Consider the following 57671-nt stretch of genomic DNA (forward strand, 5'->3'; position numbering starts at 1 on the left):
TTACTCGACTGTGCTTACTCACTCGTTGTTCAGTTTTCAAAGATCAATTTCTTTCGCTCGCTGCCGTGTTACCGAAGCAGCGAAAAGTAATATACCATACTAATTTTTATATTGCAACTTCTTTTTTTCTATTAACTTTAATCGGTCTGTCTTGCGACAGGATTGCTAATATACCATGCATTATAATTGAAATGCAATGTTTTATTTTTCCAATATCAATATTTATTCACTTTGCCTACACTTTGAAATTTATCGTACAATTTTGCAAATTTCAATAATGGCAGAAAATCATCTCGCATATGGTCGTTGTTTGCGATAAACCACTTGACCACTTTTTCGAGCAAATAAGTAAAAACTCAGAGAGCAACGGGACAGAAATTTATGATTTTTTCCAGAAAAACGCAGGATGAAGTCCCGAAATTGCCTATACGCAAACTTGGAGAATTTTTAGAAGCATTCATTCTTACACAAATGACGTCGTTCTCCCATCCATCAAATCTGTGGGTCACGCTACTCTTCAAATTGTAAGCAGCCGTATCCAAAATAACAGTTTCTTTAAAGACCAAATACCCCAATTAAAAACCAGCATAAATCTGAAAGTCATCATTTTAGATACACTTGGTAATCCTTCAATGATGAAATTAAATCGGAGCTGCATGCACTTGTTAGTAACCGATTCGAGGAAATGTTCAAGATTATTCAAAATCTGCAAAACGATGAATTTTTTTGAAGAATAAACGAATTCCTTTGATTATAAAAAGGAAAGGGCTGCTACTTAGCAGCCCCTATGGAAATTAACTGCTGATGTTACGCCTTATCATTCATCAGCAAAGACCTGGTCTCTTCAACTTTATCAACCAGCACCCCATCAATACCTATTTTCTTCCATACCAATAAATTTTCTGGGGATGTATAGCCAACAGTGCCTTTATCGCCAGCCATAACCCAAACTTGTTTTCCTGCTTCGTGAATTTGGCGTACCGCTTCCTCGTCCACCCATCTCTCCCAAAGACGAATAACATCTGCATCATTTTCTATAAATTCCGAGGCAAGTTCCTTAGCTGGTATAAATGCAAGGACTTGGACATTCGGATTAAAACGTTTCACATCGCGGACATCCCCGCTGGTCATGACCCCCATCATCACCTTATCTTCATACCCATATTTACGAATGTCTTCTAGAATCTGTGTAAGACGCTCGCCACCCTCTTTAATATGGAACAAGATCGGCGCCACACCGCTGGAAAGCACTTCCTCAAGCGTGTGGGGATGTAAGTGGTGATTATCAACATAACAAAGGGAAGAAAATTGCTCTGTCGTTAGTTCATTTATTTTAGCCGAATTACCGAACAATTTTAAAGCATCTGCGTCATGGCTGATAACTGGGACACTGTCTTTTGTAAAACGAATGTCCATTTCTACGTAATCCGCTCCGAGCTCCAAAGAAAGCTTCGACGAAGCAAGACTCAATTCAGGATAACGATCCGTTCCGCATCGATGTGCAATCAACAACATCTAAACTATCACCTGCACCTTTTATTATGAGTTTTTATATTTAGGATCCAGTACGTCCCGAAGCCAATCCCCTATCAGAGATACCAAAACGACAATCACCACAATGACCACGCTTGGCGCGATGCTTAACCACCAGGAGTTGATCAAGTAATTGCGACCGGCGCTGACCAGCAAGCCGAGTGAAACATCCGGAGGCTGAATGCCGATGCCTAAGAACGACAGCGAACTTTCCAATAGAATAAACGAGCTGAACCGCATCGTTGCATGAACAATTAAAGGTGACGAAATATTAGTAAATACATGCTCGAATAAAATACGCATTTTGGAAGCGCCGAGAGCACGGCTGCATTCCATAAAATTCGCTTCTTTAAGCTGAATGGTCTGACCGCGTACCAGCCGGGTAAAGGTCGGATAACCGGTTAATCCAATGATGAGCACCAGGATCCACTTGCCTGAGCCAAAAACGGCGGCGCATACAATTGCAATAATAATGGAAGGTACGGAAAGCTTGACGTCCGTCAAAAAGGACACGATCGTGTCAAATGGCCCTTTGTATAATCCGGCCAAAACCCCTAATACCGTCCCGACAAAGGTAGCTATCAGCAAACTGGCTAAAGCGACAAGCAGTGAATTTTTCGTTCCGTAAAACAGTCGAATCATAAAGTCCCTTCCCAAATGATCGGTTCCCAAAAAATTCTGCGGCTTACCACCGTCTAAAAAAGAGGGAGGAATCAATCGTGCACCTAAATCTGTAGCTCCCAAATCGATAGGAAATAGCAGCGGACTTAGTGATGTGAACAAGGTAATCAACAGGAACATAATGATCAACACTAGGATGAAGGGCGGAATACGTAAGTTTAAAATTCTCATTCTCGTCTCCTCCCCTCTTAGAAATTATCCCGAATGCGCGGATCCAGGAAACCATAACTCAAATCAACCAACAAATTGACCAGAATAACCGTCGTTGAAACGAGCATCACACCGTATTGAATAACAGGAAAATCTCGATATTGTGCAGCCTGTACAATTAACATGCCGATACCTGGAAAGGCAAACACGGTCTCTACAACTACCGCGCCCCCTATCAACGTGCCCAAATGTAAGCCAATAATAGTCACCACTGGAATCAAAGCATTACGTAATGCGTGCTTATAAATAACCATTCGCTCTCTGACACCTTTGGCTCGGGCGCTATCCAAATAATCCTGACGCAGAACATCCAACATGGAGCCTCGGGTTAAACGCGCAATGCCAGCCACAGAATCAACAGTCAAAGCGAGCAGTGGCATGATATAGTGCAGAGGTGAACTCAAGCCGCCGCTTGGCAGCAGCCTCAACTTGAGGCTGAATAGAAAAATAAGCAATATGGCAAATACAAAGTTAGGAATTGTATAGCCCGCTATGGATATTCCCATCGTTATCCGATCCAGTATGGAATTTCGGTTAACCGCAGCAAATACACCAATTGGGACGCCAATCAATATGGCTAATCCAAAGGAAATAGTTCCAAGCGCTATAGTAGGTCCAGCACGTTCGGCGAATAATTCGCCCACTGGACGCAAATAGTGATAGCTCTTGCCCATATCGCCAGTAAATAACGAGCTCAGATATTGAACATATTGGGAGAATAACGGCTTGTCTAAACCGAGTGAGATGCGCAGTTGTTCTCTTACCGTTGCCGTAGCATCGTCTGGCAGCAGCCACTGAGTCGGATCGCCTGACAATCGGGTAATCATAAAAACCAGAGTCAGAATAAACCAGACTGTGATGAGTGCCTTGATTATCCGAGTCGTGATAAAACGGGTCATTGCATTCCCTCCTTACCGGCAAACAAATGACAAGCAACGAAATGGCCTGGTTCAACTTCTTTAAGCGAGGGCATTTCCATGCTGCATTCCAGCTTGACATGAGGACAGCGACTTTGAAACGGGCAGCCTGCAGGCGGGTTGATCGGACTGGGCAGTTCTCCCTCTAAGAGCGTCTTGCTGCGGATAGACTCCGGATTCGGTATGGGAATCGCATTCATCAAGGCAATAGAATAAGGATGCAGCGTATTGCTAAAGAACTCTTGTTTGGAAGCAAGCTCCACAACCTTGCCCAAATACATAACCATAATGCGATCGCTAATATGCTTGACCACACTCATGTCATGGGAAACGAACAGATAGGTTAGGCGGAACTCCTTTTGCATTTGCTTAAACAAATTTAGGATCTGTGCCTGTACCGACATATCCAGAGCGGAAACCGGCTCGTCGCAAATAATGAATTCCGGACCTAACACCAATGCTCGGGCAATACCGATACGCTGCCTCTGTCCACCACTGAACTCATGCGGAAACTTGCTCAGCGCATCCTCCGGGATGCTGACCTTTTCCAGCAGCGGCAAAACCATTTCCCGCTTTTGCTTGGCATTATAATTCGTATGGATCCGAAGCGGTTCCTCGATGATTCGCCGAATTGTCATACGGGGATCCAGGGATGAGTACGGATCTTGAAATATCATCTGGGCTTCCTTCCGGAAGCTTTGGGGTCCCTTGGTTCCCACCTGTTTTCCTTTAAACAAAATTTGCCCGTCCGTTGCGTCCATCAGACCGATTAACAAGCGGGACAGCGTCGATTTTCCACAGCCTGATTCACCGATCAGTCCCAGCGTCTCTCCTTTATAGATGGTAAAGCTGACATCATCAACCGCTTTGACCGTACCGACGGTCTTATGACGGAGCATCCCTTTGTTAACCGGAAAATGTTTTTTTAAATTTTTAACTTCTACTAATGCTTCTTTATCATTCATGATGAGTTCTCCCCGCTTTATCCTCGAGCAGCCAGCACTTTGCTTTATGTCCATTTCCCAAATCAAACAATGGAGGTTCAACTTCTTCGCACTTGCCGTACGAATGAGGGCAACGACCTGCGAAACGGCAATGTGTGACAGGTGCGGATAGTCGAGGAACGGAGCCCGGAATCGAATACAACTCTTCCCTGTCCTCCTCGATGCTCGGAATGGAAGCAAGCAATCCTTGGGTGTACGGATGGGAAGGAGCAGCAAATATTTCCGCTGTCGCTCCTTCTTCCACTACCACACCGCCGTACATGACCATCATTCTGTCGCACATCTCGGCAACAACACCCATGTTGTGCGTAATTAGAATCATTCCCATCTGAAATTGCTGTTTAATACGGGTCATGAGATCCAGAATCTGCGCTTGAATGGTGACATCCAACGCCGTTGTCGGCTCATCGGCGATCACAACCTCAGGGTTGCAGGCCAAAGCAATTGCAATCAGGATCCTTTGCTGCATACCGCCAGACATCTGGTGAGGGTAATCATTCAACCGCGTTTCCGGCGCCGGTATGCCCACCAGACGTAAAAGCTCGATGACTCTCGCTTTTACTTCCTTTTTGGATATGTTTTCATGAAGCCTCAGCACCTCTGCAATTTGATCACCAACCGTATAGACCGGATTCAAGGCTGCCTGAGGATTTTGAAAAATCATTGAGATTTTTTTTCCTTTTATCCGGTTTAACTCTTTCGCTTTCAGTTGTAACAAATTGCTGCCATGAAACAGAATTTCGCCGTCCTCAATCTTCGTATACGACTTGTCCAACAGATTGAGAATGGAACGGGCGATGGTGCTCTTGCCACAGCCGGATTCGCCGACAATCCCCAGCACCTCGCCTTTGTACAGACGGAAGCTTACGCCATCCACCGCCGGGACCTTCTTGTTGTTGGAGTAATAGTAAGTTTTCAGGTTATTCACGGTTAATACGTCTTCCATTATTGTTCCACCCCCACAATCACCGGATTATTAGTTCAGCACTTTGAAATTTTCCGCTCTAAAGTCCATGGCTTGTGAAGAATATGGCGTCCACTCCAGACCTTTACGGATTCCCCAGCCTTCGTATGGATAATAAATCACAGTGCCTGGTACTTCATCGTCGAAGATTTGCATCTGCTTTTTCGCCAGTTCCTTCCGTTTGGCTGGGTCCAGGATAGAAGCCAGTTCTTTGGCATTTTTAAGGAAATCAGGCGTCATGTCCTTCCAGTAGATCTTCTCAGCATCCGTTCCCGGACCCCATAGCAGCGACAATCCGCCAGACGGATCTGGAAAACGCATTGTATTCGACCAGTTTGCAACCGATTTTCGCTCAACTTTATCGCTAAACTTGACTTTGGCGTTGATACCGATTTTTTTCCACATGTCCACGATGGCTTCAGCCGCTTCGTTGCCGAACGTGTAGTAATTGGATTTCAATTCGTATTCAATCAATTCACCTTTATAGGAAGACTCTGCAAGTAATTTCTTGGCTTTTTCCACGTTATATTCAGGTGTAGGATAATCGCTCAAGTAATAATCGCCGAATTCCGAGTATTGATGGCCTTTTGGAATCACGGCTTTGCCTTGCCACAGTTTATCGACGAGCATTTGACGGTCAATGGATAAATTTAGCGCTTGGCGCACCTTTTTATCGGCTAGCGGGCCGCTCGTTGTATTAAACGTCAACACGTGCATATTGCTGATATTAAGTCCTTTTACGCTGAGATTATTGTTACTCTCAATAACGGATACTTGATCAAGAGGCACTTGCGTAATGAGATCTACCTCTCCGGTAATAAGTGCTGTAATACGAGTCGACGTTTCGTTATATACAATGTACTCAATTCTTTTCGCTGCCGGTTTCGCACCCCAATAATCGTCAAACCGCTCTAAAACCACTTTTTCCGGCGAGTAGGAAACAACTTTATAAGGACCTGTACCGACCGGTTTTGCAGCAAAGGCTTCATCGCCGACTTTCGTGAGGTAATCGGCCGGGACGATCCATGAGCCCCAGCTTGAAGCGATACGTTGCTCCAACAGTGGATCGACTACATTCGTAATGATTCGGAACTTGTAGTCATCGATTACCTGCACTTCCTTTACGACGGAGAGCATATTCGTCGCATCCGCCATTCCCGGCAAATTCTGGTGCAAACGGTTGAAGCTGAAGACAACATCTTTGGATTTCAGCTCATCTCCGTTGTGAAATTTAACACCTTTCCTAAGCGTTACATCTAACGTGTAATCGTCAACTCGTTTCCACTCCGTCGCAAGCATCGGCTTCAAAGACCATTTATCTTTCGGATCGGAAAGCAGAATCGTTTCGAAGATGTCATACAGAATACGAATGCTTGTGTTACCGCTGGTACGCTGCGGATCCAGTAGTTGAGGAAGCTCAGTTACACCGATTTTCAGAACATCGAGTTCCTTCGAACCTGTTGCTTCAGAACCTGAACCTGACGCTTCATTCGTAGACGGTGTGTTGCTGCATGCCGAGAGCACGATTACCAGAAGCATACTAACAATGAGTAAGATTGCAGTTTTCTTCATTTCAAAATTCCCTTCTTTCTGTTTTTGTTTTTCCACTTACAACTTCCGTTATTTTTTATAACCTTCTATATAAGTGGTTCCATTAACATCGATAAGCCGTACTCCTAAGCGATTTTGTTGACTTCCTATTTCCTTGGTTACTGCTTTAAGTCGGCTTAATGGCATGTCTACCCGCTCAGGTACAATCCCTTCTGCTAACACTCTGCCATCGAAGCCCGACTCTGCACTTAACCCAATTAAATGACAAACTGTTGGTGCTATATCAACGATGCCGCAAGTTATATCACTGACATAGCCCTTCTTAAAGCTGCTGCCCACCCCCAGACAAAAAGCATGCATGTCATAAGGAGAAACTGTACCATGTGAAGATTGAAGCTTGCTAGAAGAAGTCAGTGCTCCAGTTATTCCCGGCACACCATATTCATTTGGTTCATTGTCCCATTTCGGTTGGACCACTAGAAGCGGCGCTCTCTCATGTGTGATTGATCCCAATAAAATTTCGAGGGGATGCACATTGGGCAAATCCGAATACATCGCCTCCCTTGCAAAAACGAGTCCGCACCAATCCTGAGATTGCAGCCAGCCGATTAAAGCCTTAACCTCTGTTGGGGTCTCTTCCACTTCTTCAACCGCATAGATATAATAACCGGCCGCCATAAACCTAGTTTGAAGCTTTAGTTCTTGGGCAGCTCTTTGCATATGCCCTTGAAGCGAGCCTTGAGCTTGTATCGTGGAATGTCCGTGATCGCTGATCCACATGATATCGATCACTTCATTTAGACCTTCCCGTTCAATAGCTTGCAGAACCTCCGCTACACATTCATCTACCACTTGTAACGCTTCACGATGTTCGGGAGATCCAATTCCATAATCATGCTGGCTTGCATCCGGCTCTGACAGCCATAAGACCATGACTTGATTTTGCTCATTTTTCAAGTGATTATTTATCAATGAACGAGTTGCCCATAAAGCCCGTTCCTTTTTAACACGTGTTTGTTCTTCAGGAACATCGCCCAATTGGCGATGCACCTCTTCCAATTCGACTGTCCCGTATACGGAGGAAGGATTAATGACCAGTTCGGGATGATTCAGGTTCCAAAGAAGTGAAGCACCCGGTGAGCTGGAAGCGGCAACCGCCAGACGCTTTCCGTGTCGATGCAATCGATCTCCCAATGTAGGATGCAGAATGAAAGGCTCCAACATAGCCTGACGATAGGCCAATAGGTGCCTGTCGTTTCCGGTTTGGAGTAAACCATCCTCGCCAAATCCCTGTACACACATCAAATTACTGACAACTCCATGGCGTCCCGGATAAACGCCGGTTGTCAAAGTTGTCATACTAACTCTTGTTTCCGAAGGGTAAGCCGCATGAAAGGAGGTGAATAAGGTACCGCGTTCCATCAGCTTCGCGCATGTCGGCATCAGTGCCGGGTCCACGCTATCCGGCCGTAATCCATCCGTGCCAATAATCAGTACCCTACGATTAGAAAAATCAGGCTTGCTTGATAGTGTCATAGCGTTCTACTCCTCTCGTAATTGCATTAATTCTTTGCAGTCGTACCAAGGATTCCCCGAATGGCTCTACTTTCAAAACGAAATGAAACCGATCCAAGCTCATGCATAAATCAAAGTCCTCAGGAGGAGCGGAGGCATCACGCACATCCAAGAACTTCCCTGTTTTACTTTCGTTAAGCATGTAATGCAGAATGGCATTAAAGTCCACTGATTTTCCTTCCAAAACGTTCTTTATATATTCAGCTAGGAGAGTATCTTCATCTGCCTCTTCCGTTGCCTCCCAACCCATGCAGACCAACGACACGATCGCCGGATTTTTCATACGGATGTAATCGATAATAGCCTGTGCATTTACAAAGCTACCCGTAATAATTTCATCCGCTTCTACGGCATTCACGATTCCTTGTGTACCTGCGCTTGTCGTATGTACAATTGTTTTGCCCGAAAAGTCTACAAATTCAATAGAAGAAGGAGAATTCCCGTAATCGAATCCGGGTTGAATGATTCCTCCTCTTTCTCCCATCAAGATAAATTCCGGGTTTTCCTTCTTCAGCCTGTACGCAGTCCCTATATCTCCAACAGGGATCAAATCCTTAACTCCATTTTCCACAGCATAGCAGGCAACTGAAAAAGCGCGGAAAACATCAATAATGACGGTTAGGCCCTTGGCTTTGCGAGCCCCTTCGATTAACTGGTGAATATTAATTTCCATAAAGATAGATTCCTTCCTGTGGCGTAAAACCATCGTCAATTTCGTTATGTATACATCCTAACTTCCGAATGTCATCATGAAATTAACTGCAAATTAATATAAATTTAACGAAGTCATGACATTTTCGCAGTATTGTATAGATATCATCTATACTTGAGGAGCTGGATTTATGTTTAATTTGCAGCAATTAAAAATTTTAGTCCTACTTGCAGAATATAAAAGATTGACGCTCGTCGCGAAAAAGCTGAAAATCAAGCAGCCTTCCGTTACATTTCATATGAAGAAGTTAGAGCAATCAACAGGTGTCCGTCTTTTTATTCACAAGCATAAGATGGTCCTATTCACGGAAGAAGGCAAAGCCCTTCTGCATTACGCCACCCGAATCATTTCGTTGTCCGAGGAGGCGGAGCAAGTATTAACCGACTATCTGCAATTTAAAAAAGGGAAAATTATCATTGGATCGAGCAATACTCCAGCAACCTACTTTCTTCCAAAGCTGCTTGGGGAAATGCGCCAGGCTTACCCGCATGTCAACATTGCCATCCAAGTGCATAATTCTCCTCAAATTATAGACTTGGTTAAAAAGTTGGAAATCGATTTTGGACTGGTAGCCGAGCATAAAGTGAGCGATCCTGAACTTGTCGCGATCCCGATGGTTAACGATGAGCTAGGCTTGGTCATGTATCCCGATCATCCGCTGGCACTTGCAGACACGATCGAATCAGAGCTTTTGCAAAATGAGTTATGGATTTTGCGGGAACAAGACTCCGCTTCACGTAGAATGATGGAACTTTGGGCCGATCGGAACAATATTAGCTGTAAGGACGGGCTGGAGCTTGGAACAACGGAAGCCATCAAACGAGCGATACAGTGTCGATTGGGGATTTCCATCTTGTCCCGATTAGCTGTGGAGGATGAGGTGCGAAGTGGACAATTGATTTTTAAAACTTTAAACTCTGAGACGTTGAGTCGCAGCCTATTTTTCATCTATAGCCGGAATCGGTTTGTCACGCCGATTCTTCAGGAATGGATTCATTTCTTCAAAACTATCCGGTTTTAAAATTGAGGTAACCTCCCATTAGCACCTAGATCTAGTCACCTGACTTTGTTTATATTGCGGGTCAATTTTCATCGGTGATGAAACGAAAAAAAGAGCTGCATCTATGCAGCTCTTGCGCTATACATTAATATTTCATGCCTTTATTTGTCATGAAAACCTGTAGAAGGATTTGTTATGAAGAAACCTTCATCAGACACATAAAAATACTGAATCCAAACTCCATCTAAAAGCGCTTCGCGTTTATCTAATAAGATTTCAATGTCTTTGTCTGTTTTTACGATTTCATCATGTTCAGTTGGTGTATCAAGCATTATATCATAATGCCCATGATCTCCATGATTCTGTGTTATAAAAACACGAATCATCTTCCCGTCAGCCGCTTCTTTACTATTCAGCATATTTTTTAATACGTTTGCAGCATTTCGATTGATTTTACATTTCATGTTTTGTGTCCTCTATTCAAATTTTGTATACTGTAATAATATTTTTTACAGTATATTTTGTCAAGATATTGATTTCATCTTTTGAATAGGAACTTCGTAACCCATTATACTGAGGCGCTCTTTTTTGACAAATCCGTTCATGCGCTACGGGCTAGCCTTCCACTAAAAACAACACAAAAAGAGCCCATGCGCCGATTCATCCAGCGATAAGCTCATTTCCATAGCTACCAGTTCATTAACAAACGAAGACAATCGTCCTCCTTCAACGCCATCCCCAACTGAACCTCCATCAACTCAAGCTGGGTGATAGCCTTGATGCCATGCCCAACGTTGATAGGAATTTGTCTTACATCACCCGCCTGAAGCCTGTACCGTTTATGATCCAATAAGATTTCTGCTTCGCCGCTTAAAATCGTTACTATCTCTTTCCGTGTCTGGTGCAGATGATAACTGGTTTGCTCCCCTTGGGAGATCTCCACTCTTTTAATCATAACCTCCGTTCCCAGTTCATCCGTCCAAAACTCCAAGACCCGACAGGTTCCCCACCTTTTCTCTATATATCTCGGAAACTGAGGTACACCATTTAACTTATCTTTAATTAAATTGGCTTGATCCTTGGCAGCAATAAGAATACCATCTGAACTTGCCGCAACAATCATATCGGGTACGCCAATCACTTCAATTGGATAGGGGAGTTCATTAATCATATGCGTATTGGAGGAATCGTCCGATATGCGGCCGGGGCCAATGACCTGATTCTCAAAATAACCTGTAATCGCCTTCCAGCTTCCCAGATCATTCCATAAACCCTCATAGCCCATAACGGCTACACGGTTAGAGTGTTCTACGACCTCTTGATCAAAGCTTGCCGTAGCAAGCTGCTCGTAACAGTCTAGCCACTTATCCACCTGAATAGGCAGTGCCTTTTTCGCCACATAGTCCAACATATACTTCAAATTGAACGCAAAAACACCGCAGTTCCACAAAGCATGCTGCTCAATCAACAAGCCGGCCAATTGCTCATTAGGCTTCTCTACGAATTGCTGAACGAGCGCATAATCATCCTTCTCCATTAAACGCTCAGGAACAATATAGCCGAATTGGTTAGAGGGGTGTTGAGGCTTCGTTCCAAGGAGGGCAAGCTCCGCCTGCGACTGTGAAAGAATGTCCGGAAAGCGATGAAGTTTCCCGAAAAACAACGAATCTGCAAAAGTGTCCACTGGGAGGATGCATATCGTTTCGTTCGGATCTACCTGCATCTGCTCATGCAGATAACAGGAAGCCAGCGCGACAGCCGCAAACGTTCCTCTTTTAAATGGCTCACTAATGATAGGAATGTTTTCGCCTACATGCTTTCTCGTAATTTCCACTTGGCTGCTATGTGTGATAATGCTCGTGAATGGCAGCAAACCTACTTCATCCAATTGTCGGCATATGCGTCCAATCATCGATTCTCTCGTTCCATTGTCCGATTTCAAAAGTTTCAGAAACACCTTAGAGCGGATCTCGTTGGATAACGGCCATAACCTTTTACCAGAACCTCCGCACAATAGTACAATCCGCAAGTCAAATGCCCCTTTCCGGGAGACATAACACTTCCCCTTATTCCTTTGAACGAATTACCTTTTCTATAACCTGCTTCATTAACACCCCTGCTCGATTCCAGGATACATCAAGTACATCTCTTCGGCCTTGGCGTCCCTTCTCCTTGCAAAGCCCAGGGTTTTGGTAGGCTTGCCGCATCGTCCGTCTTAGCGCATGCCGGTCGGCTTCCGCCCATTTTTGTCCTTTCTGAGCAAACAGATAGCTGAATGATCGCGAGATCGCATGCCGACTTTTCATACTAGCCGCAGGACTTTGGAGTCGATAGGGGAGAAGGAACGAATTACGAGACGTCAGGAAATCCATTTGCCCTCCCCAACCGGTCGCAATGACAGGGACACCGCTAGCCAGCGACTCTAAAAAAGGCAAGCCGACGCCTTCACCACGAGTAGGAAGGACAAAAGCATCGCCAAGCGTGTAAAGACCTCTCATCTGACCTTCATGAAGTCGGCGTGCAATCACAACAACAGGGGCTGTCGGCTTTTGAAAACCTAATCTCTTTTGGTATTGCAGAATTTGCTTTTTTATCCATCGCTCTGTCTCATAGGCTGCGTATCCACTGGTTTTGATAACGAGAATGACATTATCTTGAGACGAAAACTCTTCCCAGTACGCCCTTAATAAAGCCTCTGGATTCTTGCGATGCTGGAATCCAAATACGGACACGAACGTAAACTTGCCTGCCGCACGCGGTAGTGACAGCTTTTTATTATCAGGATGGAAAACCTTCGTATCTACGCCATGAGGAACAATATAAATCGGCACCTTCACACCGCTATTTCGCAATGCCACCTTGTTATGTTGGGAGGGGACGCAGATCGCATCGAATTTGTTCATATTCGGCAGCCAATTCCTTGGCGTTCTGCTAGTCTCCCATACCGTGTTCAGAATAATAGTATCGTAACTGCTTCGCGCCGCCTTGAAATTTATATGATTGGGAACATGGTTATAGATAAGCACCTTTTTGCCATGAGATGACCTCCCTTTGGGACCAGACAATCCCCAGCTCACCGCAACACCCTGGCGCGTAAGTGCCCGTGCATAGGCTCTACTCGCATAACCGAGACCACTGGCTCTATGGATAGGTCCTTCCCAGGTCACATGATAAGACGTCATCAAGACTTTACCTTCCTGGCTTTTACATAACCCTTGCGTTTATGAAGTGAAATGGATCTGTAATGCTTCGCAAGAGCCCTGACCGTGGATGGAATGCGAGAAGCGCTCAGGCTTAAACTTTTGTTCAATGCAGACTTCAAGATCATGTTGTGCGGAGCGGACGCGTAGAGAAAATTACCGTAAGTTTCAAATTCCGAGAAAGCAAATTGCTTGGATTTATTCATACTGGCCATAATAGCCGAATACCAGCTTCTGTTGTGCTTCACTTCAATCGTGCTTTTCAGCTGTGCCACTTTCGCTCTTTCAAACAGCATATAGTGGGTAACAAACGACCGACGAGACGAGCGTCCTCTGCCCATTAGTTTTCGATAGGTTTTATAATATTCACTCTGACTCCAGTCCCGGCAATAAAACACGGTCTTGGATCCCACTTTAAAAACGTGCGGGCGAATGAGCACTGTATCCGCATCAATTACCAAGTAATACTTGGATGTGCAGAGCGTATCACCGTTAAGCTTCAGCAGTTGTTGATAAAGCCAGCCGGATCGCTCCCATGTTTTGGATTCATAGTGGATATCCTTCTTCGTTATAGGGAGAACCGTGTCTTCATGAACGAACCTGCACCCTTTTCGCTGACAAAGGTCCAGAATTCTCTTCTTTCGCGGAGCAACAATGATGATTTCACCAATAGGATGTTTCACATACTTCCGTACGGCATCAATCACCATAGGGAGTGTGCCCAAATCCTTCTCGATCGCTGGGATTAACACATCAATTTGGGTTGAACTACTCAACGCGACGCTTCCTGACATCAGCATGTACTCATCTCCATTAACCGAATGTATGAATTATCATATGTTCGACTGAAAAAATGGCATGGGTATATGGAAAAAAAGTGACCCTTTTAACATTAACGATTTCTCATTTAAGTCGTTCCCCTCCACGCAAAAAAAGCCACGATAGTCGCGGCACTTAAGAAGTTCTACTATAACGAGATTTTTGAAGCAGCCGCCGCATCGAGAATAATCGTCGCATTCGCATGCAGCTGCAAAAAAGACGCTGGAACGTTGGTTGTTATCGGCCCAGCAAAAGCTTTTGCCACCATGTCGGCTTTATTGTCGCCTGTAGCAACCAGAACGATGTTCCGCGCTTTCATAACGGCCTCCAAACCGATCGTTATCGATTGCTTGGGCACCTCATCTTCAGAACGAAAATGCGGCGAGTGAACAGGTCTGTTCTCTACAAAAAGTTGTGAAACATACGTTTTCGCCGGTATATGATTGCTTGGTTCGATAAAAGCAATATGTCCGTTTAAGCCTAGCCCCATAAGCTGCCAATCCACGTAACCTAGATCAGCCAACACTTGATCAAATCTAAGGCACTCAGCCATCAGGTCCCTTGAACTGCCATCGGGAATTTGCGGCTCGTATCGAAGCGTCTGAAGCTGACCAAACAAATGCTCTTGCATGTAGGTTCGATAACTTTCCGGATGATCAACCGGAATACCGACCAGTTCATCAGGGTTAATGAATTTCGCTTCATGAAAGGAAATCTCACCTGCTTGCTCCCGCCGGATCCACTCTTGATAGATCCCGTATTTTATAGGTGACGAGCCCGTGGTCATGCCAAGCACCGATGTCGGTTTACGCTTGATCTGTTCCGATAGCAGGTCCGCAACTCTGTTTTTAATTTCTTCGGGTGGTAACACTTCAATTTTCAACCGAATTCTCCTCTCTTGCATTAAATGGTAACGGCTTGATTTTCATACTTCCATAATAATGCGGCGCCAACTGCCCCTGCATCTACACCGAGAGATGAGCGAGCCATTTTTACATCTTTTACCATATCTTCGATTCCAAGCTTTCGTATGGTGTTCCACATGGGCTCAAAAAGCACATCACCACTTAGTGACACGCCGCCACCGAAAATGATAATTTCCGGATTGAACAAATGAATGAACGTCACCATCGCGGTCCCCAGTGCTTCCCCCGCCTCTTTCAGCAAAGAGATGGCATAAGGGTCACCACTTGAGGCAGCTTCTGCCACAAGCTTCGCCGTAACCTTGTTCGGATCATGTCCAGCCATCTCAGCCAGCGGTGCGGTTAGCAACTTTCCTGAAATTATGTCTTCAGCGGCTATCCGGGCTATTGAATTGCCGGAGGCATACATTTCTACACAGCCTTTATTCCCGCATTTGCATGTAGGCCCTTTCCTATCAATGCTGATATGGCCGATCTCTGCTGCATTATTCGAAGCACCCAGCAGCAAGTGGCCACCGCTGATGACACCGCCCCCAATTCCCGTGGACACGGTTACATACAAACAGTCCTCAGTTCCTTTGCCTGCACCAACGATCCACTCACCCAACGCTGCTGCACTTGCATCATTGATTAAGCGGACTGGAAAACCGAATTTCCGTTCCAATATCGGCCCTAGGGCAACATTTTTCCAACCTAAATTTGTCGAGAGAACAATTGTTCCCGTATCCATATCAAGTATCCCTGCAGTTGCGATACCTAGGCTTAAAATGCTGCGAGCACGAAGATTGGGTACAGAGGACAACAGCGACTCTATCATATGGATCAGCCTGCTAATGACTCCATGCTCTCCTTCAGCTGCTAAAGTAGGCTGTTGATCTTTGATTATTACGCGCCCTTGTGCATCCACCAAAGCTGCCAACATTTTGGTTCCACCGATATCTATCCCTAAAAAGTACCCGTCAATTGTCATAGCTGCTCCTTCATACATCTGTCTTGGTAGACTCGTACCTATGTTCTTTCATCTGTTGAATCCGAACGGGATCGATCGGGCCAAGCGGATCGCTATTCATTCGTACGCCTTTTCCGAAATGAACTTCTTGAACGCCTGTTTCGGCTACAAATGCAGGCAAAGACGCAATCGTAAGCCCGCTTCCCGCTAAAATCTGAATGGACGTCTTTTGACTCCAAGCGACCAGATGCTTCATCTCCTGAACGGCATCCAAAACATTGGGCTTACCGCCCGAGGTTAGGATACGATCAATTTGCTTGAACTTCTCCAGCTCATCTAACGCTTCCTGAACATCCCGAACTTCATCGAACGCACGATGGAAGGTGACGGAGAGCCCCTCCGCCTCTTCCAACAGTCTCGCCAACACTTCAACGTCCGGACGCCGGTCTGGGGTCAGCGCACCTAGCACCACGCCAGCAGCCCCAATTTTTTTGACCATGCGGATGTCCGTCATCATGGCGGCAACATCCAGACGATCATAGAAGAAAGAATAGCTGTGAGGTCGGATCATCACCTGAACGGGCAGCTTGGTAGCCTGAACCGCCGCTTCGATTAGCCCGTAGCTTGGCGTTAGTCCGCCTTCCAACATGCCGGTGATGAGTTCGATCCGATCGGCACCACTCTGTTCAGCCGCAATGACGTCCCTCACACTTGTAGCGATAACTTCGAGCAGCACATGTTTCACCTAACCTTTCACAGCTCCTTGCGTTAAACCCGCAACGATATATTTTTGCACGATGGCGAACATAATAACGACAGGAATGAGTGATATGATGCCTGCCGCACTCATTTGCCCCCAATTGATATCGAATTTCTGAACAAAACTGCTGAGACCAACAGGAACCGTCTTGGCAGATTCGCTGTTTGTGAACATAACCCCGAAGAACAAATCGTTCCAAGAACCAATAAAAGCAAATACAAATGTCGCTACAATACCTGGCTGCATCATCGGCAGCACAACTCTAGACATCGTCTGGAATTTGTTGCAGCCGTCAATCATGGCCGCTTCTTCCAAAGAAACTGGAATACGCTGAAAGAAACTGGACATCGTAATCAAGCAAAACGGGATATTCATCGCTGTATAAGTAATAATTAATGCAGGCAGCTTATTTAATAAATGAATTTGGCCAAAGGTAATAAACAAAGGCACCAGGATGACCATGACCGGCACCATTTGAGTAGCCAAAAAGGAGACGAGCACGAATTTTTTACCTTTAAACTGATATCTGGCCAAACTGTATCCTCCTAAGATGGAAGCAAGCAGAACCAGAATTGAACTACTCATGCTGACTGTAAAACTGTTCAATAAATAGCGGGGGAAATTTGTATTTTGCAGCGTATCCACATAGTTCACCCACGTCAATGCCTTGGGCCACAAAGTCAATTGTCCGCTATATATTTCTTGCCTTGTTTTTAAAGAAGTCACCAAAATCCAATAAAAAGGAAGCAGCGTACCTAACCCAAAAAGCAACAGTACAACAAATCGAACTAATTCAGGAGCCGTTTTTCGTCCGAAGGAAGTCATTTAAAAATCACCTGCATCGTCATATTTGGTTGCACGAAGGAAAATTAACGTATAGAGAATTAGGATAATCAACATGAGTACGCCAAGAGCGGACGCTTGCCCGAAATCCGTCGTATAGGAAATCTGATTAAATATGTACGATGACAGATTATGCGAGGTGTTAGCTGGCCCCCCATTTGTCATGATATAAATAAGATCCGCTGAGTTGAACACCCAAATAACCCGGAGCAAAACAGTAAGGATGATCGTCGATTTAATAAACGGAATGGTCACGAAAAATAGTTTCGTCCATCTGCCGGCACCATCGATATCTGCGGATTCGTAAATATCCTTCGGCACCGATTGCAAAGCCGCCAGCAGCATGATTCCAAAGAAGGGTACGCCATACCAAACCATCGCGATAATGATAGGAAATATCGAAATGCCAGGAAGCGCCAAAAACGAAATGCCTTTTTCGATGATTCCCAGCTTTATTAACAAATAGTTAATCAAACCGTTTTGCTCACTAAACATCCATTTGAAAATCATCCCGATTAAAAAAGCAGACACCGCCCAAGGTAGAAATACAACCGATTGGTAGATGTTTTTTCCTTTAAACTTCGTATTCAAAGCCTGTGCCAGCATAAATCCGAGAACGAATTGCAGTCCGACAGTCAGCACGACCCACAACAAGGAATTCCACAAAATTCGAACGATATTGTTGTCCATAAATATGGCTTTAAAGTTCTCCAAACCGGAAAAACGAATGTCGTTCGGCTCAAACAAGATATAGTGCATAAAGGCCAATTTCAAGCCTTGGAGCAGCGGATATGCAAAAAAAGCTAACAGGATCAGGATAGCTGGAGCAATAAGCAAGTAAGGTTCCCATCGTTTTAATATCAATTTCAAAGCCGCTTCACCTCCCTATCGGATAAGGAAAAGACAACCGGTACAGAACTCCGCCCCGGTTGTCTGCTTCTAGATGTTATTATTTATTGGTTTTCAAATAATCTTGCTGCTCCTTAGTCAGGAAATCAGCCAAATGCTTAATGGTATCCTCGAGGGATTGTGTTTTACTCAAATATTTCTGAGTTTCTTGGACAGCGAATGTACCTGAGAATTGCCCCAACTTGGTCAGATGGCTTGGCGGTCCGGCAAATACAATGTTAGAATCCGCCATAGCACCCGCATATCCGGCAATTGGACCTTTGCTGAAGAACGGATCTTTCAAATTGTCTTTATAAATTGGAATGCTTGAATTTTTAATGCTATATTGCAAATTGATCTCTGGAGAGCTTAAGAACTGGATAAACTTCCAAGCTGCATCTTTGTGTTCGGAGTTGGCAGCCATCGCGTAGGCAGCTGTGTATCCCCAGAAAATATAACGTTTGCCGTCATCGGATTTCGGCATTGGAACGACGTTCCATGTGCCTTCCTTCATATTCTTTTGAGCTGTAATAATGACTTCAGGGGTTTGATTCAAGATGGCCGTCTGCCCGTTTAAGAAGCCTTGCACCATTTCATTAAAGCCCCAGTTGATCGACTCTTTAGGAGAATTACCGTTTAGATAGATGTCATAAAACTTCTTGAATGCCGCTTGCCCTTCCGGTTTGTAAAGAATCGATTTGCCGTCTTTATCGAACCAACTCTCGCTGTGCGTCGCCGCCATCACGTATTCCATTGCTCGAAGAATACCGTTCGCGCCGCCACGGAATGAAATGCCATAGTGTCCTTTGGAAGCATCCGTTAGCTGTTGGGAAAGCTTGAAGTAATCGTCCCAGGTATCGATTTTCTCCGGCAAGTTACTTTCTTTGAACCAGTCGCTACGAATAAATAGACCTTGGAGCAAAAATCCATCGGGAATTGCATAGACTTTGTCCTGATACTTGTTTCTTGCCTGCTTGAACGCCTCGGTCAGGTTGCCTACTTGATCCCATTTATCGTAATAAGGCTGTAGATTTTCGATATAACCGGCAGCAGACATGGCTACGAGAGATGTATCGTCGATGCTGATGACATCCGGAAGCTGTTTGGCTGCACCTAGAGCCATCCATTTCTTATTCGCATCATCCCAAGGAACGGACGTGTATTCAACTTCAATGTTCGGGTTTTTGGTTTGGAATTGTTTGATAAAATCTTGCATGAGTGCTGTTCGCTCTGGGCTTGGAAGCGGATCTAAATACGTAATTTTTTCTTTTTTGCCTGAACTTTGAGCTGCATTACTACTTGAATTTGCTGCAGGTTCGCTGGAGCAGCCGACAAGTCCGACCGTCAGTACAAGAACCATGCTCATCACCATTGTTGACACTCTTTTTTTCAAAATAACCCCTCCCGATTGTTCCTCGAAATTATATATGTAACTTGTCGGAGTGCTTGTTGATCTTATCCGACAATGCTCATATCACTTATGAGTGAATGTGAAGCGTGAAGACAGCGGTGTTGCGACCGATAATTTTCTTGTTATCATTCTTGATTTCTATGGGTGCAAGCTCATACATGCTCTGAATCGTGTTGAGATTGTCATACTGGATTTGCTCTAAAATCGACGCAACGATTAACGGCCATTCGTCCTCGGAACCGTCCAGCACTTTCAAGGCGAAGGCTAGCTTTTCTTTTTTTAGCCCAAAACAGTAAACGCCTTTGGCCCCACCCTTCGCTACAATATTCGGATCCATGAGCAAGGACGAACAAATGCGATCAGAACCGGCAACCATCTCATAGTGCTCATTCATGAGCCCCACCATCTTCTCGACAGCTGTACGGATTGCTGCATCCTCTATGAGTTCCGGGCAGGCCAATTTAAGAAATGCAGTTGCCAAATTTCTCAAAGGAATGGCAAACACGGGGAACCCACAGCCATCAGTGCCAAGCTGAATCTGATCAATCGGGCACTCCGACAAGTACGAGAGCGTTTCCAATATCTCTAGCTGCGCCGGGTGTTGAGGCTCATAATAGGTCTCCAAGGGATATCCCATCATTTTGCACAGTGCTAGAACTCCCAGATGCTTGCCGGAGCAATTATGATAAATCGAACGCTTAGGCGCTTGATGGCGAAGCAAATCCTCCGTCGCATAGACACTAAGCGGGTAAGTCGGGTGGCAGACAAGCCCGTCTTCCGTCACGCCAATTTTTCTCAACATCGACTCTAGCGCATCTACATGAAAAGGCTCGGCGCGATGAGAGCCCATCATGATGGCCGTTTCCTTACCCGTTAATTCGAAGTGGACATCAGCGCCATGACGCAGCACAGGAATTGCTTGAAATGGCTTGCCAGCAGATCTTAAGAACGTGACTGCGTTCGTATCACCGACAACATACTTCACATCCCCCGAATAAGAAACTCCGCAAATATGCCCCCGATGCACGCATTCCAACGTGTCTCCGCGATATTCTTCCAGCAATATTTGATCCATATGACTTCCTCCTAAGTTACATTTCATGATCTAAACGCTGCTGTAGAGCAAGGGTTGCCGCTCCAATCATAACGGCATTACTTTGCAATTTGGAACTAACCAGCTTATATGTTCCGTTAAAGGGGCCCCATATAAACTGATTGATTTTTTGTTTCACAGTTTCAAGCATTTCTGTATGCTGCTCAATCAAATGCCCACCGAGAATGATCGTGTCCGGGTTATACATGCATACAACATTGCTGACGGTAATCGCGATATACGTGCAGGCACGGTCAATAATTTGCACGGCCCATGTCTCATTATTATGAGCACTGTCAAAAATCTCCTTAATGCTGGTTACAGGCTTAACTTTATTGGCTTCCTGAATGATGGTGAAATCAGCAATATACGTTTGCAGACAGCCGCGTTTCCCGCACTCGCACAGCATACCATTCGGGTCAACGGTTGAATGACCAATCTCACCAGCGATATTCGATTCCCCCCGGTAGACCGTACCATCAATGACAAGCGCAGAACCGACTCCGCTGCCAAAACCAAGCAATACTGCTCTTTTGGATCCTTTAACGAAACCGTAGTACGTTTCACCCAGCGCTTTGACTTTCAGGTCGTTATCGATAACCGTCGGAATATGGAGAAGTGACTCTACCAAATCAGCGAAATGGACATTCTCCCATCCTAATTGGGAAGAAAAAACAATCGTCCCCTTATCCGTATCGATGATTCCCGGAACGCCAATTCCGATTCCGATGATTTTAGAAATAACAATCTCATTGCGTTCAATAAGCTCTTGAATGGACTCGGAAAGCTCACGCGCCACCTTAACCGGATCATCCAAGTGATAAAGCTTCGTTATTGTATGCTCAGCAATCATGTGACCGTCAAAGTCGACGATCCCTATTTTGATTACTCCTTTATCCATTTCAACACCGATTGTGAGCACGGACCCGGCATCAATATCCAGCATCGTCGCTTTTCTTCCCACACCTGAAGAGTATTGCTCCGTCTCCTTGACAAGGCCGATTTGACAAAGATCGTTGACGATTCGGCCGACAGAAGTAGCGCTCATCGAGGTGAGCTTAGCAATCTTCGCTCTGGATATCGGGCGGCTGCTTTTAATGAGGTCAAGCACCATATTCTTATTTTTTTTCTTTATAAACTCCTGATCGTGCTTGCTAATATCCATTTCTTTACCACCTTTTAATTACTCCATTGATGTTATTAATTAAATAAAAAAAATGACGAAAGAACATGTATTTATGTAATATTAGTAGTTTAATCAAAGAATAAGTTAGTAATTAATTCCCCGGTGTTAATAATACGATATTATCAGGAGATCTATAACCTGTCAAGAAAATTTGATTTTTGTGTTATGTAATATAACATGTGACCGTTAATATCATCTAAATATTGGAATGCCTTCAGAATTCAACCCTGAAATATTGTTATTTTACATGACACGGCTAATATCTTTTATTGGAACCATCCAACAAACAAGGAAAAAACCGAGGACTCTCCTGAGAGAACTTCCTCGGTTGTAATGTTCATGTTAGATCCCAGGATAGCCTGGGGGATATGGATAGTAGGGATTAGGCGGGTAGGGATAAGGATACGGATATGGGTACGGATACGGATATGGATAGTAAGAATCAGCCGCACTATATACAAGTGGAGCTACTAGCCACGGAAGTGCATTGTTGAAGCCACCGCCGGGGAAGAAACCGCCATGAAAGCCAGGTCCAAAGTGACCATGACCAAATCCAGGCCCGAAGCCAGGTCCATGGCCAATGCCGCCGATACCTCCGACATGTCCTGGACCACCGATACCTCCTATACCGCCGACATGCCCTGGACCTCCGATTCCACCATGCCCGATGCCTCCGCCATGTAAACCGCCACCAACTGGCGGACGAAATTCAAGTTCTTCCTGATTCGTCATTAAAGGATCACTCACATTCTTGTGTAGTTGAAATGCCTAATACACTGTATGTGTGAATGCCTAGTTGGTGCTTAGTTTGCTGAAATTGGGCGGCGAAAATAAACCGGACACATCCATCAGGATGAGCCCGGTTAGAGGATTGGTTGCCATTCAACCTATTTTTTACGAACACTCATAAGATCGCAAAGCCCAACAAAAAAAACAATAATCGTCGTTATAACAATAAATCGAAAATCCCAGGCATTGGGGAATTCATTCACTTTGGTTCCCGTTACACGCAAAATGATGACAAATAAGAGGAGGAGCAAATCAAAAAACATGCAATACGCCATACGGGCTGAAAGCTTGTGGAGGGGAAGTTTGTCCATCATCCTACCAAATCCGAAAAGATCTGATGATTTGCTCGGTTCATTGGATTTTTTCTGGGGGGAATTGTCCTTTGGAGGTTCAGTGTTCGGCTTTTGTTCGTTTGTCATCCTTTTTTACAGATCGTTGAATGGCCCCGTTGACGTCCAGCACATCCAACCACATGAGCATAGCTGCGCCGAAACAAAATCCGATTATGCATATCCCCCCAAAGTTTGATAATATATTCATTTGCCAAGTCATGAGCGCAGCCATTAAGCTTATAAAAAACAGGAAAACTATCCCCGTTTTTTTCATGAAGTTCCCGTTCATTGTCTGTTACACCTCCCTTGCTCGAAGTTAAAATAGTATATGATAGATTGCTAGATTCCGTGTTCCTATTTAGCATGTAAAAAAAGCCCGAAGCGCCACCCGCGCTTCAGGCTTAATTTATCTGTTCAGCAAGCTTCCCACATAACGCAGCAACTCATTGGCGCACACCGGGCAATACCCGTGCTCATCGATTAACTGCTTCGTCACATCGTTAATTTTCTTCAGCTGCTTCTCATCCGGTGTTTTCGACGATGTCGTGATCTTCACGATATCTTTCAGATCGGCGAACAGCTTCTTCTCAATCGCTTCACGCAGACGCTCGTGGCTGCTGTAATCGAATTTCCGGCCTTTCCGCGAATAGGAGGAGATACGGATCAGAATTTCTTCTCGGAACGCTTTTTTCGCATTTTCGGAAATGCCGATTTGTTCCTCAATGGAGCGCATCAGGCGCTCATCCGGATCCATCTCCTCACCGGTGAGCGGATCCTTGATTTTGCCCCAGTTGCAGTAAGCCTCAATATTATCGAGATAGTTGTCGAAAATGGTTTTGGCTGACTCTTCGAAGGAATAGACGAAGGCTTTTTGCACTTCTTTTTTGGCAATGTCATCGTACTCTTTACGCGCGACGGAAATGAAGTTGAGATACCGTTCACGCTCATCCTTCGTAATCGACGGATGCTGATCCAGGCCATCTTTCAGGGCACGCAAGACATCCAGCGCGTTAATGCACTGAAGATCCTGCCTGATCAGAGCGCTCGAAATCCGGTTGATGACATAACGTGGATCGATACCGCTCATGCCTTCTTCTTGGAATTCATTTTGCATTTCTTTCAGATCGGCTTCTTTGTAGCCTTCGACGACTTCGCCGTCGTACATCCGCATCTTTTTAACCAAATCCATCCCTTGCTTCTTCGTTTCCTTCAAACGGGTCATGATGGAGAAGATGGCAGCTACACGTAACGAGTGAGGGGCTGTGTGAATGTGCGACATATCGCTCTGTCCGATGAGCTTGTAGTAAATTTTCTCTTCATCGGATACCCGAAGGTTATACGGAATCGGCATGACAATCATCCTGGATTGCAACGCTTCATTCTTTTTATTGGCAATAAAGGATTTGTACTCCGTTTCATTCGTATGCGCAACGATCAACTCGTCGGCACTGATGAGGGCGAAGCGACCCGCTTTGAAATTCCCCTCCTGCGTAAGTGAGAGTAAGTTCCAGAGGAACTTCTCATCGCACTTCAGCATTTCCTGGAACTCCATGATCCCGCGATTGGCCTTGTTAAGCTCCCCATCGAACCGGTAAGCACGCGGATCGGACTCAGAGCCGAACTCGGTGATCGTCGAGAAGTCGATGCTTCCCGTCAGATCGGCGATATCCTGCGATTTGGGATCCGAAGGACTGAACGTCCCGATACCGACACGGCCTTCCTCGGATACAAATACACGCTCCACCAAGACGTCTTCAATGCATCCGTTGTAGTCGGTTTTCAACCGCATTTGGCAGGACGGACATAAGCTGCCTTCGATTTTCACATTTAACTCTCGCTCGATTTCGGGACGCAATTCCATCGGAATGAGATGAAGCGGCTCCTCGTGCATCGGGCACCCTTTGATCGCATAGACGGCCCCTAAGTCTGTTTTGGCAAACTGCTCTAACCCACGTTTTAGCATAGTCACAATTGTGGATTTACCACCGCTTACAGGACCCATTAGCAGCAAAATACGTTTACGAACATCCAATCGACGGGCAGCGGAGTGGAAATATTCTTCTACCAGCTTCTCAATCGCTCGATCCAGGCCAAAAATCTCTTGGTTGAAAAATTTGTAAGACTTGTGCCCGGATTGATCATTAATCCCTTGCGAAGCAATCATATCATAGACTCTGGAATGTGCGGTTCTTGCGAGTCCAGGATTTTTGCGAAGCAATTCTATGTACTCCGCGAACGTACCGGTCCAGCTCAATGCATCCTTCTCCGTACGATGCTCCGAAATTCTTTTGAATATGTCCATGGGTACCTCCTTTCACTGCTGCCTTTCTAACTACAGGTCAGCTCGTGATGGTGAATTGTGTACTACAATCCTATGCACCCACAGAAGAGAACTTGCCCGAAATTTTTATGAGAATTGGTTTTCATAAGAAAGAAAATGCGCCTTGCTAATCCGGCTGCTTGCATCTACTCCAGCTTTTGAGGCAAAGCCGGCATGGCCATAATCATCTTGGTGCCTTGTTCAAGCTTGCTTTCGATTCGCAGCCCATACTGCTCACCATAGACCATCTGAATCCTGCGATGAACGTTCAAAACGCCGATGCCGCCCTTTTTCCCCGCTTCATCCACTTCGCCGTCCGCCAGTCGATTCGTATTCAGCTTCTCCCGGAGCTGCGTTAGCTTCGCTTCTGACATCCCGGTCCCATTATCCTCCACACTGATCCAAAAGATGCCATCACGAACACCGCCATCAATCCGGACAACGTGATAATCCTCCAGGCCGTCCGGGAAGGCGTGTTGGAACACATTTTCAACCAGCGGCTGCAGCGTCAGACGCACCATAACATGAAGCAAATATTCAGGTTTAATCGCCACATCAATCTCGAACTCCCGGCCTATGCGATGCCTTAATACGACCAAATAATACATAACGTGCTTCAACTCGTTCGCAACTGTGATTTCCTCAAGGTTCGTCTGAACGGAGTAGCGCAGCATGTAAGCCAATGCTTTCACAATTTCAGAAATCTCCTCAGAATCCTGAATAGTGGCGTAGCAAACGATTGTTTCCAGCGTGTTGTACATAAAATGGGGATTAATCTGCAGCTGAAGCGATTGAAATTCAGCCTTCTGGCGTTCCATCCGAATTTCGGAATTGCTTAATTCCACTTGCACTACACGATCCACGGCTTCCGAAAGCCGCTTGACCATCAAATTATAGCGGACCATCAGCTCGACAATCTCATCGCGGTGAGGCGGCAGCGGAATCGTCGCCCAGTTCCCTTTCTCCGTCTCCCGCATGCCGGATTTGAGCGTTTGCACGGGTTTGGCAATGGATTTGCCGAATCTGTAGGCGAGCAGGATCGCCAAGATCAAAGTGAACAATCCGACGACCAGCGTTGTCGAACGGATGTTGGAGAGCGGCTTGCGCAGCTCGCGAATCGGCATGGACACAACAAGCTGCCAATCGGAAAACTCCGATTTGCGGCTTACATACATGCGCTCATCGCCTTCGTAAGCGTCAGCAAACGAATGCGAACCGGCTTGATTTAGCTTAGCAAAAAAAGCTTTCGGCACACTCGTCCCGACTTTAAACCCATCCGGGTGGTAAATGTAACGCCCTTTGTCATCGATGATAAACAAATACCCATACTTCCCTAAATCAATGCCTTTCCATAAGGCCGACAGATCGGCTGACCGCATCTCAATCGCAAGTAAACCCGACAATTCCGGTGACGTATAGCCGCGAATACGGCGGACGATCGTTAGCATTTGATTCTCTTGCCCTTCAATGATCGTGTGATTCAAGATGCTTAATTGTCCGTCAGCCGTCGTATTGGCAAGGAAATAATCGCGCTGCTTTTGGATATCCTCGGCATTAAAGGATTGTTCATTCACATTATTATAATAATAAACCGCATTCCTCTTATCGCTGATCAGATAAACAGAAGCAAGTTTGGGATTACGTATAAATAGCGGGTCTACGCTAACTTCCCGGATTGTTTTACGATACAAATAATAGTCATATTCTTCCCTTGTGGCAGGCAGATCAATGAACTCCATAATCTGTCTATTCGTTAACAGCGAGACAATCGAGCGCTCATAGTCCTTCAGATATAGATCGGTATGGTGAACGGCGTTCCCGGCAATTTGATCCATTTGATTTTCTACCATTTCCTCCAGTTCTCCGGAAGTAATGATATAGGAGAAGATACCTACACAGCTGAGCGAAAGGACAATAACAATGAGGAAATACGCAAATATTTTCTTCGTAAAACCTCTGATCTTCATTTGATACCTAATCTGGCGCGGTATTCCGTTGGGGAAACACCGACAATTTTCTTAAAGGTTTTCGTAAAATGGGGATAATCGTCATATCCAACATCCGCTGCAACATCAACGATTCGAACATGCGGTGCGGACAGCATTTCTTTCGCCTTCGCCATTCGTTTGTTAATTCGGTACTGTACGAAGGTCTCTTGCGTGATTTTTTTGAAAAGCGAGCTGAAATACGTCGGCGTCAGTCCAACCATAGCCGCGACTTGATCCAAAGAAATATCCTCTGACAACCGGCTGTCGATATACGCCTTGGCTTCTTCCATCGGATCTTTGAAATGACCGCTGCGGACTGCGTGCAGCCCGCTGATCATGTTCAAAAGACCTTGCTCAAAAGCGTCCAGCGCTTCTTTGACGCTATCCGCCTGCAGATGAGCAGGAACGGATGCAGGCGAGTAGTGGCGTGCCTGAAAGCGTTTTACGAGAAGCGCATTGCAATCATCCAGCAGCTCTTTCAGCTGGGCCAGCGAGATATTCGCCGACAGGCAGTATTCCCGCCAGCCTGTGATAAGGTTCTTGATTTCCTCCATTTGCAAAGCCCATATTTGCTGTTCCATCTGATCGATCCACTCGATATAGCGGGAAGGGGATAAATAACCGTGTTTCGGTTTTTTGATCAGCTGATCCAGCATGTCATGGACATCACTTTTGGTAGCCGGTTTCAATAAATAGTGCCTGACACCATAATTCATGCTCTTTTGTGCATATTCAAAGTCATTGTAACCGGATATGACAACGGTTTTGATATGAGGGAACTCCTCATGAATAATTTTGCATAATTCCAGTCCGTCCATTTTGGGCATGCGAACATCCGTCAACACCAGATCAGGCTCTGACGCCCGAATTTGCTCCAAAGCAGCTTCGCCGTTCTCGGCCGTCTGAATTTTGGAGAAAGCGGGGACGTACAGTTCCGCCATTTTTACCATTCCTCTGCGAATAACAGGTTCATCGTCCACGATCAGTACATGCATGTCCAGACCCCCTCATGCTCTCAGCGTTGCTAATCCAATTATGATAACCTACTACTGCTCGTTCATCAATAAACGTGTTTGTGCAAATCGCCAATTGACCGCCTGGTAAGAGGACGATCCATCGTTTTCTCCTATCCATGCACCGATATATTGGCCGTCTTGATCGATCGTTACGCTCAAATTCCACCAACTGCATTTGCCTTGCTCGTAATCGAAGCTTTCACCATCATCGTCATAAAGATTTGCTGTTCCAGGTTCGGTGCCAAAGTGCACCAATTCAATCTCCGTAAGCGTCCCAGGTGCCGGAACATGCGGAAGCGCAGCCATCATAGGAATAATGGAGCCGCTTTTCACGAAAACAGGGATATGCTCAAGGCCTGCCTGCACACGGATCACACAGCCGCCTGTATAGCGCTCTCCCGTCTCCAAGCCATACCAAATACCAGCGGGCAGCAGTACCTCACGCTCGGTTTCCCCCTCGACCAGAGGAGCTACAAGCAGGGCATCCCCGACCATATACTGGTCGTCCCACTCTCTAGCCTTCTTCTTACCGTAAGCGCCATCCGTCGTATTCAAAAGCTGCTCATCTTGGGCGGCTAACTTGGCTTCCGCGTCGGCAATCTCTTCCGGCGTCAGTACGAACGGCATCGCCCGAAACGGCGGAATCCCTTGCTCGCGATACACCGCAAAAGCGGTATATAAATACGGCAGAAGCTTCATCCGCAGTTTGATATAATGCCGCACGGTGCCCTCTACCTCGGGGAAGGACCATGGTTTAGTCCCGTCTCCCCATGCATTCAGCATGGCCATCGGCGAGAAACAGACCGTTTGCATACGCCGAACCCAATCTTCGGCATTTCTCGCCCGGCGAACCTCCGGTGTCCACAGCAAACCGCTGAAGGAAGAACTGCAAATCCCCCGAATAAACTGCTTATGGTCATATAAATCCGAGTACAGAACATAAGGCATTGTCGAGGCAGCGCCGCCTGAAGCTCTGACCAGTCCGTACGTCCGGCGATTCTGGCTTCGGAACAGATCAGCCGTCATTTTTTGGAACATCAAGCCATACATCTGTCTCATCTGCTCGCCGTCCAAGCCGGATGGGAACTTGGCATGGGCCGGGAACATCCAGGAATTGTTCGTCAATTCACTGCCATCGCATTCATCCAGCTTGTACCCGGACACTCCGATATGCACGTGCCGTTCCTCATGCTGTTTCTTATAAAGCTCAGCTGCTTCTGGCAGCGAGTAATCCGGCGCAAGCCCGCCCCACACGGTATGGGTTCCCGAAAGCGGCTGCAAGCCTGCATATAGTTCGCTCTGAGGCGAAACGTACGGGTGCTCCCAAAGGTTCACACGGAAGCCCTTTTGAGCCAGTTCATGGACAAAGCTAGCAGGCTCAGGGAACCGGCTTTTTTCCCATTCATAAGTGACCGGATAACTGTGGCTGTGCCAACCAGGCTCCAGTCCAATGACATCGCAAGGGAAATCGTTAAGGCGGAACTGCTCGGCTTCTTCAAGCACTTGCTGATCACTGTACAGTGTCGGAACACGGTGCCAGAAACCTAGTCCCCATTTCGGAGGCAAAACGCCTCCCCCGCACATTAAATTATATCTGGCTACCACTTCAGAAAGGGTAGGCCCGCCAAATAAATAGACGACTGCGCCTTCGGCAGGAATCTGGATTTCTACCCGTGAAGCCACCGGCGTAGCCTTCCATCCCTTATCCGTATTGCGATCGCGAATCTCTTCCTGCTGCGTATCCTCTTGTTTCAACGTAGAGCCGCAAAACATCGTTACGATGCGTGGCGTATCCACCCAGACCCCATACCCTTGATCGCTCACATAAAAAGGGACGGGAGCATGCGTTTCACCGGTATCCTGTTTAGGATCGCTGTTCACACGCAAAAAGCGGGTTCTTCCCCGTTGGTTCATTCGCAGCAGCTGAAGGCCTGTCCCATACAGTTTCTCGGTTCTATTTAGTGGAAAGGACAAAATAAAGCGCCCTCCCGCTTCCTCCAGCTGAACACTGTCCCAGACAAAAGGTGGCTCTACCTGCGGCATCTGCTGCAATGCCTCATCCTTAGGTGCAACCCCCATCCATGTTAACGGTGAAATCCCCTGAGGCTCTCCAATTGTCAAACGCCAGATACCTGGCGCTGTTTGTTCCCACTTTGTGATCGGCATGCTCACATCTCCATTCGTCTATATTGTTGGAACCGGAATTGCGTACGTCTTCCCGAATTCGCTAGCCAACTTGGCATAATGTACAAGCGCCTGCGTTTTCAAATAATCCCGGCCGCTTGTCTCCGACTCCCGCCCTTCCCGCAGCGAAGCCAGGAATTCAGCCAGCGTATCGGTCAGATCAATACCGCTATAGTCCTCGATCCGTTGAACCTCTCCGTCCCGTATGACGCGAATCTCTTTATCGACGTATTCAATCGCTCCCTCCGTACCTTCCAAGCGCCAATTCCCGCTCCACGGTGTTTCAGTCCCTCTGGCCGAGATGGAGGCGTTATAGGAAGCCGTAATGCCGTTATCCATCTCCAAGAACGCATAAGCATTAATAATGGCGCCGTCCTGATCCCACGCATTGATCGGGTTGTACAGCTTTGCCTGTACGGTTTTTCCTTCTCTTCCGCTAAAATAACGGAACAAATCAAAGTGATGAACACCAATGTCATCCAGAATGCTGACGGTGTATCTTCTTTGTACGTTGTGAAATCTATAAAACTGTACATCCATAGAGGACAAGCTGCCGATAACGCCCTCGTCCAAAAGCTGTTTCATTTTACGTATATGCGGCATCCTCCGGTAATTTTCTGCGATCATAAAAGGCAGCTTTTCTCGCTCTGCCCGAGCCACCACTTCAATGGATTCCTCATAATTAAAGGAGATGGGCTTTTCGCATAAAACCGCCAATTTACGATCAAAAGCCGCATGATTCACCACAGTGTGCACCATCGGTGACGTTACATTGACAAGAAAATCCGCTTGCTCCTTCTGCAAGGCTTCCTCTAAGGAAGTGTAAAAAGGAAAAGGGTCATTCTGCATTTTCTCTTTCATCGCCGCATCCACCTCAACAACGGCTGCCAATAAACCTTGATCTCGCAGGCGCTTATACCAGCTAAATCCTGCCGAACCCAAACCAACCAATATCGCTTTCACGCGTTGGTCACCCCTTCATTGTTTCGTTGCCTTCATTATAGGAATTAATCCGGCACGCTGAAAGGATAAAATTAAGCTCGTATGTCATTTTTTACGATTTTCTGCAAATAAAAAAAATATCCACCAGCAAAACTCTGCCAATGGATACTTTTCCGCCCTTATTTAATATCAATCATAATTGCGCCTTGCTTCTTGTTCCAACGATCGGTCGCTTCTTTAATAATCTCGTTACCGCCTTTGGACTTGTACTCTTCGATGACTTTAGGCCAATCGCTGATCGGTTCCTTGCCGTAAATCATTTTAATCATATGGTCAACAATAATTTTGGGACCTACATCGGGTTGCGGCGCCGCAAGATCCGGGAATTTAGAGAATGTGCTCAAATCCGGATAGAAGCCAATGCCTGGCAGTCCTTCCTTCGTTAACACCTCATCAAATGCCTTCAATGTCGCTTTGCCATCCTCGTTCAGCAGCAATCTTGGTTTGTTGTAAGTGGAATCATGCACCGCCCACATCGTTCCGCTGCGGAAGCCTTCTTCATCCGTCTCTTCCTTGGTCGTCGGGAACTTGTAATTAATCTTGCCGCTGCTGTCCTTGGTGTAAGTGTCTCCCTCAATACCAAAAGTGAAGAAGGTTTCGGCTTCCGGTGTAACCATCCAATCGAAGAATTTAATAATGTTGACTGCCGTTTCTTGCTTCACGTTTTTGTTAATGAAGAAGGTTCGAATAACCGGCGCATAATAGAAGTAGCCGCCTTTCCCTTCCGGCCCTTTCGGCGAGGCAACGATTTCAACCTTGGATCCTGGAATGGCTTGTTGAATTTTCGTCCGGTATCCCGGCAAGCCTGAAGCGTTCTGCGACCAGATGCCGGCTTTGCCCGACTCAATATTTTTAGAGAAATCCGTGGAGGAGATCGTAGCGAATTCCTTTGGAATCAAGCCTTCATCGTACATCGTTTTGTAAGTCGTAAGTGCTTTTTGCACATTCTCTACATCGAAAAATTTCGGAACAACCTGACCATTCACCAATTCAAATTGATCCTTGTAAGGAAGCACGTCGTACGCGCCCAGAATAACGTCCGCATACTTGAAGTTCTCCCTCATCTGATACGGATTCTCGACACCCAGCTTCTTGAAAGTACGCAGCACATTCAGGAATTCATCGACGGTTTTCGGCGCTTGAAGCCCTGCTTTCTCTAATAGATCCGTACGAATGTAAGTCGAACGACGGGATGGATTGCTCAAAAATTCAGGCACACCATAGATTTTGCCTTCATACGAAACGCTATCCCAAGCGGCTTTCGGAATCGCTTTCATCAAGTTCGGAGCGTACTGTTTCAGCAGATCATCCAGCGGCATGAACACACCGTTCTCCACGGAACCGGACATGGACTTACTGCCTGGACCGCCAATGCTGCCAACGACATCTGGGATGTCGTTACTTGCGAACATGACGCCGAATTTGGCATCCTCCATCACCTTAACATCAAGATCCGTATTGGTTAACTGCTCCAGCTTCAATACCCATTTGTCCTTGTTCAGATCCGGCACGCGGGTATGATAGCCCGTACTAACGGTCGTAGGAAAAAGGATCGAAAATTTAGTCGGTGCTTTCTTTGAATCGGCAGACGGCTGCGATGATGCTTGTTCCGCTGTTTTTCCGTCGGATGAACAGGCGGTAAGAGCGGATGCTGCCATGATGACAGCGAGAGTGAGACTAATCGTTTTTTTCATATAACCCCTTCTTTCCAGCTTTTTTGCAAGCGGTTCCACTGCTCAGTGTTATCATAACGACTGCTTAAAATTTTCTGAATGTATAAATTTAAGGAGCTATGTCATTTTATACGATTGCTTAGCGGTCATCCTCATTTCTTTCCAAGAAAAAGAATGCCTTTTTTATTTTGATAACGATCGGTTGCTTCTTTGATAATTTCATTGCCGCCTTTGGTCTTGTATTCTTCAATCACCTTCGGCCAGTCCGAAATCGGCTCTTTGCCGTATATCATTTTGATCATATGATCCATAATGATTTTCGGAGCTGCATCCGAACCCGGCGAAGCAGCGTCGGGGTATTTGCTATTCGCCTCCAAATCCGGAGCAAAGCCAATACCAGATAACCCTTCATGGGCAAGAATGTTATCGAAAGCATCCAAAATATACGGACCGTTCGGATCCGTTTCCATTTTCAGACGGTTCACCGTGCTTTCATGGGCGGAGTGCAAGGTGCCTCTATGGTCCTGCTCTTCCTGTTCTTCTTTGTTGGTCGGCTCTTTATACTTGATTTTACCATCAACCACTGTATACGTATCGCCTTCGATTCCAAACGTGAAGAACTTATAAGCTTCGTCTGACGACATCCAATCAAAATATTTCACGATCTCCTCTGCCGTCTCAGGCTTCACATTTTTGTTAATATAGTGCGCACTTGTGACAGGTAAATACATCAGATAGCCGCTTTTGCCATCCGGACCCTTGGGTGATGAGATCACATCGACTTTCGCGCCCTTCACAGCATTTGGAATATTCGTCCGGAAATCATTTAAACTGACCAAGTTGGAAGACCATATGCCTACCTCGCCGGCTCGAATATTTTTTAACCAATCCGTCGATGACGTCGTCGCGAATTCCTTAGCCATCAAGCCTTCATCGTACATGGTTTTATAGACGGATAAAGCTTTCATCATGTTGTCCGTATCGAAAAATTTCGGCACAACCTGGCCATTGACCAATTCGAACTGTTCTTTATACGGAAGCACATCGTAAGCACCGAGAATCGTGTCGGCATATTTTAATGTTTCACGCCCCCCATATGGGTACTTAACGCCCATCTCTTTAAATTTGCGGAGGACATTCAGGAACTCATCAACCGTTTTCGGTGCCGGCAAACCAGCCTTCTCCAACAAATCGGCACGAATAAAGGTGGCACGCCTGGAGGGATTGTTCAACCAGTTGGGAATACCGTATATTTTGCCATTATAGGATACAGCTTCCCAAGCTTCCTTCGGCACCATTTTCATCAAATTGGGAGCATTCTGTTTCAATAAGTCATCCAGAGGCATGAACATACCCGCTTCTACGGAACCGGACATCGCTTTATCTGTCGCTGTTCCCAAGCTTCCCACGACATCGGGCACGTCATTGCTGGCGAACATGAGGCCCATTTTGCTTACTTCCGTTATTTTCAGCGTGAGGTCGGTATTCGTCAGCTCTTCTAACTTTTTCACCCACTTGTCATTGTTAATATCGACACGAGTGTGGTAACCGGTATTGGATGTTGTCGGATACGAAATGGAAAATTTCGTTGGCAGTTTTTTCGCCTCCGGTGCCGCCGTAGCCGCAGCGGTTTGCTGCGGTTCTGTCGTTCCTGTGGAGCAACCGGCCATAGTTCCAGCAGACAGTGCTGCAGCTAACGCCACAACTGCTACTTTTCTCAATGGAATCCCCTCTTTCTAATCGAAATTAGATGTGTTTCCATAAGGTTAAGACTTGACGGAGCCTACCATCATACCTTGAATAAAGTGTTTTTGCAGGAACGGGTAGACCAGAAGAATGGGTATCGTCGCAACAACAATAACAGCCATTTTGATCCCTTCTGGTGAAAGGAAAAGCATTAATTCAGACGATACATCCGATTGGCCGAACTGATCCGTGAATACAATCTCCCTTAAGCGAACCTGCAGCGGAATCCAATTTCGGTGATCGATGTAAAAGACGGCTTCGGCATAACGATTCCAGTGTCCAACGGCATACATGATTCCCATGGTCGCCATAGCGGGCTTGGAAAGCGGCAGTACAATGTTCCACAAGATCCGGAACTCCCCGCATCCGTCCATTCGGCCTGAATCCAGCAGCTCAACCGGCAGGTTTAGGAAGAAAGATCGCATAACAAATAGATTAAAAGCACTGATCGCCATCGGGAGCATTAAAGCCCATAGCGTATTAAGCAACCCTAACTGCTTCACGAGCAAATAATTTGGAATTAGCGGTGCGCTGAAAATCAATGTAAACAGTATCATAATCAGAATCGATTTACGGAACAAATATTCAGGCCTGGAGAGCGGATACGCCAGCGTCGTTGTCATAAACAAATTGATGAATGTACCGAAAACGGTAATAATGACACTGTTCCGGAATCCTAACCAGATTGTCGGATCTTGCAGAATAAGCTTATAGCTTCCAAGTGTAAAACCAACTGGCCACAGAGAGACCTGCCCAGCGTTAATCGCGACGTTATTGCTTAAGGATTGTGCAATAATATGGATGAGGGGAAGCACCATACTTAGTCCGAGAGCTCCCAGCAAAATAATATTAATAAAGTTAAAAATTTTATGGCCTCTTGTCATAATCATAGCGAATTACCTCCTTTCTTATCTGTGTCATTAATACAAGCCTTCACCCGTTACTTTTTTGCTGAATGTATTACTGAACATAATTAACACTAAGCCGACAACCGACTTGAATAACCCAATAGCCGTTGTGTAGCTGTACTGACGGTCGACAAGTCCTGCACGGTATACGAACGTATCGATAATTTCCCCATTTTCGTTGTTGAGCGGGTTGAGGAAAACAAAGACGCGTTCAAAGCCAAAGTCGAGAAAGTTTCCGATATGAAGCAAGAATAGAATGACAATCGTCGGTAAAATCGTCGGAATCGTAATAGAAAACACTTGCCGAAGCCGGCTGGCACCATCGATTTGGGCAGCCTCGTAGAGATCAGGGTTAATCCCAGCAATAGCAGCCAAATAGATGATCGTCCCCCAACCGCTGTCTTTCCAAATGCCTGAAGAGATAAGAATCGTACGGATATATTCATTTTCCCCTAAAAAGTAGATCGGATCGACGCCGAATAAGCCGAGAAGATGATTAACGATTCCAGTGGACGGGGATAGTACGCCGACAACAACCCCGCCTACAATGACCCACGAGAGAAAGTGTGGCATATAGACCACGGTTTGAACGATTCTTTTGTAAGTCATGATGCGTAATTCATTGATCAATAAAGCCAATAGGATGGGAACCGGAAAGGCGAAGACCAAATCGTAGATCCCAATCAAAATCGTATTTTTCAAAATCTGCAGAAATTCGGTGTATTGGAACATCCGTTGGAAATTTTCCAACCCAACCCACGGACTCCCCTTAATGCCTTTGAATATGTTGTAGTTTTGGAAAGCAATGACTGAACCGAATAAGGGGATATATTTAAAAAGCAAGAAATAAATAATACCCGGTAGTGAAATGACATAAATCGGCCAATGTTTTCGCATAAAAGCCCATTTCTGACTCTGCGATGTGAAATTGTAAATTGTTCGATCGGATGGCTGAATTTTACTGGCCATGTTCTCCTCCCCTTCATGCTTGCAGCATTTAATGTACTTCCTTATCTTACAAGGGTTGGTAGCAGCTAGCGATGGCGAAACTTATAGCGCTTTGTGTTTTTTTATGATTGATTGGAGACTGGATAGCAGCTCGAAAAAAGTCTCTTTATGACTCGACGCCGTACCGTTTCGCCGCACTTCGATACAGCCAATCTTCCGCGATTTGTAACGCCGTGGACTGATCAATCCAGCCCGCTTCGATTTGATTCCAGAGGAACTCGCCCACTAGCCGTTTAATCACGATAATTTTCCCGTAGCTCCATTCCATACAGCGCGCATCGGATACGATCAGCGAGCTTTTGATGGCAGGCAGAGCTTCCAGCCTGTACTGCATGCTGTCACGGTAGGTGCTCGCGCGGAAGTTAAACCACCAGTGCCCACCGACGTGCACATTAGGGAAATTCCATGCGGCCTGCACGATATCCAGGTTATTCAGTTCCGACGCTACGACAAGCTCAAATGGACAAGCGTACGCTTCAAATAAAGCGGACAGCTTTAAGATACGCTCCGGATCATTGACCGGCACCGCTGTTCCACACCAAGAGCGCTCTACGCCGAGAAATAGCTGCACAAGCAGTCCTCTCTGCTCAGCTGCTGCTCCGATTTCGTGTAAAAGCATCATCAGGATCTCATCTTTGGTGCTGTCCTGACCGATGACGATCTTATGATTGGCGCTGGCCTTATAGCTTGGCAGCGTCGTCATGATTCCTTTGACGCCATCCTCTTTGTACGTATCCAACAATTGGCCCAGCTTCGCACGTGTTTCCGCCAATGCCGCAGCACGGTCACTTGACGCTTCAATGTCCTTGACCCATGCCCCCAACTTGCCATCTATCCGTGGAATGAGAATGGCATTGTGCGCCATGCCTTGAAACGCGGCGTGCTCCGGGATATTCACGACGAAACGTCGCGCTTGCATACGGTTGGCTACCTCTTGCGCCCAATCGGCTCTTTGGGCAGACTGCTTGATGGCCCTATCGGCTTCCAGCACGGAAGCCTTATCGCTAAGCGTTATGCCATAAAGATCTTTGAGAATATGCGTGAACGCAATGTTCATCAAGGTATTTCTGGTTGCTTGGTAGGCATCCAAGAACGCAGAAATTCGCAAATCCTCCGGCAGCTCCATCGCATCTGCAGGATAACCTGCTGCCTGCATCTCGCGAAACAGCCAGAAGTAATGAGCTACTTCCCAAAAATCCCCAGCAGCGAGACGATCCCCCACAAGGTGGGTGTGCGTATCCAAAACCGGTTGCTGCAAAATATGCTTCGTGAACGCTTCTTTACTAAGTTGTATCCCCATGCTCATTTCTATTTCCTCCTCCTGCTGCTACGAAATTCGGATCTATGCTAGAATTTGATCAATCAAAGCCGATTCGTCCTCTGTAAAATGAAGCTGGTTCAAAGCCGCCACATTATCATCCAACTGCTGCACTTTACTTGCCCCGATCAAAGCGGAAGTCACGCGCCCCTTGCGAAGAACCCACGCCAAGGCCATTTGGGCCAAGCTTTGTCCCCGCTCCTGCGCCATCACGTTCAACCGGCGCGATTTCGCAATCTTCTCTTCGGTGATGTCTTCAGGCCGCAGAAACACACTGCCTCCGGCGGCACGCGAGTCTGCCGGAATGTTCTCCAAATAACGATCGGTGAGCAGCCCTCTAGCCAGCGGGCTGTAAGCGATCGAACCAATGCCCTCTTGGGCCAGCACATCCTGCAAACCTTGTTCCAGCTTTCTTTCGAACATGGAATAGTGTACTTGGTGGATCACAAACGGAGTTCCCAGGCTTTTCAAAATATTCGCTGCCTTTTCCGTCTGCTCTGCATTATAGTTGGAAACGCCAACATACAGCGCTTTCCCTTGGCGTACCGTTTGATCCAAAGCGCCCATCGTTTCCTCAAGCGGCGTTTCCGCATCGAACCGGTGCGAATAATAGATATCGACATAATCCAAACCTAGTCGTTTCAAGCTCTGATCAAGGCTCGATAGCATGCTTTTTCGGGAGCCCCGCTCTCCATAAGGGCCATCCCACATGCGATAGCCGGCCTTCGTGGCGATGATCAATTCATCGCGGTAGGGGTGCAGATCCTTTTTCATAATCTGCCCAAACGTTTCTTCCGCAGAACCTGCCGGCGGACCGTAATTATTCGCAAGATCAAAATGCGTAATCCCCAAATCAAAAGCGTGGCGGGAGAGCGCCCTGCTGTTCTCGAACGTATCTACGCCGCCAAAGTTATGCCATAAGCCGAGCGAGATCGGCGGCAGCTTAAGCCCGCTTTTTCCCGTCTGATGATAAGCCATTTTGGTATATCGTTGTTCGTCTGCTAAATAGTTCATAAATGAAACCTCCCATTAGGTAAGAGCTGGATAGAATGATTATGAAAGGAAGAGGGTTGCCATGCCGGAAGCTGGAATCGCCAGCTTATGAATACCTGCCGTAAACTGGGCGAACCTTTCCTCGACAATCTCACCCGTGCACGATGTAATGACCACCTTAGCAGCTGCCTCGAACGGTTCTGACACCTCAAGGTACAGTCCATCCTGCCTTCTGCCGTTCACCACCATCCACTTCGACACGGATTTCACAACTGAAATAGGCACAATGCTGTCATGGTAAGCGACAACAATCCCTTTATCACCTTTAACAGAACGTACAAGTGGATATAACAATTCCGGATTCATCGGCTCCATGCTGCCGTCCAGAAGCAGATCCCGATTCTCTTTCCAAAAAGCAAGCCAATAGCCCAGCATCGCCAAATGGTCGGACGGCAATGTATCCAGAAGAACTGAAACTTGAGGGACGGAGAACAAGCAGTTAATCAGCTGGAGTGCGGCGCTTTCCACCGGCTCCTCGGGATGCCACATGATCATATCCGCATGAGCCGCCGTATTGCCGCAAATCAGTCGAATATCAATCGTCCGCACCCGGTTCTGAATGCTGTCATTCGGACAATCCGACGCGCGAAACATATTGCCGTACTTGCGCATCGCCGGCCCAATATACATTTGGCGAAACTCGATCATGATATCGGGCTTCAGCTCTCTCAGCCTGCCGATCGAATCCGTCAAGAGACGGTCAACAGCCGCCGGAATCGATTCATAATCTTTCCCTTCAACCGTTGAAGGAAGCTGCAGCTCCGGCGAATAAAACGTATCGATGAAGTCCAGCTTGAATCCGTCCAAGTCCCATTCTTTCACCGCTTCTTCATATTTATGAATGATATACTCTCGGACATCCGGGTATCTCGGGTCAAGCACGGCGGCGCCATGGTTCTCATTAAAGCGCAATATTTTATCCTTGAATTGATCCCACACACGACTGTATTTACCGATAAATGGCACAGAGTACCATAGAATAAATTTCATGCCTAGACGATGAACCGCATCCACATGCCGCTTCATGTCGGGGAATTTCCCCGCGTATGACTCCCAATCGCCACAGTAGGCATACCCTCTACGGTTATCCTCTGTCTGCCAGCCATCGTCAACGATGACGGCTTCCATCCCGAGCTTCTTGGCGATCTGACACTGCTGTTCAATCTGTTTGTCCGTTACATTCTGGTGCATGCTGTACCAAGTTGAGTACATCGGTTCTTTGGCGGCGGCTGGGACGAAAGCAGGGCGGTATTCCGGCATTGAGCTCCACCACTCCTGCACGCCTTGTAAGCATTCGTAGTAAGGTATATCTCTTGTATCCACGAGAAGTTTAGCCTCATACGAACAAAAAGGTGCCGTCGTCTCCGCAAATAATTGGACCTGGCAATGGAAATCCGCTTTTTCCTCGCTAATGCCTCCCGAGTAATGAACGGTATTCAGTGCATCCGAATAAGCGAATGTAAGCCTATTGCGGCCGAGGCTGTTAAACAGCGCATAAACAGGGGCCGAGGCCGCTGCGTTCGAGCGCAATGTGCGCATCCAGTCGGCCTTAAAGCGTTTATTGCGGTCATGCGCCGGATGCCAGCTGGCCTGAATATCACATGCGGGATGGGACCAATTGATCGTTAAAACAGGGGGAACCGCCGCTTCTTCCGCATCCAGACGCAGCGTGATTAGATCCAAGCCCTCTTGCAGCTTCTCAGCTGCAAGAGACACCGTGAACGGACCACTCTCTCCAGTTAACGTAAAGGTATGAGCAGCCGTCGTGATTTGCCGGTTCATTCGGACTCCTCCTGCTGTTGATTCTTATGGCGGTTCAAGCCTGCATGGCACCATACAGTGACAATCGGATCGTCTTCACTCGAATTGAGGTGGTGATCTTCGCCTGGCTCAACAATTACGATGTCCCCTGTGGTAACCGGCGTATGCTCCCCGTTAATCTCCATGGTTCCGTTCCCCTGCAAAATGATGAACGCCTCACAATCCTTATGGATATGATAGTCTCTGCCGTCAGGTCCATCATTGGTGTGACTGCGCTCCCCTCGTTTGGCAAATGAAAGACCGCCTGAAGATAAGTAATCACCTGGCAAAACATCGTGCAAAATATGCCCGCTCTTGGTATCCCGCAGCTCGCTCAAACGCAGCTTTATCATCGTTACCCCTCCATTTTCAAACGGTAAAGGCGGCTTCGAAAATCGCCTTTCCATATCGGTAAATGCAAACCAACATGCATTAAATCGTCTCCGCCAAAACACGTAGCTTCAGTCTCATCAGGAGCATCCGCATCATACAAAAGATAATTGGCGCCTGCTTCCAAGCCCTTAAGACGCAGCTTCTTCAGCGGAGCATTTGGCTCAGCCAGCACTTGGAAATAAGCGACAAGCGCTTCTTTCTGATCCTCCGACACGAACATCCAAGCAGCATCCACACCTTGAAAAGGGCTGCTCAATCGGTAAAATTGCCCGAATTGAATTAACGGACGCAACTGCTTATATAGCGCAACCTGCCGTTTTACAGCCTCCTTTTCCTCCTCCGTAAACGTGGTCAAATCCAGCTCATAGCCAAAATTGCCCGACATGGCGGCATGCCCCCGCGTATCAAGCGGTGCCAGGCGATGGACTTGATGATTCGGGATTGCAGAAACATGCGCCCCCATAGCACTGATTGGATACACAATACTTGTGCCATATTGGATTTTTAGCCGCTCCACCGCATCTGTGTTATCACTCGTCCACGTCTGCGGCATGTAGTAAAGCATGCCTGGGTCGAACCGCCCGCCGCCGCCAGAGCAGCTTTCGAACAACACGTTCGGGAATCTGGACGTGATTCGCTCCAACACTTCGTAGAGCCCAAGCATATAGCGGTGCGCCGTCTCCCGCTGCCTCTCTGGAGGGAGCAGAGCTGAACCGATTTCCGTCATATTGCGGTTCATGTCCCATTTGACATAGGCGATCGGACTGCTGGCCAGTATATCTGTTATGACAGTTACGATGTAATCCCTCACATCTTGGCGCGAATAATCCAGAATCAGCTGCTGTCTCGCTTCGGTCCTGCGCCGACCCGGCACGTGCAGACACCAATCGGGATGTGCGCGATACAAATCGCTGTCCGGTGACACCATTTCCGGCTCAAACCACAGACCGAACGCCAGTTCCTGCCGGTTCACACGGCTAACCAAATCCGGCATGCCCTTAGGCAGCTTGCCCGGATCAACGAACCAATCTCCGAGCGAGCTTTTGTCATTGTCCCTTTTGCCGAACCATCCGTCGTCAAGAACTAGCAGCTCTAAACCGAGCTGTTTGCCAACCACCGCCAGCTCTTCGATTTTATCCGCATTGAAGTTGAAGTAGGTGGCTTCCCAGTTGTTGATGAGAATCGGTCTGTGACGATCCCTATACTCTCCTCGGCATAGTCGCGTACGGTACAGCTTATGGTAAGTGCGCGACATCCCGCCAAGCCCTTCTGCTGAAAATACAAGAATGGCCTCAGGCGATTGAAAAGCTTGCCCCGGCTCTAACAGCCAGGAAAAGTCAAAGGCATTAATCCCCATGACAACACGGGTTGTTCCGTAAGGATCTACCTCTGCTTGCGCGACAAAGCTTCCACTATATACAAGACTAAAGCCATAGGCTTCTCCTTGATCTTCATCCGCTTGCTTCGAGAGCAAGGCCATAAACGGGTTGAGCGAATGGCTGCTGCTCCCCCTCCGGCTCTCAATTACGGATCCCCCCGTTGCCAGCGGGCGTCTTTCGATATGGCGCTCGCGCGCCCAGGTTCCAGACAAATGGAGCATATCGAACTCGGAATGCGAGATGTCGAGGCCGAAACTTAACGCTCTAAGCAGCTTCATCGAACGGTTTCCCGTATTGATGTATCGAACGGATCTGGCAACCGCATCATGATCTCGAAAGACCGTATAAGTCAGAATGGCTTGCAAACCGATGGCGGCATCCGTCAAAACGATATCGAGACTCTCCGCCTCGCCGTCCTCTTCCACATAAGTTGCAGGCAAGCCCTCCAGCTGCGGTTTACCCGCATAGATCCGATGGGACTCATAAATAAGCTCACTGACGGTCGTTCCGTTTTCCATCTGCACCTGATAGGCGGGTACGCGAAAATCACTGCCTCCATATGCCGGAAATTCCTGCGGCAGCGTGTCGAGCGACAGTGTCAAATCATCCGGATCCGTTGACGGCGAAAATGAGCAGCGGCGCCGCATGGCGAGCAGGCCGCCAAGATTGCTTCCGCGAACCCGTCGTCCAAAATGGACGTGGGCAAGATATTTGGATTTAATCAACTGCATGATATAGCTGGTCGACTTCCCTTGAAGATGGAAGGTTTGCGAATTCGGATCGTACACAATTCCCATATCCTGCAGCCCCTTTCTTGTGCATTTAAATCTTTACCTGTTTCCAAACCATCCGTTTAAACCTGAAATAAATGAGATTTGATCGTAAAAATTGATCGCAGGCAACGGCACTCCACAAGCCGAACATCCCCCACGAAAAGATATAAACAAACAAATAACTGAGCATGACCCGCACGCCCCAGACGCCAATCAAAGTCGAGTACAATGGAAATCTCGTATCTCCAGCTCCCCGCAAAGCTCCGCCAAGAATAAACTGAGAGATTTGCGAAATTTGGATAAAACCAACAATTCGAAGCGCCCATGCCCCTTCGCGGATAATGGTGGCGTCACTTGTATACAGCCTAAAAATGTAGGGGGCAAACAAGATAAACACCGCCCCCATGACACCGCCTAAGAGCATGCCGTATTTCCGAATTTGCCAGACATACCGCTCAGCAAGGTCGGGTTTACCAACGCCAAGCGTTTGCCCCACCAACGTGGAGGCCGCTATGGCAAAAGCAGCCCCGGGCATAAACGAGATGCCGATAATACTCGTCACAATTTGCGAGGCGGCAACGGCAACCGTCCCAAGCCCTGCGCATATTTTGACAAACGTCATAATCCCCAGACGCATAATGAGCTGCTCAAGGCTTGAGGGAATACCGATTCTCAACATGCGGTAAATCATGTTTTTATCCAGACGGCTTATCTCCGCCCAACCAATCCGCACCGCAAATTTCCCGCTGAACATAACGACTAAGAATGCAATCATCGCCATAGCCTGAACCGCCAGAGTGGCGATAGCTGCTCCAGCAACCCCCATTTCCGGCAGGCCTAAATGGCCGTAAATCAACACAAACCCCAGAGATATCGACAGACACCCCGACAACACATTAATTTTCATTGGCGTCCGGGTGTCTCCAGCCCCGCGTAAAATAGCGGACAAAGCGGACGAGATGGCGGAAAATCCAATGGACAGAAACATCAGCCTGGCATAGCTCAGCCCATAATGAACGACCTCAGGGCTAGCCCCCATCATTCGGAGCATCTCCTCCGATAAAAGGATGCCAAGCGCCACGATTAGAACGGAGAGCACAGAACCGAGCATGAGCGATTGGCCGGCAGCCCGGTTCGCCTCCCCCCTATTGCCTGCTCCTGTGGAACGGGCGACAATGACCGTTGTGCCTGTGTTCAGCGCTGCAAAAAGGACGGTCATTAACATATAAGGCTGACTTGTTAATCCAACAGCGGCAACCGCAACCGCTCCTAGATGTCCCACCAGAATCATCATTACCATCTGTGTCATGTTAATGAGCAGCATCTCCGTCAAAGAGGGTCCGGCCAGCTTAAAAATCATGCGGCGGACCGCCTTGTGATCCTGTGGATCTACCGTGACGGAATCGCTGTAGGCTTCTGCCGCTTTCATGATCGGGCCGCCATTAGATGTTCCATCCCGGCAAATACGATTTCGTATTTTGCAGCATCTGCTCGAACAACATCTCCGCCTCGTTCACATCGATGTTCACAAGCGGGTCATTCACGAAAGCATTGAAGGCTAACGCCTTATCCTTTTGTAGAGCGGCCTTCAAAATAAGTTCTTGATTCACCGTGTGCTGCAGCACCAGATTATGCACAGCGGGCGGAAGCTCGCCTGCATAAACAGGACGCAGACTGTTCGCTGAGAAATAGGCATTCGTCTCCACAACCGCTCCGAGCGGAATCCCCTTCATTTGACCCACATTCGGCACGTTTACATTCGTAACAAAGGGTTGAAGGCCGATTAATCCTTTGAGCTGTCTAACTTCTTCCTCTCCCGATGCCTTCAGCGGCAGCTTCTCTTCTCCACTAAGCAGCTTGCGGTAAAAAAGCTCCGTCGCCAAGTGCTTCTCCACACGGCTTGCGACCGTCGTCAAGCCAAATTTCCAGTAGCGAACCGTTTCCGGGTCCTTCATGTACCAAGGAGGCATAAATTCTGCCAGATGACGATCGCCTGCCGCCGCAATAATCCCGTAACGACGGAACAAATCAAACTTCACCCGGTTAGCGGCCGTGTATGTGTTCGTCATCCAGGCGTCTTTGTTATGCTCAAACCCCGTCTCGTAATACTTATCTACAAACTTCCGATACATCGGGAGCAGATCGATATTTTGAAAAGTGGCTTGATCGATCCAAGTAAAATGATTAATGCCCAGTACATTCACTTTCACTTCATCTCGGTGCACGCCCTCTATCCCTTCCATGTCACGCAGCATGCGAATCAATAATCCCTGCGTTCCAAAAATTTCGTGACAGCAACCGAGCGCCTTAATTCCTGGAAACACTTCGTATAGCGTTCTCGTACAAAGCGTCATCGGATTCGTATAATTAAACACCCAAGCATCCGGCGAAAAGCGCTCGATCGCTTGTGCAATTTCCACATACATCGGAATCGTCCGCAGCGCTCTAACCAGCCCTCCGGGTCCGGTCGTATCACCTACCGCTTGGTAAATGCCGTATTTTTCCGGTTCATGCACATCGGAGGCCATCTCCGTGAACGTTCCGGGAAGAATCGAAATAAACACAAAGTCACAACCGCTCAACGCTTCCTTCAGCGTCGGGTAAGCCTTGTAGGTCCATCTGGACTTCGTTTCGGCATAATCAGAAACCGAGTTGCCCAATTTCTCGTTATTTTTGGCTTTGTCGTAGTCAAGGTCATACAACCGAATCGTACCGGACAATTGTTCATCAAGCGCAAGATCCGCAATGAGATTTTTGGCCCAATACATGGAGCCCCCACCAATATAAGCAATTTGTATCTCATTAACTTTCCCGTTATTGAATTTCATTGTGCTTTGCTCCTCCTCACCATCATCCATTCATGCATACGCTACAAGTATAGAAAACAATCCGAATTAAAGGGATGGCAAAAATTTAGCGGGGTTGTGATTTTTTACACTTTTCAGTTTTGTGGCTTAGCAAGCTTACAAATGCAAATTCCTGTTACTCCTTGTGCGAACATCAAAAAAAGACCGATCAGACGTTTAGTCTGACGGTCTTTTTGGTAAACGTTTGCTCTGCTACTGCTGTTTCTCTAGCTAGCTATCTAACCCTACTCCTATCCCTCTTTCTCTAGATACTTACTCTGATACTTCTACTTTTGCTTCTAGCTACCTATCTAACCCTACTCCTACCCGCCTTCTCCAGATACTTGCTTTGTTACTTCTACTTTTGCTTCTAGCTACCTATCTAACCCTACTCCTACCCGCCTTCTCTAGATACTTGCTTTGTTACTTTTACTTTTGCTTCTCAACTAGCATCTCGCTCTTCATTGGATGAAATCCAATGCAAGTGCCTTTTCTAGCCATATTTGCTACCTTGCATTGGACGAAATCCAATGCCCCTCCTTCAAAACACCCCATTTCGAGCTAAATTCGATCATCTGATTGGATTTAGTCCAATGGGACCGCTATTTTAGCCGTCATTTCCGCCCTCTCATTGGAATTCATCCAATGAGATTATCCGACTTCGCTGGAATACAACAAAAAGACGCCAGGGGAGCAAATAAAACTCCCCGGGCGTCCCAAACATCGTTTACAGCAGTCGCAGTAAACGCAAAACCGTAAAGCGGTTGCGCACGAACAGCGCATCCCGCAGTGACGCCGCGACCAGCTCCGGCTCCACGCCGAGCTGCTCCGGCGCAACGGGTCCCTGCACAGCCCCGAGCCAAGCAGCCAGCTGCTCGGGTGCAGGGACCGCGCGGGCGATGGCTTGCACATCGCCCCACCTCGAAGCGATGCGCGCTTTCAGCGCCTCGCTATCAACAACGCCGCCATCCGCCGGAAAATTCTCGGCGATGACTTGCTCGGCCATGGCCCCATAGGCCCCGCGGATGCGCTCCGCATCCGCTTCCCGGCTCGGGGCCTGGCTTTGCGCTAGGCGCGCAGCGGCCTCAGCGGCCGTGATGTCCCGCAGCGACGCATAGCGCTGCGCCATCATCACGGTCGCGACGCCGACCTTCGCGCCGTGCAGCAGCGCCCGGCGGCGCTGCTGCAGAAGCACCATCTCCCAATAGTGGGAGAGATGGTGCTCAGCTCCGGAGGCCGGCCGCGAGTGGCCGACCATGAGCATGGAAAGGCCGGAGAGCACCAGGCCTTCCATTAGCTTTAACATGCCGAGATCCGTGCGCTGCGCGATCTCGTCCAAATGAGCCGTGCAGAGCTCCACGGCTTCCAGCGTCAACTGCGCGCTCAGCTCGCAGTAGTGCTCGTCAAGCAGCACGCGGCCAAGCGACCAGTCAGCAAGCGAGGTATGCTTGCCGAGCATGTCGCCGAGGCCGGCTGCGATCATCGCTTGCGGCGCTTCCGCGAGCAGCGCGAGATCGGCAAAAATCGCTTCCGGTGAACTTGCCGGAATCGTGGTCTTGAAGCCGCGCACGATAAGCGGCGCGCCGACCGAAGCGAAGCCGTCGACGGATGGCGCTGTCGGCACAGACAAAAAAGGCCGCTTCGTGCGGTGACCCGCGAAGCGCACGATGTCGTGCAGGGTCCCCGCCCCCACGGCAATCAGAACCTCCGACGATAATGGCGTGTCCAGCAGCAGCTGAACGATCGCTTCCTCATCGGCGGCAACTTCTCCCATCGCGTTCTCACGGATCACGCTGATGCTGACCTTGACTTGCGCGGCTTCCAGCAGTCCGCGCAGCTTCAGGCCCGCCGCTTGATACGTCTTCTCATCCGCAACAAGCGTAACTTCACGATATCCGGCTTCTTTCACATAACCGGCCACCTGCCCCAGCGCATCTCGCTCAATCACGATACGTCGAATCGGAACTTCATGCTTCTGACCACATGCGCAATCAATCGTACGACCAAGCCATGTATTCAAAACCTCACTCATTCCACTACATCCCCTCTCCATCTCCAAACCAAACTCCATCAATTGAACTTCAGCTTCCTTGAATCTCCTACTCCATCACTCGAACTCCAGCTTCCTTGAATCTCCTACTCCTTCACTCGAACTTCAGCTTCCCCGAATCTCCTACTCCATCACTCGAACTCCAGCTTCCTGACTCCCTACTCCATCACTCGATTTCGATTTTCAGAGCTCCTGTCCTTATCCTCAAACTTCACTCCATCACACATGATCACATCAGCCATCCCAAGATGTACGTACAAGTACTTCTTCCCCTATTTTAACAAAACCTGTGCTATAATGATACACGCTGCCTTCATCGCAAGTAGGAGGAGAATATCCATCATGCCCATTCAAACCGAAACGGAGCTCTACGCTCCGGTGAAACAATATTTCGAAGAGCGCGGCTATGCCGTTCGCGGAGAAGTGAAACATTGTGACTTAGTCGCCATTCGCGGGGATGAGCCCCCTATCGTCGTAGAGCTCAAAAAAAGCTTTAACATTCCGCTTCTTGTGCAAGGTATCGACCGCCTTCGTCTAACGGAGCAAGTATATGTCGCTTTCGAATTGCCTAACAAAGGGAAAGCTCCACATCGCTTGCAGTGGGAGGATATCCGGCGTCTCTGCCGTATGCTGGGACTTGGTGTCTTGACCGTACAATTCTACAAACGCAAAAAACCCGCAGTCGATCTCGTCTGCGAGCCAACACCTTATACATTACGCCATAACAAAAGAGCAGCTTTAAAGGTCGTCAATGAATTTCATGAACGCAGCGGCGACTACAACGTAGGAGGCAGCTCCCAGCAAAAGCTAATGACCGCTTATCGTGAGAAATCGCTGCATTGCGCCTATTTGATGCGTGAGCATGGACCTCTCAGTCCGCGGAAGCTGCGGGACCTGACGAATAACAAAGCCGTTAGTTCCCTGCTCCAAAAAAACTACTATCGCTGGTTCGTTCGCCAAAGCCGCGGCATCTATCACATTACTCCGCTCGGTGAAAAAGCTTTGGCGGACTACGTTCACGTTACGACTGCTTTTTCCCCTGCTGAAGCACCAAATTCTTAAGAGCGAACGACCACTTTATGAGCGTTCGCTTCTTCTTTTAACATGAGCAGCACCTTGTTCATCCAGATCGCGGCTTGTGCGCCCTCACCCATCGCAATCGTGACCTGCTCCGCATGTACACCTACGTCACCGGCTGCCCAGAGGAACGGCACACTGGTCATTTTGGAACGGGCATCTGTCATGATGTGGCGATTTTCCAATCGTTCCGCTCCTAGTTGGCGAGCCAGATCCGATTTCACTTCATTTCCACCAAAAGCAATGAATCCGCGCTCCGCTTGCAGACGTTTCCCATTAACGGTCACAAGCCCTCCAAAAAGCCCATTTTCCTGCCCAAGCACCTCTTGAATATCGTCCGCTATGTAAGTGATCCCTTTTTTCTTAAGCTCTTCCAAATGGCTGCCTTTTACAGCGCACAAGCCATGGTTAACATAAGTCAGCTTATCCGTGCGAAGGCTGAGCTTCAGTGCCATTGCGGCTCCGACATCACCTGAACCCATCACAATCGTCTCTTTATTTTTTATTTCATAACCGTCGCAATCCGGGCAGACATAAATCGTTAATCCGAGACAGGGCTTTAACCCTGGAATCTCAGGGATGCGATCCATCAATCCCGTTGCAAGCAGCAGCGTCGGCGCTTCATATCCTTGACCAGACTTCCCCCATAACTCAAAGCCATCACCCGGCTTTCCTTTGTTCACCGCTTGTACAACTTCATCCTGGGCAAAAGCTACCCCCAGCCTCTCGGCCTGCAGCCTTCCTAGCCTGCGAAGCTCTTCACCTGAAACACCATCTGGCCAACCTAAAAGATTGTGATAGCTTTTGCACAAGGTCGACCTGCCATAGCCGGCATCAATCACAAGAACGCGGTGTTCATACCTGCCGAGTTGAATAGCCGCCTGAAGTCCTGCGATGCCTCCGCCAACAATTATACTGTCATACTGTTCCATAACCTGAAGTCCCTCTTCTCCTATCATCTATCCCTAGGATAACCGGGCAAGGGCGCTTTCATGCTCATGTTAACGATTCTTAATGGACCAGACCAAAGCGAATTGCGTGAGAGAGGCGATCATCAGAATCCATGGAATCATCCCGCCTTCCAAATCACTGCCAAATGTAATGAAGCAAAAAATAGAAATAACACGCCCTACGTTTAGAAAAAGCTCTCGAACGACAACGCTTTCGACTTTCAATTCGCCCTTGAGCGGCAATTTAGCGATGAGCCCGTAATAGTAACCCGTCATGGTGTTGCCTTGCAGCGGCGAAAAAACCGAATATAAAATCATAAATCCTACAACAGTCCAAATCGTGATACTTCCTAATAAAAGCGACACACCGACCAGATACCCAATCGTGGAGATCGCTAGATACAAACGAGATTTGCTGCCTTGCGCATATTTGGAAATAAACATGCCCATGGCTATGCTTAGGCTGGAGTAAAGCACGCCTAGATAGCCTACGATATCTTCCCGCGGCATGACTTGAAACAAGAGAATGTTCGGAAGGAATAACATCGTCCCTTGGAGCAAGCCCATCCCGAAAAAACCAAGCAAAGCCTTTAACCAGTCTCGATTTTTTTTCATAATGAGCCCAGTCCATTTTAAATAATACACGCGATGATGTCCGCTGGAAGCTTTTATTTTCATAGAAATCAAGGCTGCAAGTAGAAACATACAAAATGCGATGCCAAAAACGATGGTATAGCCGCTTAAGCCCTCTTTCAAACGGATAATAAACCCGGCAAGCGCCGGTCCTGCCAGAGAAGCCATCGTGAAGAAAATCATATTGTAAGCAAGATAGCGAATACGATTCTGCTCGGTTGACACATCGTACATCAGCGTCAGATAACCTACCCAGTAAAAAGCAGCAGCGAGACCATTGAAAATGGCGAACGCTACATAATATTTCACAAGCGCCTCTTGCGCAATAATCACACTCAAGTAAAATAAACCGATCAGCATGATGCCTAAGCGGTACGAGACCATTCTGTCTTTCTTTTTGATCATCCAACCGCCAAGGGCGAACCCAATCGGTGTCAAAATGTAAACGATGATACTGTAAGTCCCATTCACGGCTACGCTGTGTGTCAAACGCCATAGATACAAGTTCAGGAACACACCCGACATCGAAGCGCCGAATTGAAAAGTAGAATGAATAATGAGTGAAATGATCGCTTCGCGTGTCAATCTTTTCTCTTGCGGCAGCGAATTCCCTCTGCTTTGTAACCAAGTCTTGAATCGTAAATCCATCGTAGCCCCCCGCTCCTCTGTCTTCCTTATTGTAACAGCCCTCCCATCCTTCTGTTAAACGGCAAAAAGCCCCAGCTTTGGCGCTGAGGCTCTATTTCTATCCAATATCGTATTACTTCTTCAAGCTATCCCATGTTTTCTGGAATTCATCAAGCATTTGGTCCTTCGTATACTTCTTCGCGACATAACCTTGCATAATATCGCCGAATTTTTTACTGGATGCTTCGCCGCCAGGGAATTTGAACCAGTTCCAGCTCAGTGTTTTACCAGCTTTGCTGTAAGTAATAATGTCTGCAGCCAATGGTCCAAGTACCTTCTCGTCAGCAGGAATGGATTTGAAAGCCGGGATGAATTTGAACTCGTCTGTGATATACTTTTTACCCACATCGGACGTTACCATCCAGTTCAGGAATTTCTTCGCTTCGTCTTTCACAGCGGAGTTTTTGTTGATAACCCAGTTGTTAGGAACACCAACAAACAATTTGTCGTTCGATGCAGCATCATCATTGATCGGCATTGGCAAGAAGCCAACTTTAATGTCCGGGTTCGTTTTGGAAATTTGAACTTGAGTCCAGTTACCTTGCTGTGTCATAGCCGCTTTGCCTGTTGCAAAATCAGTTACTTGTGTGTTGTAGTCTGTTTGCAGCGGGTTTTTATTCCCATATTTCAATTGAAGATCAAATAAATTCACCCATTGATTAAACTGCTCATTACCAGGAATTTTCGCTGTTCCTTTGTTCAAGCCATCGATGAAAGCATTTGGATCCTTCTGGTAAGCAAAAGGAAGGTTTACGAAGTGATTGCCCAGTACCCACCACTCGCCATATCCGGTTTCAAAAGGGGTAATCCCTTGAGCTTGCAGCTTTTTAGCGGCATCTTCCAGCTGTGTGATTGTTTTTGGCAGCTCAGTAATACCAGCTTTCGCGAACAAATCTTTATTGTATTGGAAGCCATAACCTTCAAGGTTCAGCGGTTGGCCGTATAGTTTACCATTTTTGGTCATTGGCTCTTTCGCCACGTCTACAAGGTCACCAACCCAAGGTTGATCGGAGAGATCTTCCAGGTTGTCGATCCATTTATCAAGATCCGAGAAGCCGCCATTGTTGAAAATGTCCGGTTTGTCGCCGGAGTTGAACTTCGCCAGCAAAGCTGCGCCATAGTCTGCGCCGCCGCCTACCGTATCAATTTGAATTTTCACATTTGGATTCAGCTTTTGATATTCAGCTACCAATTTACCCAATTGGTCAGCAATTTCTACTTTGAATTGGAACATTTTAATCGTTACTGGTTTACCGGCCGCAGCAGGTGTTGCGGATGCTGATGTCCCCGCTGAAGCAGCAGGCGCAGGTGTCTCTTCTTTTTTACCACAGCCAGCTGCAACCACAGAAAGTGTGAGCAAAGCAGCCATACTGATCATCGTTAATTTTTTCATTGAGGTGAAGCCTCCCTTTTTTTGTTTACTCAGCTTACCCTGATAACAGGCCGTTCATTCCCTCGTCATCAGCTTACATGGTTTATTGTAAACACTTTCTTGAACCCTTAACACAGAGGATATTGAACATAAAGGTGGAAGATTTTGAACTTCCTACTAAATATGTCACCCTTTTACTGAGCCTGCCGTGATTCCTTCAACAATATGCTTCTGCATAGCCAGGAAGAAAATAACGATCGGTAGAACGCCAAGTGTTAGACCCGCCAAGGCCAAATCCCATTGCTTCGTATATTGACCAAAGAAGGAGAACGTCGCCAAAGGTATGGTTCGCAGATCGGGACTGTTTAGCACAAGAGATGGCAGCAAATAATCGTTCCAAATCCATAAACTGTTCAAAATTACGACCGTCGTAGACATCGGTTTTAACAACGGGAACACGATGCGCCAGAACACGCCATAAGGCGAGCAGCCGTCCACCGTAGCCGACTCTTCGATTTCAAGCGGAATGGATTTGATAAAACCGTGGAACAAGAACACGTTTAGGGATACACCGAAACCAAAGTAACAAATAATTAAACCTATCTTGCTGTCCATCAGTCCGACACTGCTCGCTACACGAACCAACGGGATCATAATGGACTGAAACGGAATGACCATCGCCGCAACGAAGGCCAAGAAGACAAGATTGTTGAATTTACTTGGCTTCCGTACCATGCGATACGCAGCCATAGAACTAATAACGACTAGCCCGATATTACTGAAAACCGTAATGATCAACGAGTTCATGAATGCGCTAGGGAACTTCATGATCGTCCATACTTTTTTATAATTATCAAAATACAACGTTTGCGGAAGCTTTGCCGTACTGGCAGCGAGCTCCGGGAATGTTTTGAGCGAGTTAACAATAACAAAGTAGAACGGAACCAGGAAGAGCAAAGCGATCAGGATCCCCAGTACTTCAAGCGTGAATAACCGTCCGGAATATTTTTTGACTGTTTCCATTACACTTCAACCTCCTTGCGTTTCGTATACATCACTTGGATGGTCGAAATAATGGCCACTACAATGAAGAACACTAATGCTTTCGCTGTTCCTAAGCCATAGTTATTGTTGCGGAACGCTTCTTGATAAATATTGATCGATACAGATTCTGTGGAGTTGAACGGTCCGCCTTTGGTCAAGGAGAAGTTCAAGTCAAACATTTTGAAGTTCCACGAAATGGTCAGGAACAGACATACCGTAACCGCCGGCATAATGAGCGGAACAATAATACTTCTAAGTACTTGAAAACGGGTCGCTCCATCAATGTATGCCGCTTCGATCATATCTTTGGGCACATTGGACAGCGCCGCAATATAGATGATCATTAAGTAGCCCGCACCCTGCCAAATGCTAACGATCGCAATCGCCCAGAAAGCCGTAGGCGCGTCGCCCAGCCAAGGCAGTTGGAAAAAGCTCCAGTTCGTCAATTCGCCCAGTGTTCCGAAGCCTTTGACGAAAATAAACTGCCAGATGAACCCTAGCAGAAGTCCGCCGATAACGTTCGGCATGAAGAAAATGGTGCGCAGCAAATTTCTCGTTTTCAACGCTTGTGTGAGCAGCAGCGCCAACAGGAATCCGACGACATTCGTTAGAATAACATCCGTTACGGTAATCCGTGTTGTGAACCAGAAAGCGTTGCGGTAATCCTTGTCATCAAATAGAAGGTGCTTGAAATTGTCCAATCCGTTGAATTTCACGTTTGTTGTGACACCATTCCACTCTGTAAATGAATAATAAATGCTCATGAGAAAAGGAACTACTACAATGAGCGCGAAAAATAGGAACGCAGGTCCGATAAACACCCATTGCTGTAATAGTCCTGATAACCCCTTGCTCTGTTTCATGGGAATTTCCCCCTTACGATTAGGTAACTATAACCTATAGTATAAATACCTTTATCCTCCTGAAACACAGATAATCGTGATGCATTAGGTGGAATTTGTTGACCTCTACTGCTACAATATAGGGTGAAAAGTCCACGTAGAAACCGAGTTGATTCGACATGTTTCGTCACAGCATACGCAACAAGCTGATCCTTTTTCTATTGATCGCCACACTCGTTCCGTTCATTACCTCCATCGTAGTCTCCTATATATTCACCAAGGAAAAAGTCACCGAAGATACCATCACCAACAATTCGGCCCTCATCTCCCAAGCGAAATTGAATATATTAAACTATTTAAATGGGGTTGTCCAAGCATCCACGACGATCTATACAGGTCAGCATTTGTCAGAGCTCGGACAATTATACGATATTCTGGAACGTGAGCGGGATATCGATTATATGAGTGATAAAGTGATCAAAAGCGGGCTGCAGGTCATGTCGCATGCCGTTAAGGAGTTTAAACAAGTTTACTTATACGCTTCTGTGAGCGACCGCTCCTTTTTGTCGAGCAACGACTTCACAGGAAGTACAACCGGGAAATATGAGTTTTTGCGTCCTTTTCCAGAAGACAAAACCGTTTATTTTGAAACCACTCATATGAATCACAGTTACAATATTGCAATTAACGTGTATTCTGCTCCAACACCTGTCCTGTCTATGCATCGCAAGCTGATGTACTCACCGAACAACACATCGATTGGAGAACTTATCATTGATCTTCATTTGGATCTGATATCGGAAATTTCCCAGAGCTTGTACACGCATGATACAGAAGAATTGTACATTCTAGATAATGAAGGCAATATTGTTTTCGGTCCGGATCCTTCCAAATGGGGGCAGCGGCTTGAAGGCAGCTGGGGTAATGAAGCGATTCACAGCACATTAGATAAGGGCTCGTATGAATGGAACAAAGGGCCTTACGCCGGCATCAATGTTTTTGAAAAAATGAAAACGGACTATGTCGACTGGACGATTGTCAAACGTCTTCCCTATGATCAATTAACCAAAAATGCCAAACAGTTAACACTCATCAACTCATTGGTCCTGACTTTTTTCATGTTGATCGTTATCGGTGGAACGATTTATATTTCCATTCGTTTTACAGAACCGATCAAGCAATTGATCCGTTATATCACGCGCATTCAAGCGGGTCAGGTTCAACTGGGCCAGATGCATAAAGATATCGAATTGACGCGCACCGATGAAATGGGCATTCTAGCTAATCGTTTTCACGGCCTCATGCAGGATTTGAATCAAATGGTCATGCGCGAATACCGTCTGGAGCTTGCGAACAAGTCCAATCAGCTTATGGCGCTGCAAGCTCAGATCAATCCGCATTTTCTGAACAATGCGCTGCAATCTATAGGTACGCTAGCTTTGCAGCATAATGCGCCCAAAGTGTATGCTTTAATCGCTTCCCTGGCCAAAATGATGCATTACAGCATGAATACGAACGAATCCGTCGTCCCTTTGGGCAAAGAACTTGAACATATTAAAGCTTATCTGGAGCTGCAGAAGCAGCGCTTTGAACATCAATTCCAGATCGTCTATGACATCGAAGAAGGCACCAAAGCCATCTCAGTGCCCAAGATGATGATTCAGCCGCTTGTCGAAAATTATTTCAAACATGGTTTTAATCCAAGCGCAGCTGAAGATGGGCTCTTGCGAATTCAAGCATCCAAACGCATAGAGGAAGAATATGAATTTTTAGAAATAATGGTTGAGGATAATGGAATTGGCGTTTCGGAGGAGCGTTTACGCGAAATTAGAAACAGGCTGAATGCCCCCTCCACGGGCGATGAGGCCTGCATTGGGCTTAGCAATGTGCAAACTAGAGTCAAATTGTATTTCACAGATGACGCTACTCTTGACATTGAACATGCGCAGCCCCGGGGGTTAAGAATCGTCATCCATATCCCGATGAATAAGGGAGTTAACCGATGAAAGTTTTACTAGTCGATGATGAGAAACATGTACGTGATGCCATCCGACTGCTTGTGAACTGGGAGCAGCACGGTATTGATACTATATTGGAAGCGCCGGACGGCGAATCCGCCACCGCGCTTATTGTCCAGCACCAACCTGAAATCATTATGACAGACATGATGATGCCCATCATGAACGGCGTGAAGCTGCTGGAGTGGCTGCAAGCGAATGCTCCAAGCTCCAAAACGATTGTCATCAGCGGTCATGACGATTTCTCCTTA

48 protein-coding genes (1 of these 48 running past the window's edge) are annotated in these 57671 nt (G+C 47.0%); 4 read left to right on the forward strand and 44 right to left on the reverse strand.

The window, feature by feature from the left end:
• Positions 1–807: 807 nt before the first annotated feature.
• The 8 genes from GON05_RS12430 to GON05_RS12465 are packed head-to-tail and all read right to left on the reverse strand — an operon-like array spanning position 808 to position 9108.
• Positions 808–1515 carry a glycerophosphodiester phosphodiesterase gene (locus GON05_RS12430; protein ID WP_157319454.1) on the reverse strand — a complete coding sequence of 236 codons (708 nt, stop codon included), beginning with the start codon at positions 1513–1515 and terminating at the stop codon, positions 808–810.
• A gap of 24 nt (positions 1516–1539) precedes the next feature.
• Positions 1540–2385 (reverse strand): ABC transporter permease, encoded by an 846-nt coding sequence (locus tag GON05_RS12435; protein ID WP_157319455.1) that lies wholly within the window; start codon positions 2383–2385, stop codon positions 1540–1542.
• A gap of 17 nt (positions 2386–2402) precedes the next feature.
• Positions 2403–3323 (reverse strand): ABC transporter permease, encoded by a 921-nt coding sequence (locus tag GON05_RS12440; RefSeq protein ID WP_157319456.1) that lies wholly within the window; start codon positions 3321–3323, stop codon positions 2403–2405.
• Complete coding sequence (locus GON05_RS12445) at positions 3320–4306, reverse strand: ABC transporter ATP-binding protein (RefSeq protein WP_157319457.1); 987 nt, start codon at positions 4304–4306, stop codon at positions 3320–3322. Before GON05_RS12445 ends, GON05_RS12440 begins: the two co-directional genes overlap by 4 nt.
• Positions 4299–5291, reverse strand: coding sequence for an ABC transporter ATP-binding protein (locus GON05_RS12450; RefSeq protein WP_157319458.1), 993 nt, complete (start codon positions 5289–5291; stop codon positions 4299–4301). The genes GON05_RS12445 and GON05_RS12450 overlap by 8 nt, the downstream gene beginning before the upstream one ends.
• A gap of 30 nt (positions 5292–5321) precedes the next feature.
• Positions 5322–6881 (reverse strand): ABC transporter substrate-binding protein, encoded by a 1560-nt coding sequence (locus GON05_RS12455; RefSeq protein ID WP_157319459.1) that lies wholly within the window; start codon positions 6879–6881, stop codon positions 5322–5324.
• Positions 6882–6929: 48 nt separating this feature from the next.
• Complete coding sequence (locus GON05_RS12460) at positions 6930–8396, reverse strand: alkaline phosphatase family protein (protein ID WP_157319460.1); 1467 nt, start codon at positions 8394–8396, stop codon at positions 6930–6932.
• Positions 8374–9108, reverse strand: a complete 735-nt coding sequence (locus GON05_RS12465; RefSeq protein WP_157319461.1) for a 2-phosphosulfolactate phosphatase — start codon at positions 9106–9108, stop codon at positions 8374–8376. Before GON05_RS12465 ends, GON05_RS12460 begins: the two co-directional genes overlap by 23 nt.
• 169 nt (positions 9109–9277) lie before the next feature.
• Here GON05_RS12465 and GON05_RS12470 point away from each other — a divergent pair, with 169 nt between their 5' ends.
• A complete protein-coding gene (locus GON05_RS12470) occupies positions 9278–10168 on the forward strand; it encodes a LysR substrate-binding domain-containing protein (RefSeq protein WP_157319462.1) in 891 nt (296 codons plus the stop codon).
• Positions 10169–10308: 140 nt separating this feature from the next.
• On the opposite strand, the gene GON05_RS12475 is transcribed toward GON05_RS12470, so the two are convergent.
• The 31 genes from GON05_RS12475 to GON05_RS12625 form a co-directional block, all read right to left on the reverse strand.
• Entirely contained in the window at positions 10309–10611 is a 303-nt protein-coding gene (locus tag GON05_RS12475; protein WP_157319463.1) for an iron-sulfur cluster assembly accessory protein, read from the reverse strand.
• A gap of 224 nt (positions 10612–10835) precedes the next feature.
• Positions 10836–12176: a sugar phosphate nucleotidyltransferase gene (locus GON05_RS12480; protein WP_157319464.1), complete on the reverse strand. Its 1341-nt coding sequence runs from the start codon at positions 12174–12176 to the stop codon at positions 10836–10838.
• Positions 12177–12213: 37 nt separating this feature from the next.
• Positions 12214–13329, reverse strand: coding sequence for a glycosyltransferase family 4 protein (locus tag GON05_RS12485; protein ID WP_157319465.1), 1116 nt, complete (start codon positions 13327–13329; stop codon positions 12214–12216).
• Positions 13329–14147, reverse strand: coding sequence for a DUF6492 family protein (locus GON05_RS12490; RefSeq protein ID WP_397369915.1), 819 nt, complete (start codon positions 14145–14147; stop codon positions 13329–13331). Before GON05_RS12490 ends, GON05_RS12485 begins: the two co-directional genes overlap by 1 nt.
• Before the next feature lie 167 nt (positions 14148–14314).
• Positions 14315–15049: a glucosamine-6-phosphate deaminase gene (locus tag GON05_RS12495; RefSeq protein WP_157319466.1), complete on the reverse strand. Its 735-nt coding sequence runs from the start codon at positions 15047–15049 to the stop codon at positions 14315–14317.
• A 20-nt stretch (positions 15050–15069) separates the two neighbouring features.
• Positions 15070–16059 carry an ROK family protein gene (locus GON05_RS12500; protein WP_157319467.1) on the reverse strand — a complete coding sequence of 330 codons (990 nt, stop codon included), beginning with the start codon at positions 16057–16059 and terminating at the stop codon, positions 15070–15072.
• Positions 16060–16069: 10 nt separating this feature from the next.
• Entirely contained in the window at positions 16070–16783 is a 714-nt protein-coding gene (locus tag GON05_RS12505) for a copper homeostasis protein CutC (protein ID WP_309491819.1), read from the reverse strand.
• The gene (locus tag GON05_RS12510; protein ID WP_127457608.1) at positions 16784–17623 is read right to left on the reverse strand and encodes a carbohydrate ABC transporter permease; all 840 of its coding nucleotides are present in this window, start codon (positions 17621–17623) and stop codon (positions 16784–16786) included.
• The gene (locus GON05_RS12515; RefSeq protein ID WP_127457607.1) at positions 17624–18511 is read right to left on the reverse strand and encodes a carbohydrate ABC transporter permease; all 888 of its coding nucleotides are present in this window, start codon (positions 18509–18511) and stop codon (positions 17624–17626) included.
• A gap of 79 nt (positions 18512–18590) precedes the next feature.
• Positions 18591–19922 carry an ABC transporter substrate-binding protein gene (locus GON05_RS12520; RefSeq protein ID WP_127457606.1) on the reverse strand — a complete coding sequence of 444 codons (1332 nt, stop codon included), beginning with the start codon at positions 19920–19922 and terminating at the stop codon, positions 18591–18593.
• A gap of 85 nt (positions 19923–20007) precedes the next feature.
• Positions 20008–21015, reverse strand: a complete 1008-nt coding sequence (locus tag GON05_RS12525; protein ID WP_157319468.1) for an asparaginase — start codon at positions 21013–21015, stop codon at positions 20008–20010.
• Between the two features lie 16 nt (positions 21016–21031).
• Positions 21032–22198, reverse strand: a complete 1167-nt coding sequence (locus GON05_RS12530) for an ROK family transcriptional regulator (protein ID WP_157319469.1) — start codon at positions 22196–22198, stop codon at positions 21032–21034.
• A 363-nt stretch (positions 22199–22561) separates the two neighbouring features.
• Positions 22562–22966: a hypothetical protein gene (locus GON05_RS12535; protein ID WP_157319470.1), complete on the reverse strand. Its 405-nt coding sequence runs from the start codon at positions 22964–22966 to the stop codon at positions 22562–22564.
• 432 nt (positions 22967–23398) lie between these two features.
• Positions 23399–23614 carry a hypothetical protein gene (locus tag GON05_RS38820; RefSeq protein WP_185157208.1) on the reverse strand — a complete coding sequence of 72 codons (216 nt, stop codon included), beginning with the start codon at positions 23612–23614 and terminating at the stop codon, positions 23399–23401.
• 132 nt (positions 23615–23746) lie between these two features.
• The gene (locus GON05_RS12545) at positions 23747–25642 is read right to left on the reverse strand and encodes a PrkA family serine protein kinase (protein WP_157319472.1); all 1896 of its coding nucleotides are present in this window, start codon (positions 25640–25642) and stop codon (positions 23747–23749) included.
• Between the two features lie 164 nt (positions 25643–25806).
• Positions 25807–27627: a cache domain-containing sensor histidine kinase gene (locus GON05_RS12550; RefSeq protein ID WP_157319473.1), complete on the reverse strand. Its 1821-nt coding sequence runs from the start codon at positions 27625–27627 to the stop codon at positions 25807–25809.
• A complete protein-coding gene (locus tag GON05_RS12555; protein ID WP_157319474.1) occupies positions 27624–28643 on the reverse strand; it encodes a response regulator transcription factor in 1020 nt (339 codons plus the stop codon). Before GON05_RS12555 ends, GON05_RS12550 begins: the two co-directional genes overlap by 4 nt.
• Before the next feature lie 51 nt (positions 28644–28694).
• Entirely contained in the window at positions 28695–30830 is a 2136-nt protein-coding gene (locus GON05_RS12560) for a glycoside hydrolase family 31 protein (RefSeq protein ID WP_157319475.1), read from the reverse strand.
• An 18-nt stretch (positions 30831–30848) separates the two neighbouring features.
• Positions 30849–31811, reverse strand: coding sequence for a Gfo/Idh/MocA family protein (locus tag GON05_RS12565; RefSeq protein ID WP_181646383.1), 963 nt, complete (start codon positions 31809–31811; stop codon positions 30849–30851).
• 158 nt (positions 31812–31969) lie between these two features.
• The gene (locus tag GON05_RS12570; RefSeq protein ID WP_157319476.1) at positions 31970–33544 is read right to left on the reverse strand and encodes a type 2 periplasmic-binding domain-containing protein; all 1575 of its coding nucleotides are present in this window, start codon (positions 33542–33544) and stop codon (positions 31970–31972) included.
• A 131-nt stretch (positions 33545–33675) separates the two neighbouring features.
• Positions 33676–35244, reverse strand: a complete 1569-nt coding sequence (locus GON05_RS12575; RefSeq protein ID WP_157319477.1) for an extracellular solute-binding protein — start codon at positions 35242–35244, stop codon at positions 33676–33678.
• 45 nt (positions 35245–35289) lie between these two features.
• Positions 35290–36159 (reverse strand): carbohydrate ABC transporter permease, encoded by an 870-nt coding sequence (locus GON05_RS12580; RefSeq protein WP_127457595.1) that lies wholly within the window; start codon positions 36157–36159, stop codon positions 35290–35292.
• A gap of 30 nt (positions 36160–36189) precedes the next feature.
• Positions 36190–37146 (reverse strand): ABC transporter permease, encoded by a 957-nt coding sequence (locus tag GON05_RS12585; RefSeq protein WP_157319478.1) that lies wholly within the window; start codon positions 37144–37146, stop codon positions 36190–36192.
• Between the two features lie 145 nt (positions 37147–37291).
• Entirely contained in the window at positions 37292–38491 is a 1200-nt protein-coding gene (locus GON05_RS12590) for a glucuronate isomerase (RefSeq protein ID WP_246239073.1), read from the reverse strand.
• A 36-nt stretch (positions 38492–38527) separates the two neighbouring features.
• Positions 38528–39517, reverse strand: a complete 990-nt coding sequence (locus tag GON05_RS12595) for an aldo/keto reductase (protein WP_157319479.1) — start codon at positions 39515–39517, stop codon at positions 38528–38530.
• Positions 39518–39556: 39 nt separating this feature from the next.
• Positions 39557–41338, reverse strand: a complete 1782-nt coding sequence (locus tag GON05_RS12600; RefSeq protein ID WP_157319480.1) for a glycoside hydrolase family 36 protein — start codon at positions 41336–41338, stop codon at positions 39557–39559.
• Complete coding sequence (locus tag GON05_RS12605) at positions 41335–41709, reverse strand: cupin domain-containing protein (protein ID WP_157319481.1); 375 nt, start codon at positions 41707–41709, stop codon at positions 41335–41337. Before GON05_RS12605 ends, GON05_RS12600 begins: the two co-directional genes overlap by 4 nt.
• Positions 41710–41711: 2 nt before the next feature.
• The gene (locus tag GON05_RS12610; RefSeq protein WP_157319482.1) at positions 41712–43925 is read right to left on the reverse strand and encodes an alpha-galactosidase; all 2214 of its coding nucleotides are present in this window, start codon (positions 43923–43925) and stop codon (positions 41712–41714) included.
• Between the two features lie 25 nt (positions 43926–43950).
• A complete protein-coding gene (locus tag GON05_RS12615; RefSeq protein ID WP_157319483.1) occupies positions 43951–45330 on the reverse strand; it encodes an MATE family efflux transporter in 1380 nt (459 codons plus the stop codon).
• Between the two features lie 13 nt (positions 45331–45343).
• On the reverse strand, positions 45344–46729 hold the full coding sequence (locus GON05_RS12620) for a family 4 glycosyl hydrolase (protein WP_157319484.1): 1386 nt from the start codon (positions 46727–46729) through the stop codon (positions 45344–45346).
• 745 nt (positions 46730–47474) lie between these two features.
• Entirely contained in the window at positions 47475–48779 is a 1305-nt protein-coding gene (locus tag GON05_RS12625) for a sn-glycerol-1-phosphate dehydrogenase (RefSeq protein ID WP_157319485.1), read from the reverse strand.
• 360 nt (positions 48780–49139) lie between these two features.
• Here GON05_RS12625 and GON05_RS12630 point away from each other — a divergent pair, with 360 nt between their 5' ends.
• Positions 49140–49859 (forward strand): DUF2161 domain-containing phosphodiesterase, encoded by a 720-nt coding sequence (locus tag GON05_RS12630; RefSeq protein ID WP_157319486.1) that lies wholly within the window; start codon positions 49140–49142, stop codon positions 49857–49859.
• Here GON05_RS12630 and GON05_RS12635 read toward each other — a convergent pair.
• The 5 genes from GON05_RS12635 to GON05_RS12655 all read right to left on the reverse strand — a co-directional run bounded on the left by GON05_RS12635 (position 49856) and on the right by GON05_RS12655 (position 55423).
• The gene (locus GON05_RS12635) at positions 49856–50833 is read right to left on the reverse strand and encodes an NAD(P)/FAD-dependent oxidoreductase (RefSeq protein WP_246239075.1); all 978 of its coding nucleotides are present in this window, start codon (positions 50831–50833) and stop codon (positions 49856–49858) included. The two genes, GON05_RS12630 and GON05_RS12635, sit on opposite strands and share 4 nt — an antisense overlap.
• 42 nt (positions 50834–50875) lie before the next feature.
• The gene (locus GON05_RS12640) at positions 50876–52105 is read right to left on the reverse strand and encodes an MFS transporter (protein ID WP_157319487.1); all 1230 of its coding nucleotides are present in this window, start codon (positions 52103–52105) and stop codon (positions 50876–50878) included.
• Between the two features lie 112 nt (positions 52106–52217).
• Complete coding sequence (locus GON05_RS12645; protein WP_157319488.1) at positions 52218–53537, reverse strand: ABC transporter substrate-binding protein; 1320 nt, start codon at positions 53535–53537, stop codon at positions 52218–52220.
• A 165-nt stretch (positions 53538–53702) separates the two neighbouring features.
• Entirely contained in the window at positions 53703–54539 is an 837-nt protein-coding gene (locus GON05_RS12650; protein WP_127457582.1) for a carbohydrate ABC transporter permease, read from the reverse strand.
• Positions 54539–55423: a carbohydrate ABC transporter permease gene (locus GON05_RS12655; protein WP_127457581.1), complete on the reverse strand. Its 885-nt coding sequence runs from the start codon at positions 55421–55423 to the stop codon at positions 54539–54541. The genes GON05_RS12650 and GON05_RS12655 overlap by 1 nt, the downstream gene beginning before the upstream one ends.
• Before the next feature lie 158 nt (positions 55424–55581).
• Between GON05_RS12655 and GON05_RS12660 the strand changes: the two genes are divergently transcribed.
• Together GON05_RS12660 and GON05_RS12665 are read left to right on the forward strand one after the other, a co-directional pair.
• Positions 55582–57408, forward strand: coding sequence for a sensor histidine kinase (locus GON05_RS12660; RefSeq protein ID WP_157319489.1), 1827 nt, complete (start codon positions 55582–55584; stop codon positions 57406–57408).
• On the forward strand, positions 57405–57671 hold the 5' end (the start) of the coding sequence (locus GON05_RS12665; RefSeq protein ID WP_157319490.1) for a response regulator. It continues 1362 nt past the right edge of the window; only the first 267 of its 1629 coding nucleotides appear in the window; its start codon is at positions 57405–57407; its stop codon lies beyond the right edge, outside the window. The genes GON05_RS12660 and GON05_RS12665 overlap by 4 nt, the downstream gene beginning before the upstream one ends.

Origin of the sequence: Paenibacillus anseongensis (assembly GCF_009757995.1) — a bacterium.
Lineage (GTDB): Bacteria > Bacillota > Bacilli > Paenibacillales > NBRC-103111 > Paenibacillus_E > Paenibacillus_E chondroitinus.

What these genes read in the sequence shown, in the direction of transcription:
- GON05_RS12430 (WP_157319454.1), bottom strand. Translation starts at nt 1,515, where the DNA reads ATGTTGTTGATTGCACATCGATGCGGAACGGATCGTTATCCTGAATTG.
- GON05_RS12435 (WP_157319455.1), bottom strand. Translation starts at nt 2,385, where the DNA reads ATGAGAATTTTAAACTTACGTATTCCGCCCTTCATCCTAGTGTTGATC.
- GON05_RS12440 (WP_157319456.1), bottom strand. Translation starts at nt 3,323, where the DNA reads ATGACCCGTTTTATCACGACTCGGATAATCAAGGCACTCATCACAGTC.
- GON05_RS12445 (WP_157319457.1), bottom strand. Translation starts at nt 4,306, where the DNA reads ATGAATGATAAAGAAGCATTAGTAGAAGTTAAAAATTTAAAAAAACAT.
- GON05_RS12450 (WP_157319458.1), bottom strand. Translation starts at nt 5,291, where the DNA reads ATGGAAGACGTATTAACCGTGAATAACCTGAAAACTTACTATTACTCC.
- GON05_RS12455 (WP_157319459.1), bottom strand. Translation starts at nt 6,881, where the DNA reads ATGAAGAAAACTGCAATCTTACTCATTGTTAGTATGCTTCTGGTAATC.
- GON05_RS12460 (WP_157319460.1), bottom strand. Translation starts at nt 8,396, where the DNA reads ATGACACTATCAAGCAAGCCTGATTTTTCTAATCGTAGGGTACTGATT.
- GON05_RS12465 (WP_157319461.1), bottom strand. Translation starts at nt 9,108, where the DNA reads ATGGAAATTAATATTCACCAGTTAATCGAAGGGGCTCGCAAAGCCAAG.
- GON05_RS12470 (WP_157319462.1), top strand. Translation starts at nt 9,278, where the DNA reads ATGTTTAATTTGCAGCAATTAAAAATTTTAGTCCTACTTGCAGAATAT.
- GON05_RS12475 (WP_157319463.1), bottom strand. Translation starts at nt 10,611, where the DNA reads ATGAAATGTAAAATCAATCGAAATGCTGCAAACGTATTAAAAAATATG.
- GON05_RS12485 (WP_157319465.1), bottom strand. Translation starts at nt 13,329, where the DNA reads ATGACGTCTTATCATGTGACCTGGGAAGGACCTATCCATAGAGCCAGT.
- GON05_RS12490 (WP_397369915.1), bottom strand. Translation starts at nt 14,147, where the DNA reads ATGCTGATGTCAGGAAGCGTCGCGTTGAGTAGTTCAACCCAAATTGAT.
- GON05_RS12500 (WP_157319467.1), bottom strand. Translation starts at nt 16,059, where the DNA reads ATGACAATTGACGGGTACTTTTTAGGGATAGATATCGGTGGAACCAAA.
- GON05_RS12510 (WP_127457608.1), bottom strand. Translation starts at nt 17,623, where the DNA reads ATGACTTCCTTCGGACGAAAAACGGCTCCTGAATTAGTTCGATTTGTT.
- GON05_RS12525 (WP_157319468.1), bottom strand. Translation starts at nt 21,015, where the DNA reads ATGGATCAAATATTGCTGGAAGAATATCGCGGAGACACGTTGGAATGC.
- GON05_RS12530 (WP_157319469.1), bottom strand. Translation starts at nt 22,198, where the DNA reads ATGGATATTAGCAAGCACGATCAGGAGTTTATAAAGAAAAAAAATAAG.
- GON05_RS38820 (WP_185157208.1), bottom strand. Translation starts at nt 23,614, where the DNA reads ATGAAAAAAACGGGGATAGTTTTCCTGTTTTTTATAAGCTTAATGGCT.
- GON05_RS12545 (WP_157319472.1), bottom strand. Translation starts at nt 25,642, where the DNA reads ATGGACATATTCAAAAGAATTTCGGAGCATCGTACGGAGAAGGATGCA.
- GON05_RS12550 (WP_157319473.1), bottom strand. Translation starts at nt 27,627, where the DNA reads ATGAAGATCAGAGGTTTTACGAAGAAAATATTTGCGTATTTCCTCATT.
- GON05_RS12555 (WP_157319474.1), bottom strand. Translation starts at nt 28,643, where the DNA reads ATGCATGTACTGATCGTGGACGATGAACCTGTTATTCGCAGAGGAATG.
- GON05_RS12560 (WP_157319475.1), bottom strand. Translation starts at nt 30,830, where the DNA reads ATGCCGATCACAAAGTGGGAACAAACAGCGCCAGGTATCTGGCGTTTG.
- GON05_RS12570 (WP_157319476.1), bottom strand. Translation starts at nt 33,544, where the DNA reads ATGAAAAAAACGATTAGTCTCACTCTCGCTGTCATCATGGCAGCATCC.
- GON05_RS12580 (WP_127457595.1), bottom strand. Translation starts at nt 36,159, where the DNA reads ATGATTATGACAAGAGGCCATAAAATTTTTAACTTTATTAATATTATT.
- GON05_RS12585 (WP_157319478.1), bottom strand. Translation starts at nt 37,146, where the DNA reads ATGGCCAGTAAAATTCAGCCATCCGATCGAACAATTTACAATTTCACA.
- GON05_RS12590 (WP_246239073.1), bottom strand. Translation starts at nt 38,491, where the DNA reads ATGAGCATGGGGATACAACTTAGTAAAGAAGCGTTCACGAAGCATATT.
- GON05_RS12595 (WP_157319479.1), bottom strand. Translation starts at nt 39,517, where the DNA reads ATGAACTATTTAGCAGACGAACAACGATATACCAAAATGGCTTATCAT.
- GON05_RS12600 (WP_157319480.1), bottom strand. Translation starts at nt 41,338, where the DNA reads ATGAACCGGCAAATCACGACGGCTGCTCATACCTTTACGTTAACTGGA.
- GON05_RS12605 (WP_157319481.1), bottom strand. Translation starts at nt 41,709, where the DNA reads ATGATAAAGCTGCGTTTGAGCGAGCTGCGGGATACCAAGAGCGGGCAT.
- GON05_RS12610 (WP_157319482.1), bottom strand. Translation starts at nt 43,925, where the DNA reads ATGGGAATTGTGTACGATCCGAATTCGCAAACCTTCCATCTTCAAGGG.
- GON05_RS12615 (WP_157319483.1), bottom strand. Translation starts at nt 45,330, where the DNA reads ATGAAAGCGGCAGAAGCCTACAGCGATTCCGTCACGGTAGATCCACAG.
- GON05_RS12620 (WP_157319484.1), bottom strand. Translation starts at nt 46,729, where the DNA reads ATGAAATTCAATAACGGGAAAGTTAATGAGATACAAATTGCTTATATT.
- GON05_RS12625 (WP_157319485.1), bottom strand. Translation starts at nt 48,779, where the DNA reads ATGAGTGAGGTTTTGAATACATGGCTTGGTCGTACGATTGATTGCGCA.
- GON05_RS12630 (WP_157319486.1), top strand. Translation starts at nt 49,140, where the DNA reads ATGCCCATTCAAACCGAAACGGAGCTCTACGCTCCGGTGAAACAATAT.
- GON05_RS12635 (WP_246239075.1), bottom strand. Translation starts at nt 50,833, where the DNA reads ATGATAGGAGAAGAGGGACTTCAGGTTATGGAACAGTATGACAGTATA.
- GON05_RS12640 (WP_157319487.1), bottom strand. Translation starts at nt 52,105, where the DNA reads ATGGATTTACGATTCAAGACTTGGTTACAAAGCAGAGGGAATTCGCTG.
- GON05_RS12645 (WP_157319488.1), bottom strand. Translation starts at nt 53,537, where the DNA reads ATGAAAAAATTAACGATGATCAGTATGGCTGCTTTGCTCACACTTTCT.
- GON05_RS12650 (WP_127457582.1), bottom strand. Translation starts at nt 54,539, where the DNA reads ATGGAAACAGTCAAAAAATATTCCGGACGGTTATTCACGCTTGAAGTA.
- GON05_RS12655 (WP_127457581.1), bottom strand. Translation starts at nt 55,423, where the DNA reads ATGAAACAGAGCAAGGGGTTATCAGGACTATTACAGCAATGGGTGTTT.
- GON05_RS12660 (WP_157319489.1), top strand. Translation starts at nt 55,582, where the DNA reads ATGTTTCGTCACAGCATACGCAACAAGCTGATCCTTTTTCTATTGATC.